At 56.6% G+C, this 57,671-nt stretch carries 52 protein-coding genes, 1 tRNA gene, 1 other RNA gene and 1 riboswitch (2 of these 55 running past the window's edge); of the genes, 21 read left to right on the top strand and 33 right to left on the bottom strand.

Annotated elements, in window-relative coordinates:
• From KG007_RS00925 to KG007_RS00945, 5 genes are all read right to left on the bottom strand, one after another.
• A protein-coding gene (locus tag KG007_RS00925) for a hypothetical protein (protein ID WP_249413205.1) crosses the window boundary here: on the bottom strand, positions 1-360 show its start. The gene continues 378 nt to the left of window position 1, outside the view; the window shows 360 of its 738 coding nt (coding positions 1-360); it begins with the start codon at positions 358-360; its stop codon lies off the left edge, out of view.
• A 10-nt stretch (positions 361-370) separates the two neighbouring features.
• Entirely contained in the window at positions 371-913 is a 543-nt protein-coding gene (locus KG007_RS00930) for a DUF4251 domain-containing protein (RefSeq protein WP_195458135.1), read from the bottom strand.
• A 50-nt stretch (positions 914-963) separates the two neighbouring features.
• Complete coding sequence (gene uvrA, locus KG007_RS00935; protein WP_213346948.1) at positions 964-3,780, bottom strand: excinuclease ABC subunit UvrA; 2,817 nt, start codon at positions 3,778-3,780, stop codon at positions 964-966.
• A gap of 288 nt (positions 3,781-4,068) precedes the next feature.
• Positions 4,069-4,833, bottom strand: coding sequence for a nitrilase family protein (locus KG007_RS00940; RefSeq protein WP_213346950.1), 765 nt, complete (start codon positions 4,831-4,833; stop codon positions 4,069-4,071).
• A gap of 5 nt (positions 4,834-4,838) precedes the next feature.
• On the bottom strand, positions 4,839-6,650 hold the full coding sequence (locus KG007_RS00945) for a CocE/NonD family hydrolase (RefSeq protein ID WP_213347331.1): 1,812 nt from the start codon (positions 6,648-6,650) through the stop codon (positions 4,839-4,841).
• Positions 6,651-6,823: 173 nt separating this feature from the next.
• On the opposite strand from KG007_RS00945, the gene KG007_RS00950 reads away from it, so the two are divergent.
• Both KG007_RS00950 and KG007_RS00955 read left to right on the top strand, forming a co-directional pair.
• Positions 6,824-7,672: a CvfB family protein gene (locus KG007_RS00950; protein WP_195458138.1), complete on the top strand. Its 849-nt coding sequence runs from the start codon at positions 6,824-6,826 to the stop codon at positions 7,670-7,672.
• Positions 7,659-8,423 carry a class I SAM-dependent methyltransferase gene (locus tag KG007_RS00955; RefSeq protein WP_213346952.1) on the top strand — a complete coding sequence of 255 codons (765 nt, stop codon included), beginning with the start codon at positions 7,659-7,661 and terminating at the stop codon, positions 8,421-8,423. The genes KG007_RS00950 and KG007_RS00955 overlap by 14 nt, the downstream gene beginning before the upstream one ends.
• A gap of 33 nt (positions 8,424-8,456) precedes the next feature.
• Here KG007_RS00955 and KG007_RS00960 read toward each other — a convergent pair whose 3' ends face one another.
• A complete protein-coding gene (locus KG007_RS00960) occupies positions 8,457-10,463 on the bottom strand; it encodes a hypothetical protein (protein WP_213346953.1) in 2,007 nt (668 codons plus the stop codon).
• 375 nt (positions 10,464-10,838) lie between these two features.
• Between KG007_RS00960 and KG007_RS00965 the strand changes: the two genes are divergently transcribed.
• Positions 10,839-11,060, top strand: coding sequence for a DUF2795 domain-containing protein (locus KG007_RS00965; RefSeq protein WP_009597992.1), 222 nt, complete (start codon positions 10,839-10,841; stop codon positions 11,058-11,060).
• Positions 11,061-11,165: 105 nt separating this feature from the next.
• On the opposite strand, the gene KG007_RS00970 is transcribed toward KG007_RS00965, so the two are convergent.
• The 3 genes from KG007_RS00970 to KG007_RS00980 are packed head-to-tail and all read right to left on the bottom strand — an operon-like array spanning position 11,166 to position 13,503.
• Entirely contained in the window at positions 11,166-11,717 is a 552-nt protein-coding gene (locus KG007_RS00970; RefSeq protein ID WP_213346955.1) for a cob(I)yrinic acid a,c-diamide adenosyltransferase, read from the bottom strand.
• On the bottom strand, positions 11,714-12,226 hold the full coding sequence (locus KG007_RS00975) for a hypothetical protein (RefSeq protein ID WP_213346957.1): 513 nt from the start codon (positions 12,224-12,226) through the stop codon (positions 11,714-11,716). Before KG007_RS00975 ends, KG007_RS00970 begins: the two co-directional genes overlap by 4 nt.
• A 5-nt stretch (positions 12,227-12,231) precedes the next feature.
• Positions 12,232-13,503, bottom strand: coding sequence for a BaiN/RdsA family NAD(P)/FAD-dependent oxidoreductase (locus KG007_RS00980; RefSeq protein WP_213346959.1), 1,272 nt, complete (start codon positions 13,501-13,503; stop codon positions 12,232-12,234).
• A gap of 173 nt (positions 13,504-13,676) precedes the next feature.
• Here KG007_RS00980 and KG007_RS00985 point away from each other — a divergent pair, with 173 nt between their 5' ends.
• The 3 genes from KG007_RS00985 to yajC all read left to right on the top strand — a co-directional run bounded on the left by KG007_RS00985 (position 13,677) and on the right by yajC (position 15,435).
• Entirely contained in the window at positions 13,677-14,612 is a 936-nt protein-coding gene (locus tag KG007_RS00985) for a transcription antitermination protein NusB (RefSeq protein ID WP_213346961.1), read from the top strand.
• A gap of 14 nt (positions 14,613-14,626) precedes the next feature.
• Positions 14,627-15,040, top strand: coding sequence for a DUF1573 domain-containing protein (locus tag KG007_RS00990; RefSeq protein ID WP_213346963.1), 414 nt, complete (start codon positions 14,627-14,629; stop codon positions 15,038-15,040).
• 74 nt (positions 15,041-15,114) lie between these two features.
• Positions 15,115-15,435 (top strand): preprotein translocase subunit YajC, encoded by a 321-nt coding sequence (yajC, locus tag KG007_RS00995; protein ID WP_195458145.1) that lies wholly within the window; start codon positions 15,115-15,117, stop codon positions 15,433-15,435.
• 54 nt (positions 15,436-15,489) lie between these two features.
• Here the strand turns inward: yajC and nrdG are convergent, their stop codons facing one another.
• Both nrdG and KG007_RS01005 read right to left on the bottom strand, forming a co-directional pair.
• Positions 15,490-15,975, bottom strand: coding sequence for an anaerobic ribonucleoside-triphosphate reductase activating protein (nrdG, locus tag KG007_RS01000; protein ID WP_213346965.1), 486 nt, complete (start codon positions 15,973-15,975; stop codon positions 15,490-15,492).
• Positions 15,976-16,285: 310 nt separating this feature from the next.
• A complete protein-coding gene (locus KG007_RS01005) occupies positions 16,286-18,673 on the bottom strand; it encodes an anaerobic ribonucleoside triphosphate reductase (RefSeq protein WP_213346967.1) in 2,388 nt (795 codons plus the stop codon).
• Positions 18,674-18,722: 49 nt separating this feature from the next.
• A riboswitch (cobalamin riboswitch) is annotated at positions 18,723-18,922 on the bottom strand.
• A 109-nt stretch (positions 18,923-19,031) separates the two neighbouring features.
• On the opposite strand from KG007_RS01005, the gene KG007_RS01010 reads away from it, so the two are divergent.
• From KG007_RS01010 to KG007_RS01020, 3 genes are all read left to right on the top strand, one after another.
• Positions 19,032-19,280 carry a TIGR03905 family TSCPD domain-containing protein gene (locus KG007_RS01010; RefSeq protein WP_195458148.1) on the top strand — a complete coding sequence of 83 codons (249 nt, stop codon included), beginning with the start codon at positions 19,032-19,034 and terminating at the stop codon, positions 19,278-19,280.
• Positions 19,281-19,342: 62 nt separating this feature from the next.
• Positions 19,343-19,594, top strand: a complete 252-nt coding sequence (locus KG007_RS01015) for a GlsB/YeaQ/YmgE family stress response membrane protein (protein ID WP_195458149.1) — start codon at positions 19,343-19,345, stop codon at positions 19,592-19,594.
• 11 nt (positions 19,595-19,605) lie between these two features.
• Positions 19,606-19,806: a hypothetical protein gene (locus KG007_RS01020; RefSeq protein WP_213346969.1), complete on the top strand. Its 201-nt coding sequence runs from the start codon at positions 19,606-19,608 to the stop codon at positions 19,804-19,806.
• Between the two features lie 54 nt (positions 19,807-19,860).
• Here the strand turns inward: KG007_RS01020 and KG007_RS01025 are convergent.
• Positions 19,861-19,931: transfer RNA gene (locus tag KG007_RS01025), tRNA-Gln, on the bottom strand.
• A gap of 144 nt (positions 19,932-20,075) precedes the next feature.
• On the opposite strand from KG007_RS01025, the gene nhaD reads away from it, so the two are divergent.
• Positions 20,076-21,422: a sodium:proton antiporter NhaD gene (gene nhaD, locus KG007_RS01030; protein WP_195458151.1), complete on the top strand. Its 1,347-nt coding sequence runs from the start codon at positions 20,076-20,078 to the stop codon at positions 21,420-21,422.
• 34 nt (positions 21,423-21,456) lie between these two features.
• Here the strand turns inward: nhaD and KG007_RS01035 are convergent, their stop codons facing one another.
• Positions 21,457-21,831: a thioesterase family protein gene (locus tag KG007_RS01035; protein WP_195458152.1), complete on the bottom strand. Its 375-nt coding sequence runs from the start codon at positions 21,829-21,831 to the stop codon at positions 21,457-21,459.
• A gap of 131 nt (positions 21,832-21,962) precedes the next feature.
• Between KG007_RS01035 and KG007_RS01040 the strand changes: the two genes are divergently transcribed.
• Positions 21,963-22,538, top strand: a complete 576-nt coding sequence (locus KG007_RS01040; RefSeq protein WP_195458153.1) for a DUF4294 domain-containing protein — start codon at positions 21,963-21,965, stop codon at positions 22,536-22,538.
• A gap of 6 nt (positions 22,539-22,544) precedes the next feature.
• On the opposite strand, the gene KG007_RS01045 is transcribed toward KG007_RS01040, so the two are convergent.
• The gene (locus KG007_RS01045) at positions 22,545-23,261 is read right to left on the bottom strand and encodes a hypothetical protein (protein WP_213346971.1); all 717 of its coding nucleotides are present in this window, start codon (positions 23,259-23,261) and stop codon (positions 22,545-22,547) included.
• Between the two features lie 220 nt (positions 23,262-23,481).
• On the opposite strand from KG007_RS01045, the gene ffh reads away from it, so the two are divergent.
• Positions 23,482-24,813, top strand: coding sequence for a signal recognition particle protein (ffh, locus tag KG007_RS01050; RefSeq protein ID WP_213346973.1), 1,332 nt, complete (start codon positions 23,482-23,484; stop codon positions 24,811-24,813).
• A 45-nt stretch (positions 24,814-24,858) separates the two neighbouring features.
• On the opposite strand, the gene KG007_RS01055 is transcribed toward ffh, so the two are convergent.
• Positions 24,859-25,476 (bottom strand): nitroreductase family protein, encoded by a 618-nt coding sequence (locus KG007_RS01055; protein ID WP_213346975.1) that lies wholly within the window; start codon positions 25,474-25,476, stop codon positions 24,859-24,861.
• 174 nt (positions 25,477-25,650) lie between these two features.
• Between KG007_RS01055 and era the strand changes: the two genes are divergently transcribed.
• Genes era through KG007_RS01070 form a run of 3 tightly spaced genes read left to right on the top strand, consistent with a single transcriptional unit; the run spans position 25,651 to position 29,970 of the window.
• On the top strand, positions 25,651-26,532 hold the full coding sequence (gene era, locus KG007_RS01060; protein WP_195458157.1) for a GTPase Era: 882 nt from the start codon (positions 25,651-25,653) through the stop codon (positions 26,530-26,532).
• A gap of 43 nt (positions 26,533-26,575) precedes the next feature.
• On the top strand, positions 26,576-28,564 hold the full coding sequence (locus KG007_RS01065) for a tetratricopeptide repeat protein (RefSeq protein WP_213346977.1): 1,989 nt from the start codon (positions 26,576-26,578) through the stop codon (positions 28,562-28,564).
• Between the two features lie 17 nt (positions 28,565-28,581).
• Positions 28,582-29,970, top strand: coding sequence for an MFS transporter (locus KG007_RS01070; protein WP_195458159.1), 1,389 nt, complete (start codon positions 28,582-28,584; stop codon positions 29,968-29,970).
• Positions 29,971-30,035: 65 nt separating this feature from the next.
• Here KG007_RS01070 and KG007_RS01075 read toward each other — a convergent pair whose 3' ends face one another.
• The 6 genes from KG007_RS01075 to KG007_RS01100 form a co-directional block, all read right to left on the bottom strand.
• On the bottom strand, positions 30,036-30,446 hold the full coding sequence (locus KG007_RS01075) for a GtrA family protein (protein ID WP_249413206.1): 411 nt from the start codon (positions 30,444-30,446) through the stop codon (positions 30,036-30,038).
• A complete protein-coding gene (locus KG007_RS01080) occupies positions 30,439-31,218 on the bottom strand; it encodes a polysaccharide deacetylase family protein (protein ID WP_213346979.1) in 780 nt (259 codons plus the stop codon). Before KG007_RS01080 ends, KG007_RS01075 begins: the two co-directional genes overlap by 8 nt.
• Positions 31,215-33,116, bottom strand: a complete 1,902-nt coding sequence (locus KG007_RS01085) for a glycosyltransferase 87 family protein (protein ID WP_229095297.1) — start codon at positions 33,114-33,116, stop codon at positions 31,215-31,217. Before KG007_RS01085 ends, KG007_RS01080 begins: the two co-directional genes overlap by 4 nt.
• A gap of 128 nt (positions 33,117-33,244) precedes the next feature.
• Positions 33,245-34,387 (bottom strand): glycosyltransferase, encoded by a 1,143-nt coding sequence (locus tag KG007_RS01090; protein WP_195458161.1) that lies wholly within the window; start codon positions 34,385-34,387, stop codon positions 33,245-33,247.
• Between the two features lie 103 nt (positions 34,388-34,490).
• Positions 34,491-35,033, bottom strand: coding sequence for a ferritin-like domain-containing protein (locus tag KG007_RS01095; protein ID WP_195458162.1), 543 nt, complete (start codon positions 35,031-35,033; stop codon positions 34,491-34,493).
• Between the two features lie 72 nt (positions 35,034-35,105).
• A complete protein-coding gene (locus tag KG007_RS01100) occupies positions 35,106-35,837 on the bottom strand; it encodes an acyl-[acyl-carrier-protein] thioesterase (RefSeq protein WP_213346981.1) in 732 nt (243 codons plus the stop codon).
• An 86-nt stretch (positions 35,838-35,923) separates the two neighbouring features.
• On the opposite strand from KG007_RS01100, the gene KG007_RS01105 reads away from it, so the two are divergent.
• On the top strand, positions 35,924-36,535 hold the full coding sequence (locus KG007_RS01105) for a hypothetical protein (RefSeq protein WP_213346983.1): 612 nt from the start codon (positions 35,924-35,926) through the stop codon (positions 36,533-36,535).
• 65 nt (positions 36,536-36,600) lie between these two features.
• On the opposite strand, the gene KG007_RS01110 is transcribed toward KG007_RS01105, so the two are convergent.
• Positions 36,601-37,572, bottom strand: a complete 972-nt coding sequence (locus KG007_RS01110) for a fimbrillin family protein (protein ID WP_213346985.1) — start codon at positions 37,570-37,572, stop codon at positions 36,601-36,603.
• Positions 37,573-37,907: 335 nt separating this feature from the next.
• Between KG007_RS01110 and KG007_RS01115 the strand changes: the two genes are divergently transcribed.
• From KG007_RS01115 to KG007_RS01125, 3 genes are read left to right on the top strand one after another with little or no spacing between them, the layout of a single operon-like run.
• Positions 37,908-38,621 carry a DUF2975 domain-containing protein gene (locus KG007_RS01115; protein WP_195458166.1) on the top strand — a complete coding sequence of 238 codons (714 nt, stop codon included), beginning with the start codon at positions 37,908-37,910 and terminating at the stop codon, positions 38,619-38,621.
• Positions 38,622-38,674: 53 nt separating this feature from the next.
• Positions 38,675-38,893, top strand: a complete 219-nt coding sequence (locus KG007_RS01120) for a helix-turn-helix domain-containing protein (RefSeq protein ID WP_195458167.1) — start codon at positions 38,675-38,677, stop codon at positions 38,891-38,893.
• A 34-nt stretch (positions 38,894-38,927) separates the two neighbouring features.
• Positions 38,928-41,726: a M16 family metallopeptidase gene (locus tag KG007_RS01125; RefSeq protein ID WP_213347333.1), complete on the top strand. Its 2,799-nt coding sequence runs from the start codon at positions 38,928-38,930 to the stop codon at positions 41,724-41,726.
• A 310-nt stretch (positions 41,727-42,036) separates the two neighbouring features.
• Here the strand turns inward: KG007_RS01125 and KG007_RS01130 are convergent, their stop codons facing one another.
• From KG007_RS01130 to mltG, 10 genes are all read right to left on the bottom strand, one after another.
• Positions 42,037-43,278, bottom strand: coding sequence for a DUF5689 domain-containing protein (locus tag KG007_RS01130; RefSeq protein ID WP_213346987.1), 1,242 nt, complete (start codon positions 43,276-43,278; stop codon positions 42,037-42,039).
• Positions 43,279-43,296: 18 nt separating this feature from the next.
• Complete coding sequence (locus KG007_RS01135; protein ID WP_213346989.1) at positions 43,297-46,122, bottom strand: TonB-dependent receptor domain-containing protein; 2,826 nt, start codon at positions 46,120-46,122, stop codon at positions 43,297-43,299.
• An 18-nt stretch (positions 46,123-46,140) separates the two neighbouring features.
• Positions 46,141-47,175, bottom strand: a complete 1,035-nt coding sequence (locus KG007_RS01140; RefSeq protein WP_195458170.1) for an endonuclease/exonuclease/phosphatase family protein — start codon at positions 47,173-47,175, stop codon at positions 46,141-46,143.
• Between the two features lie 38 nt (positions 47,176-47,213).
• Complete coding sequence (locus KG007_RS01145; RefSeq protein ID WP_213346991.1) at positions 47,214-48,512, bottom strand: DNA/RNA non-specific endonuclease; 1,299 nt, start codon at positions 48,510-48,512, stop codon at positions 47,214-47,216.
• A 113-nt stretch (positions 48,513-48,625) separates the two neighbouring features.
• Complete coding sequence (locus KG007_RS01150; protein WP_213346993.1) at positions 48,626-51,001, bottom strand: hypothetical protein; 2,376 nt, start codon at positions 50,999-51,001, stop codon at positions 48,626-48,628.
• 249 nt (positions 51,002-51,250) lie between these two features.
• A complete protein-coding gene (locus tag KG007_RS01155) occupies positions 51,251-51,718 on the bottom strand; it encodes a DUF4293 domain-containing protein (protein ID WP_195458173.1) in 468 nt (155 codons plus the stop codon).
• The gene (locus KG007_RS01160; RefSeq protein ID WP_195458174.1) at positions 51,719-52,675 is read right to left on the bottom strand and encodes a glycosyltransferase family 2 protein; all 957 of its coding nucleotides are present in this window, start codon (positions 52,673-52,675) and stop codon (positions 51,719-51,721) included.
• A 2-nt stretch (positions 52,676-52,677) separates the two neighbouring features.
• Positions 52,678-53,193, bottom strand: a complete 516-nt coding sequence (locus tag KG007_RS01165) for a DUF4199 domain-containing protein (RefSeq protein ID WP_213346995.1) — start codon at positions 53,191-53,193, stop codon at positions 52,678-52,680.
• Positions 53,194-53,216: 23 nt separating this feature from the next.
• Positions 53,217-53,819 carry an L-threonylcarbamoyladenylate synthase gene (locus KG007_RS01170; protein WP_195458176.1) on the bottom strand — a complete coding sequence of 201 codons (603 nt, stop codon included), beginning with the start codon at positions 53,817-53,819 and terminating at the stop codon, positions 53,217-53,219.
• 21 nt (positions 53,820-53,840) lie between these two features.
• On the bottom strand, positions 53,841-54,854 hold the full coding sequence (gene mltG, locus KG007_RS01175; RefSeq protein ID WP_195458177.1) for an endolytic transglycosylase MltG: 1,014 nt from the start codon (positions 54,852-54,854) through the stop codon (positions 53,841-53,843).
• Between the two features lie 213 nt (positions 54,855-55,067).
• Between mltG and KG007_RS01180 the strand changes: the two genes are divergently transcribed.
• Together KG007_RS01180 and ffs are read left to right on the top strand one after the other, a co-directional pair.
• Positions 55,068-57,017: an LruC domain-containing protein gene (locus KG007_RS01180; RefSeq protein WP_249413207.1), complete on the top strand. Its 1,950-nt coding sequence runs from the start codon at positions 55,068-55,070 to the stop codon at positions 57,015-57,017.
• Positions 57,018-57,192: 175 nt separating this feature from the next.
• An RNA gene (gene ffs, locus KG007_RS01185) (signal recognition particle sRNA small type) lies at positions 57,193-57,290 on the top strand.
• Between the two features lie 349 nt (positions 57,291-57,639).
• Here the strand turns inward: ffs and KG007_RS01190 are convergent.
• Positions 57,640-57,671: the final stretch of a hypothetical protein gene (locus tag KG007_RS01190; RefSeq protein ID WP_213346996.1), read on the bottom strand. The gene runs 226 nt beyond the window's last position; only the last 32 of its 258 coding nucleotides appear in the window; the start codon falls outside the window, past its right edge; it ends in the stop codon at positions 57,640-57,642.

Raw genomic sequence — 57,671 nt, forward strand, 5'->3', positions numbered from 1 at the left:
GTAATCGCGCGACTGCACCAGCGAGTCGATCTTCGCGGCGTAGACCCTGGCCTTATAAGCCCGCCGCTCGGCACGGTCCATGCCCGCCGGCTCCTCATAGACGGTCGTGCGCTCCACGACCTGCACCGGAGGCTGCTGTACGGGAACGATCGTCGTCTGGGGTACGCTGTCCACAGCAGAGGTTTCGAGCGAATACTGCGGGGTTTGCGCCACGGCCGTGCAGGCCACGAGAAGCCCCGCAGCCGCAACGGACAGCCTGCGGACAAAAATCCCCGCCGAAGCGGGGGTTTTCGTGTCGATACGGTCGGCGGACGCGGCATGCCGCGAACCGCCGCCGGAAGAAGCGGAAGTCCGGCTCATACGCTGCGAACTAATAGAGTTGCGAAATCGATCCCGAATACTGTACGGGATTGTACCACGGGTTGGTGATCGTCAGCGTCGCACCGCCTGTGCGGGAGAAGATCTCGAAGGTGAAGGTGTAGGTCGACGCCGAGAACAGCGAAGTCGAGAAGGTCACCATCCAGCCCTCGTGTGTCTGCTCGGTGATATAGCCCTGCACATCGGGAACCGTGTAGTTGATGATCGTCACATAGTAAGGCGGCACGTAACCCTTGATGTAGGGCAGCGTAATGTCCACCGTGCCGTCCCAGACGCCGACGTTGAACGCGGGGTTCATGATCTGGCGCATAGGACCTGCGGGCTGGCGCTGGAAAGATGTCGGGTTGAACTGGAAGTTACGCGACAAAACGAGCGAGTCCATGAACTTCTCGTAATTGGCGATACGCTCCGCACGACGTTTCTCGCGCACCTCGCGGCGTTCTTCTTTGGGCGACAGCACTTTTTTCTGTCCGATCACGGTAACGGCCGCTGCGCAGAGCAACAGGCCCACAACGATAATGACTGTTTTTTTCATAGCACATAAGGTTTGTTACGGCTATGACAGCAAAATCGATGCCGAACTCGTTAAAGTCCAATTTTTTTCAGGAATTGCCCCGTGTAGCTCTGTTCGCACTGTGCGACCTCGTGCGGCGTACCCTCGGCGACGATCTTTCCTCCGGCAGCCCCGCCCTCGGGACCTATATCTATAATATGGTCGGCGACCTTGACGACATCGAGGTTGTGCTCGATGACGATAACCGTATTGCCGCGGTCGACAAGTTTATTCAGCACGTCGAGCAGCAAACGAATATCCTCGAAATGAAGCCCCGTCGTGGGTTCGTCCAGAATATACAGCGTACGGCCCGTATCGCGCTTCGAAAGTTCCGAGGAGAGTTTGATGCGCTGGCTCTCGCCGCCCGACAGCGTCGTGCAGGGCTGGCCGAGCGTCAGGTAGCCCAGTCCCACCTCCTGAATCGCTTTGAGTTTCTGGTATATATTAGGTATGTTCTCGAAAAACTCCACGGCCATGTTGACCGTCATGTTCAGCACGTCGTCGATATTCTTGCCCTTGTACTTCACTTCGAGCGTCTCGCGGTTGTAGCGATGGCCGCCGCATGCCTTGCAGCGCACGTAGACATCGGGCAGGAAGTTCATTTCGATAGTCTGCACGCCCGCCCCGCGGCACTCCTCGCAGCGGCCGCCTTTGACGTTGAACGAAAAACGCCCGGCCTTGAAGCCGCGAATCTGGGCGTCGGGGGTCATTTCGAACAGCTTGCGGATGTCGGAAAAGACATTCGAGTAGGTTGCGGGATTGGAACGCGGCGTACGCCCGATAGGCGACTGGTCGACGACGACCAGTTTGTCGATGTGTTCGATCCCTTCGACCTTGTCGTACTCCAGCGGCTGGTCGAAGGAGCGGTAAAGTTCCTTTGCAAGAATCGGCCGCAGCGTTTCGTTGACGAGCGTCGATTTGCCCGAACCGCTGACGCCCGTGATGCAGATGAATTTGCCCAGCGGGAACTCCGCAGTGACATTCTTGAGGTTGTTGCCCCGCGCGCCGCGGATCACGATACGCTCGCCCGTACCTTTGCGCAGCGTTTCGGGAATCCCGATCCGGCGGCGTCCCGTGAGGTAGTCGGCCGTGATGCTGTCCGATCGGAGGATGTCCTCGAACGTCCCGGCAGCCACGATGTTACCACCCTTGCGCCCCGCACGGGGACCCACGTCGACGATGAAGTCGGCGGCACGCATCATATCCTCGTCGTGCTCGACAACGATCACCGAGTTGCCCGCGTCGCGCAACTCTTCGAGGCTGCGGATCAGGCGCTGGTTATCGCGCTGATGAAGCCCGATCGAAGGCTCGTCGAGGATATAGAGTACGTTTACGAGTTTCGAACCGATCTGCGTGGCAAGACGGATACGCTGGCTCTCGCCGCCCGACAGCGAACGCGACGAGCGCGACAGCGACAGGTAGCCCAGCCCCACGTCCATCAGAAAACGCAGGCGTTCGCTAATTTCCTTGACGATCTCCTGAGCGATCTTCCGCTCCTTCTCCGACAACTGCGGTTCGATGGTGGGAACCCACTCCGAAAATTCGGAAATGGACAGCGCCGACACTTCGGCGATGTTCTTGCCGGCGACCCGGAACTGGAGCGACTCTTTCCTGAGGCGCGAACCGCCGCAGACCGAACATTTGCGGTAGACGAGGAACTGGTCGCGCCACTTCTGTCCGTGCTTCGAATCGTCGTCCTCGGTGCGGCCGATGTATTCGGCCACGCCCTCCCACGAAAGAAACTGGCGTCCGCCCGAAGAACTGAACTCCTGCAGGTCGACCGTCAGCGGCTCCGAATCGCCGTACAGCACGGCGTTGAGCCCCTCTTCCGAAAAGGTCTCGACAGGGTCGTCGAGCGTGAAATCGTAACGGCGGCCCAGCATTTCGAGGATGGCGAAGAGCATGTTGTTGCGGTATTTCCCCAGCGGCTCGACGGCCCCTTCGCGCAGTGAAAGCCGGGCGTCGGGGATGATCTTCCCGATGTCGAAGACAGCCTCTTCGCCCAGTCCGTTGCAATGGGGACAGGCGCCTTTGGGCGAATTGAACGAGAAGGTGTGCGGCGCAGGATCCTCGAAAGCCACACCCGTCGAGGGACACATCAGGTGGCGCGAATAGAAACGCTGCTGCTCGGTCCCGTAGTCGTAGACGGCCATCGTGCCCTTGCCCTGGCGCATCGACTCCTTGAGCGAAGTCATCAGCCGGTCACGGGCCTCTTCGTTCGCCACGAGACGGTCCACCACCAGGTCGATCGTATGGATTTTATAACGGTCGAGCCGCATTCCGGACGATATTTCGCGGATTTCGCCGTCGATACGCGCATAAATATACCCCTTCTTGGCCAGCGATTCGAACAGTTCGCGGTAGTGGCCCTTGCGACCCTTGACAATGGGGGCCATCAAGGCGATTTTTCGCCCTGCAAAACCCGTAAGGATCAGTTCGGCGATCTGGTCGTCGGTATAATGGACCATCTCCTCGCCCGTGACGGGCGAATAGGCCCGCGACGCCCGCGCGTAAAGCAGGCGCAGGAAGTCGTTGATCTCGGTCACGGTTCCGACCGTCGAGCGGGGATTCTTGTTGGTCGTTTTCTGCTCGATAGCCACCACGGGACTGAGTCCCGTGATCTTATCCACATCGGGACGCTCCATCGCCCCCACGAACTGACGGGCGTAGGTCGACAACGTCTCCATGTAGCGCCGCTGTCCTTCGGCGTAGATCGTGTCGAAGGCCAGCGACGATTTGCCCGACCCCGAGAGGCCGGTGACGACTACCAGTTTGCGGCGCGGAATTTCGAGGTCCACGTTCTTGAGGTTGTGAACCCGGGCGCCCAGTATTTTGATCGTATCTTCCATTTTCGTGAGAAAAACGCACCGGAAGCCCCTTTTATTGGATGCGGGAACTTTTCCGGAGCGAAAAGTGCGTAAAGATACGACTTTCGCGTCTGAAAAACAAGTCGCAAGAACGTGATTATATACTTTTATGCACCAACAACCGAGAGCACCGATTTTGCCGCTTTGCGGCACTAAGCCCCACCCTGAGGGAGGGGTTTGGGGCGGGGTCAGACTTGTATACGACGCCAAAAGCGGCGAAAACGACGGTCGGATATGGGCTGTCGTACAACAAACACCTAATTCCCGAAATCAGATTTGAATCCAGAAATCATCCGCATCCCTCCAGGCGGGGAATTTCTCACGGAATGCCTCCAGCGCCCCGTCGTCGAGCGCGCCGGTCAGGATTTGCTCCCCGTCGCCTGCTTCGGCCAGCGTGCGGCCCTTGAAGTCGACGAGGGCCGAATCCCCGGCATAATGCGCCGAAGGATCGTCCCCCACCCGGTTCACGCCCGCAACATAGCATTGGTTTTCGATGGCCCGGGCGCGCAGCAGGGTCCGCCACACCTCCCGGCGCGGCGCGGGCCACGAAGCGCAGCACAAAATGGCATCGTAATCGCACCGGCAACGGCTCCAGACCGGGAAACGCAGGTCGTAGCAGACCAGCAGCAGGAATCGGAAACCCTTGTATTCGACCACCGTACGGCAGTTGCCGGGCGTATAATTCCGGGCTTCGCCGCCGGGTGCGAACAGGTGGCGTTTGTCGTACCACGCACATTCGCCCGAAGGCTTCACGAAATACATCCTGTTGTAGAAACACCCGTCTTCAACGACGGCGACACTGCCCGCAACTGCCTTATTATACTGCACGGCCCAGCGGCGCAGGGCCTCGGCGACGGGGCCGCCCGGGCCTTCGGCCACGCCGGCAGGATCGAGCGTGAAGCCCGTGGCAAACAGCTCGGGCAGCAACACGACATCCGCTTCGGCGGCGGCAACCTGCGGTTCCAGCCGCGCAAGGTTCCGCGCAGGCTGTTCCCACTCGACGCCGCACTGGCAAAGGGCGATGCGGAGTGTCATCGGAATCAGAGTTTATAGACGGTAACCGACGAAGCGCGGTCGCGCTGGTGGAAGAGCGTCACCCGGCAGGGTACGAAGTCCGACGCGGCACAGCTCCACAGGTCGACGAACTGCTGGGGATTGCGCTCCGTGAGCGGGAACCACGAACTCTGCACCTGCACCATGATGCGGTGTCCGGCGCGGAAAGTGTGGGCGATGTCGGTCGTACGCAGCGGCACGGTCTCGGGCTTGCCCGGCACGAAGGCTTTCGGCCGTGCGAAACCGTCGCGGTAACGGCCGCGCGCCACGTCGCCGCGGACGAGCATCTGCATGCCCGCCTTTTCGCCCTCTTCGGGGAAAACATCGATCAGTTTCACGATAAAATCGGCGTCGGTGGTCGAAAGCGCCACTTCCAGCGCCGCCTCGACCGGACCGGCGAGGGTCATATCCTCCCTAAGCGGCTCGGTCACGAACGTCAGCACGTCGTTGCGCCCTTCGAGGAACCGCTGGTCGGCAATCATATACTCCTTGGGCCGCCGCGTACCGGGAGTCGCGATGTACGGCACGGGATCGGAAGGATCGGAGGTATAACTCGTCGACGAAGCTTTGGCCGTCGGTTTTTGCGTGGCTATACGGCCCCCTTCGGTCAGATAGAGAGTCAGTTTATCGGCCTGCGGAGGCGTCCACCGCTCGAACGTGCGCCAGCGGTTGTCGCCCGAGGAGAAAACCGCCACGGGCGGCAGGCGGTCGACCGTATCGCGCGCCCAGAGGTAACAGTCGAAGAAGGGAGCTTCGAAATGCTCCATGTAGTAAGCCCCGGAGGCCTCCTCGCCGAAGTTGAAATCGCCCAGCGAACGGCCGTCGCCGCGCCATGCCCCGTGCGCCCACGGCCCTACGACCAGGTGAAGCGGGGTCCGGGCGCTCTGCCGCAGCACGGCTTTATAAAGGCTCCAGGCCCCATAGCAATCCTCGGCGTCGTACGTACCGCCCACGACGAGCATCGCAGGACGGATGTTGTAGCAGGCCCGGCGGGTATCGCGTGCCCGCCACCACTCGTCGTAGTCGGGATGCCGGGCGATCTCGTCCCAGAAAGCGTTGGGAGCCAACAGCTTCGTCAGGTCGGCCAGCGTCGGATACTGTTCGAGAAAGAACGTACGGTCGTCGGGGGCAGTCGTCAGCGGGCGTTTCGGCATCTGGTCCGTCGGCGTATGTCCCGGAGGGGTGTTCATCGAATTGAGGAAACGCACGGCATCGCTCAGCATCAGCACGCCGTTGTGGTGTACGTCGTCGCCCATATACCAGTCGGTGACAGGAGCCTGCGGCGATACGGCCTTCACGGCAGGATGGCCGCTCAGTCCGCCCATCAGGGCGTAAAAACCCGGATAGGAGGCCCCGGCGAAACCCACGCGGCCATTGTTGCCGGGGATATGCTTCACCAGCCAGTCCACCGTGTCGAAGCTGTCCGTCGTCTCATCGACATCGCCGAAACCCGCAGGGCGGATGTGCATGAACTCGCCTTCGCTCATGTAGCGTCCCCGGACATCCTGCTGGACGATGATATAACCGCGGTCGACATAGCTGCGCATGTAACCCGTCTCGAACCCGCCGGGGAACCGGCCTTCGCCGTAAGGTCCTGTACCGTAAGGGGTACGAAAAATAATCATCGGGGCCTTGCCGGGAGCCTTGGGCGTGAAGACGGTGGTGTGCAGGTGCACGCTGTCGCGCATGGCGATGCGGTATTCGGCCTTGTCGTAAAGCGTACTGACGGGCTGGGCGCACACCGCGGCCGCAGCCAGCAATCCAACCCAGAGCAGGGCCAGGAATCGGCGGAAGTTCATCATTTCGAGCGAATTTTACGTTTTGTAAAGATAACGTTTTTCGGCCAATCCGCAAAACTTTCGTTCTGCAACCGGCCAAATGGACCACATCCTCCGCCGAAGCGGCCTGCGAAGTTTGGATTCGGAGGAAAATAAACGTACTTTTGCACCGTATTAATTCATCCAGGACGACAATGCTCAGAGCAGGACGCACACAAACCCTCACCGTAAGCCGCGTATCGGAATACGGACTATACCTCGCCGACGAGGAGCAGAACGAAGTTCTGCTTCCCAACCGCTACACCTCGCTGACGGACAAGGCCGGCGATGCGAAGGAGGTTTTCCTTTACCACGATTCGGAGGACCGCCTCGTGGCGACTACCGAAACGCCGCTGCTGCGCGAAGGCGAAGCGGGCTACCTGCGCGTAGTGGACAAGACGGCCCACGGGGCTTTCCTCGACTGGGGACTCCACGGCAAGGACCTCTTCCTTCCCAACCGTAACCAGCAGGGCGGCATCCTGCCCGGACACAGCTACATCGTCTACCTCTACGAGGACAACATCACGGGCCGCTGCGTAGCCACGACCAAACTCAAAAGTTTTATCAACAACGACCTGATTACGGTGAAACCCCGGCAGGAGGTATCGCTGCTGGTGGCTTCGGAGAGTGAAATCGGCTTCCGGGTGATTATCGAAAACCGTCACTGGGGCATGATCTACCGCAACCAGATTTTCCGCCCCGTAGCCGTCGGCGACCGCCTGAAGGGCTATGTAAGCCGCATCACCGAAGACAACCGCATCGATGTAAGCCTCCAGCAGACGGGATTCGCGCAGGTGAAGGACTCCGCGGAGGTATTGCTTCAACTGATCCGCGACAACGGCGGCTTCCTGCCCCTGAACGACGACAGCGCTCCCGAAGAGGTGACGCGCCTGACGGGAACCAGCAAGAAAGTATTCAAACGTTCGCTGGGCATGCTCCTCAAACGCGGAGAGGTCGAAATCGGCGAAAAAGGCATAAAAATCCGGGAACATGGCGAAGATTAACACCGCCGAACGCGTTTCGGCCGAAGCCTCGGACAATTTCGTATTCCAGCGTTCGCTGCTGGCCTACCACGCCGCCGCCGAACGCATCGCGGGCGAAGTGCTCGAAATCGGGACCGGAGCCGGCTACGGCATCGAAGTCGTGGCGCCCCAGGCCCGGCGGTTCGTCACCATCGACAAGCACGCTCCTGCCCCGGAATTGCTCGACCACGCCAACGTCGAGTTCCGTCGGGCCGTGGTTCCGCCGCTGGATTTTCCGGGCGAGAGTTTCGACTGCGTGATTTCATTCCAGGTAATCGAACATATCAAACGCGACGCATTTTTCGTGCGCGAAGTATACCGGGTGCTGCGTCCGGGCGGCCGCTTCATCGTGACGACCCCCAACGCCCCGATGTCGCTCACCCGCAACCCGTGGCACGTACGCGAGTACACGCCCGAGCAGTTGCGCAGGCTGCTCGCCACCCGGTTTTCGGAAGTCGAAACCCTCGGAGTCTTCGGCAATAAGAAAGTAATGGACTATTACGAAGAGAACCGCCGCAGCGTCGAACGTTTCACCCGTTTCGACATCCTCGACCTGCAGCACCGCCTGCCGCGCTGGATGCTGCAACTCCCCTACGACATCCTCAACCGGATGAACCGCCGCAAGCTCCTCGAAAAGAACACCGGCCTGACGACCTCGATCCGCATGGACGACTACGCCGTCGAGCCAGTCGGCGACAAGTGCTTCGACCTGTTTTACGTCGCAACGAAATAAAAAAGGGAGGTTTTCAAAAACCTTCCTTTTCGTTTATTTCAACTTCACCCCGAGGCTCTGCCCTGCGCGAATCGTCTTGCGGACGAGGATTTTACCTCCTTGCGTCACCGAGACATCCAGCCCCTTCGCCGCACGGCGGACTTCGATGTCGAACGCCGAACCGAACGCCCGAACGTTGCGCAGGTTCATGTGGTCCCATGCGGCGGGCAGGCGCGGCGTCATCGTGAACGACCGGAGGCCCGTCGGACGGATTCCGAACACCCCTTCGGTCAGGATGCGGCAGTAGAGTCCGCTCTCGGCCGACAGGTGGCGCTGGGCGCCTTCGGGCCACGCTTCGATAGCGTAGGGAACGTGGTCGCCCAACAGGCGCGCCCGGGAATAATAAGAAAGGTAATCGGTCGCCTTTTCGGTCGCGCCCGAGGCATAGACGCCGCGCAGTGCATAAAGCGTCGAACGGTCCCAGAACGTTTTGTCGCCCGACTGGGTCAGCAGGCCGTTATCGGTCCACAGTTTCGGGGAAAAGAGCGCTTCAATGGTCGCTTCCTTGCGCTCGTCGATACCAACGGTCAGCGGAATGCAGATCCACGCACGCAGCAGATCGTTGCCCGTATAATAACGGTAGGTGTCGAATCCTTCGACCATTCCGCCGAAATGGCGGTCGATATTCTTCCGCAGGGCAGCGGCTTCGCGTTTATACGCAGCCAGTTGTCCGGCAGGCTTATGCAGTTCACGCCCCAGCATCGAGGCCGAAAGCAACGCATCGTAATAGAGCGACGAGGTGCACAGATTGGCATCTCCGGCCGGGAAACGGCCTTCCAGTTCGTCCGCATCGGAGGCCACGACGCCGTCGCCGGTCAGTTGGCGGCGGCAGTATTCCAGACACCACTCCACAAGCGGCCATACCCGGGCCGCTTCGGCGGCGTCGCCGCGCGCCAGCGCATAACGGGCTGCACCGTAAGCGATCATGGCTGCATCGCCGCGGTCACCGGCGCCATTCCAGAAACTGTCCCCCTCGGCGACGATCGAACTGGGAATCGGACGGTAATCGGGGTTCATATAACGGGCAAAATGCTCGAACGAACAGAGCGCCGAGCGATCGCCCTTCTCGTAACCCAGGAAGGGAAAGAACGGATTGATATATTCGGCCTGGTCGTTGGCCCAGATCGCCGCATAGTAACGTTCTCCGCCGGGACCGTGCATCAGGCCGCCTTTGGTGTCGTAAATGCTTTCGGCAGCACGGATTTTCGCAAAGGCGAACATGGCGTCGATCACCGGATCGGGAGTTTTCAACACCAGGTTGCGCTGCCATTCCGCGACCAATGCACGGCGTTTGGCATGTTCGGCGTCAGCGCTTAGCGCCAAAGCCTGTTCAGCGGGCTTGCGGCCGCTGAAAAAGGCTTCGAAAGCCACCTCCGCCTGCGGGGCGAGCATCAGCGCCGTGTCGCCGCAAATCTCGGCAACCAGTTCATAGCTCCCCTCCACGCCCTTCGCAGGCTCCGTCCGGATTACCGAACGGGCTCGGGGAATTTCGACGTAAAGCGGGTTTTTACCCGTATTTTTCAGAATATATTTTTCGCAGAAAGCAGCGGCATCGACCGAGGGGAACAGGATACGCGTCAGCGAAAGCGTGCCCTTGGCGGCGGTCCAGTCGCTCTCGACGGTCATTGTGCCGTCGAGCACGATCCGGCGCACTCTCTCCTGCTGCAAAAGGGCCTCGTTGACCGTGATCATCCGGGGAATATCCCACCCGAAACGCCGCATCAGCGAACCGTGCGTATTGTTGGGAACAGTGCGCAGCATCGGCCACACGATACTGCGGTCGAGCCGGAAACTACCGTCGGCTTCGACTCCGTAGCGCAGGACGGCGGAAATCTTCAGGCCGCTCATTTCGATATGGTCCCGGTGCGAATCGCCCTCGCGGACGTTCCACACAATAGCCGTGCTGTCGGGAACAATCTCCCAGCGGGTTTGGGCCCCGGCAAGGGAGGGCGCCGCCAGGCAAAACAGAAGCGGCAGGAAAAAACGGTAAGTTCGGGTCATCGGGTTTCAGTTTTCGGGTTTCAGTTAAAGAACAATCAAGGTTTCGAATTGTAACAAAAGTACGATAAAAAAATAAGTCTGCAAAACAGCGCCGAACTATATCCGGCCGAACCGGGTCCATCAACCCCGGCAATGATACAATTCCACGAATACCTTTATTAAAAGGACTAAAACCTTTTGCGGCAATTTACCGCCGGGTTATTACATTCCATAATACAGTGATTACTAACGATGTAGCAATATATATACGATGTTTTGATGATTTTTCTTTGTTTTTCTCGTTTTTTTTATACTTTTGCAAACTAGTCATAACGGGCTAGCAACCCTTTGAGGCTACTAATCCGTTGATTATTGGGAACTTAAAAAATTGTGACTATGTATTGGACGCTTGAACTGGCATCGAAGCTCGAGGATGCTCCCTGGCCCGCGACAAAAGATGAATTAATTGACTATGCGGTACGTTCGGGTGCGCCGCTTGAAGTGCTCGAAAATCTGCAGGAGATAGAAGACGAAGGCGAAATCTACGAATCCATCGAAGATATCTGGCCCGACTACCCCTCCAAAGACGACTTCTTCTTCAACGAGGAAGAGTACTAAAAAGAATTTTGAGGATAATCGCCTCAGAATAATAAAGTTAAAAACGACGGCGGAACGATCTGAGAATCATTCCGCCGTCGTTTTAGCATTTCCCGGAGTCAGAAGTCAGGGAATCCACAATACTTCCTCCACGGCATAACGGGCCGTAAGCGAGCGTCCCAACAGGTAGAAATAATCCGAGAGGCGGTTGAGCCAGACCAGCACCGTGGGATCGACGCCATATTTGGCGTCGGCGCGGAGCGCAGCGCGTTCGGCGCGGCGGCAGACTGTGCGGCAGACGTGGCACATCGACACGACGGCGTTTCCGCCGGGAATCGTGAATTTGTCGATCGGTTTGAGACTCTCCTGCAGGGCGTCGATACGCTCTTCGAGCCACGAAATAGTCTCCGGAGCCAGCGGGGCGACCTTGTCGCTCCCCGACTCGCCCACTGCCAGCAGGGCCTCGACCGACATCAGCCGCGAAAGAATGCGGTTCAGGTCGTCGACATCGACCGTCAGCGCAGCATCGGCACGCATGTTGTCGGCCAGCAGCGCCGTGAAAGCCGCCAGTTCATCCACCGAGCCGTAGGCTTCGACCCGTTCGTCGGTTTTGAAGACCCGCTCACCGCCGATGAGCGAAGTCATCCCCTTGTCTCCCGTTTTCGTGTATACTTTCATATCCTGAAATGTTGTTTCGGCAAATGGTTGTTGAAAATCAGCAGATAACCGAGGTTGTCGACCGTCGTCGAAGAGTGTCCCGCGACGATCTGTCCGCACAACGCCTGGCGTTCGCAGCCGTCGTAAGGCGACATCAGCGCCACGGTATGTCCCGCTTCAGCCGCCGCACGCACCAGGGCGAGCGTTGCGGCCCGCGGCAGGTCGCGCGTTGCGATGCAGAGTTCCGCATCCGCACGATTCACGCCAAAGGTCGTGTAACCGCAATGAATCATCAGGTTTTGCAACTGCACGGCACGGCGGCGGGAAACGCCCGCAGCAAGCAGGGCTTCGTACAAAGCCCGGTCGCCGGGCAGCAGGCCGTCGCGCATGAATACGCGACGCACGATCTCGTAAACGAACGGCGAATGGACTCCGTGGCCGCGGAAATAGCGGGCGCGGGAGAGGCGGTTGCGCAGTTCGGAAACCCGTCCGGGCAGCCTGATGGAAATGGGATGTCCGCCGATCTTCATAACCGCTATTGTTTGAGCATTCCAGCCAGACGGCCCGTCGAGAAAGCAATCTGGAGGTTATAACCGCCCGTGTTGGCGTCGATGTCGAGCACCTCGCCGGCAAAATACAATCCTTTGATCTTCAGCGACTCCATCGTATAAGGATTCACCTCGTCGCAGCGCACGCCGCCGGCCGTCACCACGGCGTATTCGAACGGCGCATAATCCGTAATCGGGAAAGTCAGTCCCTTGAGCGTACGGACCAGCCGCATAATCTGCTCTTCGGTGAGTTTGCTGACGTAGCAATTCGCCCGGATGTCCAATTCCTGCGCCAACGGCATCACCAGCGGCTTGGGAACCAATTTGCGCAACAGTTCCCCGAAGAAATCCGTGGGTTGCAGTTCGGCAATTTCACGGGCGATACGCTCGTGCAGCACCTCCTCGGTCAGCGCAGATTTGAGGTCGAGAACCAACTTCACGCGCTTCTCGTCGATCAGCGCGTCCACCGCATCGCGGCTCATGCGCAGCGCCACGGCCCCTTCGATGCCGCGCTCGGAAAATCCGATCTCGCCGAACTCCTCGCGCACAGGTTCGTTATCGACGTAAAGGATCGCCTTCACGTTGCGCAACAGCACTTTGTCGAGAGAACGACCCAGGGCGTGCGAGGTCACGAGCGGCGTCAGCGAAGGACGCAGCGGTTCGATCGTATGCCCCAAATCGGCGGCGAACGTATAGCCGTCGCCCGTCGATCCGGTCGCAGGATACGAAACACCGCCCGTCGAGACGATCACCTGCCCGCACTCCTCCTTGCGTTCGAAGCCCCGCCGGTTGATATATTTCACGCCGAAGACTTTGCTCCCGAGGGTCATGATCTCCGTAACACGCGTATTGTAGATGATTTTAACACCGTTATCGACGCAAAACTCCAACAGGGCATTGGCGATGTCCCAGGCTTTGCCGCTCTCGGGGAAAACCCGGTCGCCGCGCTCGATTTCGAGTTTCACGCCTGCGCGTTCGAAAAACTTGATCGCCGCCCGGTTGTTGAACTCCGAGAAGGCGACCTTGAAGAACTCGGCGTTCGCCCGCACCTGATCGGCAAACTCCTCGGCCGGCCGCGCGTTGGTGACGTTGCAGCGGCCCTTGCCGGTGATGCGGACCTTACGGCCCGATTTCTCCATTTTTTCGATCAGCAGCACGCGCTTGCCGTTGCGCGCCGCCGTGCCCGCGGCCATCATGCCCGCAGCGCCAGCCCCGATGACGATAACGTCGAAAGGCTGTTTTTCTTCCAATTCTTCCATACGGGTGCAAAATTAGGAATTAAAAATGAAGAATGAAGAATTAAAAATCAAAAACATCCAAAAACTCCCGCGAAATGGCCGACTACCCCGGATTGCTAATTTTTAATTTTTAATTTTTCATTTTTAATTTGCTTTTCACTACCTTTGCAGCCGTTAAAATCGTTCTAAAAGAAATGTTGAGCAGAAGATTACTCCGTATAAAGGTCGTCAAGGCGCTGTTCGCCCATCTCAAATCGGGTGCAGACAACATGATGGCGTCGGAAAAAACACTGATGGCATCCGTCGACAAGGCCTATGACCTCTATTTCCAGATACTGATTCTTCCCGTGGAGATCGCGCGTTACGCCGAGCAACGCCAGGAGCTGGCCAAACAGAAAAAACTGCCGACATTCGAAGACCTCAACCCCAACACCAAGTTCGTGGACAACGCCGTGATCCGCGTCATCGCCAACAGCGATGCCGTGAACGACCGTGTGGCGGCCCGCAAACTGGGCTGGGAAAGATATCCCGAACTCATCCGCACGCTCTACACGCAGCTCACCGAGAGCGAATACTACAAAGACTACATGGCGCGCGAAGAGCGCTCGTTCGACGAGGACAAGAAGCTGCTCGAAGATTTCTTCAAGGAGTTGCAGAGCTGCGAAGCGCTGGACGACATACTGGAAGAGATGTCGATCCTCTGGACCGACGACCTTCCCTATATCGTGATCATGATCCTGCGCACGCTTTCGAACCTGCGTCCTTCGCACACCGAACTGAAGGTTCCCGCGAAGTTCAAGAGCAGCGAAGACCCCGAGTTCGTCAAGACGCTGTTCGAAAAATCGCTGGTCAACTACTCCTCCTACCAGGACTACATCGAGAAATTCACTTCGAACTGGGACGTGGAGCGTATCGTCTTTATGGACAACCTGATCATCGGGACGGCGATGGCCGAACTGACTTCGTTCCCGTCGGTTCCGGTCAAGGTGACGCTCGACGAGTGGATCGAGATTTCGAAATACTACTCCACCCCGGGCAGCAGCACCTTCATCAACGGCGTACTGGACAAGATCGTCGAATCGCTGACGGCGGAAGGACGCATCAAGAAGGCCGGGCGCGGCCTGATCTAACCCCACGCCTGTCCATGACCCGCGCGCTCGTGATTCTCACCTTGGCGGCACTCACCGCGGCATGCGGCACACGCCCCCGCGCAGTCGAACGCAAAGGCCGGATTATCTCGCTAACGGATTCGATTCTCACTACGGGAGGTACGGACACCGTGCGTTTCGGACGCCTCGGCTCGGGTGAAATCGCCGTGCTGCGCCTGTGGCTGGCCAACGACGCGAGCCGCCCCGTAGCCGTCACCTCCTATCAACGCAACTGCGGATGCACGACGCTCGAATTTGATTCACAACCGATTGCACCGGGCGATGCCCGCCAGGTGGAACTCACCTTCGATTCGCGCGGCGAACGGGGCTGGCAGCTCAAGGTCCTGGACATCATGCTGGCGGGAGCTCAGCACCCCCTGCGGCTGCTCGTCGAAGCCGATGTAGAATAAATACTTGTTTATTCGGCAATAATTTGTATCTTTGCTTCGTTCACTGAAATAAACACTTAAAACAGAATAACAGTATGATTAATTTTCTTCAGGCAGCACCCATAGAGCCCCAGCCGGGATTCATGCAGCAGTACAGCTTCGTAATTATGATCGGCCTCATGGTGCTGGTTCTCTGGCTCTTCATGTGGCGTCCCGAGGCCAAGCGCCGCAAGCAGATGCAGTCGTTCCGCGAAGGGCTGAAAAAGGGCGACAAGATCATCACCGCCGGCGGTATCTACGGTGTGGTGAAGGAGATCAAGGAGACTACCCTGCTGATCGAGGTCGACGGCAACGTCACGCTGCGCATCGACAAGAACATGGTCGTAGCCGACAATTCGGACCTCCAGCGCCAGTAGAGGTAACCCACGTATAAAAAAGAGCTGCAAGGATTTGCAGCTCTTTTTTTGTGTCTATCCGAACAGTTTCAGCGCCCCGATGTCGATAATCCGCTGGTTGGAACTTCCCCGGAAGTCGAGCGACAGGTCGCGCAGCGCCTCGACATAACGTCCGTCGACCAGCGTGTCGATCCACCGCAGGCACTCCCGCCGGGCCGGGTCCGCAAGGCACTCTTCGAGCGTATAACCCGTGTAGCACCAGACGTTCTGCCCCGTGCGCTCCTTCACGAGCCGCAGGAAAGCAGCCATCGGTTCGGGCCGCAGCAGCGGATCGCCGCCGCTGAGCGTCACACCGTCGAGGATCGGATTCGCGGCGATCGCCGCACAGATATTTTCGGCCCACTCCACGGTCAGCGGCTCGCCTCGGCGGGGATCGTGGCTGTCGGGATTATGACAGCCGGGGCAATGGTGCGCACAACCCGCGAAATAGATCGCATAGCGCAGCCCGTAACCGTCGGAGATGGTTTCGGGGTAGGTGGCGATAATTCTTAATAAATCCATTGCGTTTTCATAACATGAATACAACTCCGTTGGTCTCGATTCACGGCGTCCCGCCGTGTTTACAAATCCGACCCACCCCTAAATCCCCGCCTTAGGCGGGGACTTATCGCACGCAACCGGAGATGGCGGCAAAAAAGAATCCTTCCGCCGGGTGAATTTTGATTTTAGGCGGGCGGATACGATCCTGCGAATTTTGATTCTCGCAGGCAGGTTTTGGGCTTCGTGAAGTGGGGCGAAGCAGGAGCATACAAACGTATGTAACTGTTTCGCCCCGCAAGGGAAGTGCAAAAGATGCCTGCGAGAATCGGAATTAATGGTGCTTGACCCGGTCACGTTCTTCGGCCTGCTTGGCCGAGTTCCACGATTCGAGGCTGCCGGTCAGGTAACCCGTGATGCGGCGCATGCGCAGGATGTCGTCCGAACCGCAGACGGGGCATTTCGAGTAAATCACGCCGCGATGGCCGCACTTGCGGCAGGTGTCGATCGGATGGTTGATCGAGCCGTAGCCGATCCCCTCGTCCTGCATGACCTTCACGATCTTGAGGATCGCCACGGGATTCTTCTTCGCCTCGCCGTCCAGTTCGACGTAGGTGATATGCCCGCCGCGCGTGATGGCGTGGAACGGCGCTTCGAGGCGGATTTTCTCGACGATGGAGACCGGTTCGCGTACGTCGATATGGAACGAGTTGACGTAGTAGTCGCGGTCGGTGACGCCCGGAATCTCGCCGTAACGTTTGCGGTCCATGCGCGTGAAGCGTCCGCTCAGGCCCTCGGCCGGAGTCGCCAGTACCGAATAGTTGAGTTCGTATTTGGCCTTGTACTCATCGACCACACGGTTCATCACCGCCACAGCGTCGTAAAGCGTCTGCCACGCCTCCTTCGAAGCGGCATGCCCCTCGCCGTAGATCGCCACCATCGCATTGTGGCCGCCGATAAAACCGATGCCCAGCGTGCCGTGCTTGAGCACGTCGCCCACCTCGTCGTTGGGCTGCAACTTGCCGCCGCCCTTCCAGACATCGTTCGACATCATGAACGGGAACTGCCGCGCCAGTGCCGTACGCTGGAACTGGTAGCGCTCATAGAGCTGCTCGGCCATCATCGTCGCGGTCTTGCGCACCGATTCGAGGAAAATTTCGCGCGCCTCCTTGCGGATTGCGTGTTTGTTGCCGTCGGGAATCATATCTTCGGCCTCGCGCATCGCCTCGATGGCCAGCCGCGGCAGGTTCATCGACGTAAATGAGAGGTTGCCGCGCCCCCACGACGATTTTTCACCGTGCAGGTCCTCGAAGACACGCGTACGGCATCCCATCGTCGCCACCTCGTAGCGGAAGCGGTCGGGATCGTCGATACGCCACTTTTCGTGGCGGTTGAACGGCGCGTCGAGGAACATGAAGTTGGGAAACAGCGCCACGGAAGTCGTACGGCACGCTTCGATCAGCAGGTCGAAGTTCGGAGTCTTGAACGCGATCTCCCCGGCCAGCGCCTTGTCGAAATCCTTAACGGCTGCGGCATAATCCTCCTCGGACCACGAAACACCCTCCTTGATCTTGAAAATCTGGATCGGGAAGACCGGAACTTCGCCGTGCCCCAGGCCTTCGATCGTGGCGGAGAGCAGTTCGCGGATGACCATGCGGCCTTCGGGCGAGAAGTCCGTACCGTAGTTCACCGAGCTGAACACCACCTGGTTACCGCCGCGCGAGTGCATCGTATTGAGGTTGTGGATAAATCCCTCCATCGCCTGGTGCGTCTCCTTACGCGTCGTGTCGTAGGCCTGTTTCCAGATGCGGCGGATGTCCTCGTCGGCGACCTCCACGCCCGATTCGCGCAAGGCGGCGAACAAGCGGCCCACTGCGGCTTCGCACGGTTCGATCGTCGGCACGTGTTCGGCGACAAGCGCCTTCAGCGCGGCACGTTCGGGCACGCACGCCCCGGTTACCTGGCACAGGAACAGCGTCATGTCGGTCAGGTGTTTGCGGAAGGTCTTCAGCACGCCCGGAGCCATGAAATGATCGAAAGCCGGGATCGACTGCCCGCCGTGCTGTTCGTTTTGGTTGGTCTGGAAGACGATCGTGGCCAGCGTGGCGTAGCTCTGGATCGACTGCGGCGTGCGCACCGAGCCGTTCTTGGTCGCAAAGCCCCGTTCGTAGATGTCGCCCAGATCGTACTGGATGCAGGTCGTGGTCTTGGTGGGATAGTAGTCCAGGTCGTGGATATGAATATCCCCGTCGCGGTGGGCGCGACCGTGGCGCACACCCACGAGGTATTTCAGGGCATAATCCTTAGTGATTTCCGACGCGAAGGTCATCATCTGCCCGGCAGGCGTATGCGACGACATGTTGGCATTCGAGAGGTTGATATCGTTTTTCTCGACGGTCACGATGCCGTCCATCACCCCTTTGATCGACGAACGGCGGTCGCGCTCGACGTTCCGCCACTCCCGGTAGATAATATAACGTTTGGCAATCGAAGGGTTGCGCTTCATCAGCCGCTCCTCGACCATGTCCTGAATCTCTTCGACCGAAATCTCGGCCTTCGTAATCGCAGCCGCCACATCGGAGGCGATTTGTGCGACAGCCTGCTCTTCATCCGTTATGCCGCCCGCACGAAAGGCCTTCGTAATGGCGCGGACGATTTTCTCCAAGGAGAAAGGCTCGGTTTTACCATCACGTTTAATGATGGAAATTTGCGTGTAATCCATTGTAATTGAGTATATACGTTTCACAATCGGCCCCGTTGCCCCGCGGGTCCGCATCGCATGCGCAAAGGCAGGTCTTCTGACTCGCACCGACCCTCAGGCAGCCTTCCCGTCCCCGACGGAACAGTGGCTCGACGATTTGCCTGCGGCATAAAGTGCATACAGCAGCGGGAACTGTCCGGGATTCGCACCCGATTCCCTCTTCTCCTCCGTCCCGCCGGGGCGGAGGACACCTTTGCGGATGACAAAAGTCCCCATTATTCCCCGACTTTCAAAATTCCGGAGACAGAAGTTTTCAACATTTTGTGAAAGGTTCCGAGTTTTGTATCTTTGCACTACCAAACTGAAAAACCGTAACTCCATGACACAGAAAATATCGCACGCCTGCCTGGGAACCTGCTCGCGGCAAATCGACATCGAGATCGAAGACGGCATCGTCCGCAACGTCGTATTTACGGGCGGCTGCCACGGCAACCAGCAGGGAATCGCAGCGCTCGTACGCGGGATGAAGGCCGCGGAAGCCGTCGCACGGCTCGAAGGCATCGACTGCCGCGGGCGCGGGACCTCGTGTCCCGATCAGTTGGCAAAAGCGCTGAAAAAGACTTTATAAAAGACGGCCGCCGAATCGGGTACGGATTTTGTGCTCGATCCAGCGTCCTAAATTGCAAAACTATGTATTTCTTATGGTATCTGCTGATCGGTCTGGCGGCCGGATGGATCGCCAACCTGATCGTCAAAGGCGGGGGCTCGGGGCTTTTCGTCAACCTGATCGTCGGACTCATCGGCGGCGTGCTGGGCGGCTGGCTCTTCTCGTTTTTCGGATGGGTTCCCGTCGGTACGCTGGCCAGCCTGGCGACAGCCGTCATCGGCTCGATCATCCTGTTATGGATCGCAGCACTCATCTCCCACCGCAAGATTCGTTAAACCAACAACCTATGAAAAACCAGAAAATCGACCAGGCGGCCGATCAGGCCAAAGAGACGATGGAGTTTTTCGGCGAAAAACTCGACGATGCGACACAGTGCGCGACGGAAGCCGAAGACAAACTGAAAGAAGGTGTGCTCCGCGCCGCGGACAAGGCCAAAGAAGCCGTTACGGCCGCTGCCGACCGGGTGCGCGAAAAGGTGCGCAACTAGTCCGGCGACACGTCCTATTCAACAAAAAAGGTGGTTATATAACCACCTTTTTTGTTGAGCTGCCGGGATTCGAACCCAGAACGACAGAACCAAAATCTGCTGTGTTACCATTACACCACAGCTCAAACATTCGCTCGAAAGCGAGTGCAAAGATAAACAAAAAATCGCAAAAACCAATCCGAGACACAAAAAATGCCCCATCCGACAGCCGCGATGCCCGGTAATTTATTAACTTTGCGGCTAACGGACTTTCTAAGAAATATATAAATATGATAGCTACAATGATTCTGCTCTTCGTGGTGGGTTATCTCTTCATCGCGTTGGAGCACAAAACCAGGATCGACAAATCGGCCATCGCCCTGTTGATGGCCGGAGCGATCTGGACGGTTTTCAGCCTGCTGGGCAACGATCCCAAAATCCAGTCCGAACTGGTGGAGCAGCTCGGCGACACCTGCGAAATCCTCGTTTTCCTGATCGGGGCCATGACCATCGTGGACCTGATAGACAGTTACGGCGGGTTCAACGTCATCACCGACCATATTACCACGCGCAACAAGCGCAAGCTGATGTGGCTGCTGGCGATCATCACCTTTTTCATGTCAGCCGCCCTGGACAACATGACCACCACGATCATCATGGTCATGCTGCTGCGACGGCTGATCGCCAACAAGAAGGAGCGGTGGATTTTCGCCAGCGTGATCGTCATCGCGGCCAACAGCGGCGGCGCATGGTCGCCCATCGGCGACGTGACGACCATCATGCTGTGGATGCGCGGCAACGTCTCGGCGGCAAATCTGGTCGCCAACCTCTTCCTGCCGTGTCTCGTGTCGGTCGTCATCCCCACGGCCATCGCCTGCCGCTACATCCACAACACGGAAGCCGCACCGGTCAGCTCCAAGGCCCTTGCGACGGGATGCCCCGAGTGCATCGGTCCGCGCCTGCGCAAATTCATGCTCGTCACGGGCGTGCTGAGCCTCTTGTTCGTCCCCGTATTCAAGAGCTTGACGGGCCTGCCGCCCTACATGGGCATGATGGTGTCGCTGGGATTCATGTGGGTGCTGTCCGAAATCATCTACGACCGCAAGCGCAGCATCCGCAACATGGAGGCGTCGATCCAGCCGCGTGTTTCCAAGACCCTGAAGCACATCGACATGCCGACGATCCTCTTCTTCCTCGGCATCCTGATGGCCGTAGCCGCCCTGCAAACGGGCGGCGTGTTGACCGACATGGCCGACTGGCTGGACAAGACCGTACACGAAGTCTTCACCATCGCGGGCGCCATCGGCCTGCTCTCGTCCGTGGTGGACAACGTGCCGCTGGTTGCGGCCTGCATGGGTATGTACCCGGTAGCGGACGCCGCTGCCGTGGCGGCGAGCGTCGATCCGGCATTCGCACAATATTTCGTGGAGGACGGCCTGTTCTGGCATCTGCTGACCTTCTGCGCCGGCGTGGGCGGCAGCCTGCTGATCATCGGCTCGGCGGCGGGCGTCGTGGCGATGGGACTCGAAAAGATCAATTTCGGCTGGTATTTCCGGAAAATAAGCCTCCTGGCCCTGGCAGGCTATGTGGCCGGCATCGCGGTCATCTGGCTCGAACACATGCTGATCGGCCTCTGATAAAAAAAGCTCCTCGTTGCGAGGAGCTTTTTTCTTATTCCAATTTGGCCATGAATTTTTCGCGGTCGACGATGTAGCGGATGTGAATGCCTTCGCCGATCATTCCCCCGGCATCACGGGCTCCCACGTTGAAGGTCAGCTTGCGCCCCTCGATCTCGGTCAGCACGGCCGTCGCCGTGATTTCGGCCCCCGGCCCCGAGGGTTTGATATGCGTGACGTTCATCTCGGCGCCGACGGTGGTCGACCCTTCGGGCAGCGCGGAAGCCACAGCCGTCATGGCGGCATTTTCCATCAGCGCCACCATCGCGGGAGTAGCGAAAACAGCAAGGTCGCCCGAACCCATCGCGGCGGCCGTATTACCGGCAGCGACGGTTGCGGCGCTGCGGGCGGAAAGTCCTTTTTCAAGCATAATATTATTCGTTTGCAATTCGTTTATTCGGTTGAATCGTTATCTTTGCCGCATAGGCTGTGCAAACCGGATGCAAAACCCCGCAGGGCCGCCCCGGACATAGTTGCAAAGGTAACAAAATTTCACAGACATTGAAAAAGTGGCTCTTCCTGCTCATCGTACTCGTCGCGGCGCTTCCCGAAGCGCAGGCGCAGGGCGGCCGTGGCTTCTGGCATCAGGAGTGGACGGTCGAGAAGGGCGATTCCATTCCGCTGGTCCACATACTGCCGGTATACGTTTTCAGCCGTCCGGTCGACCTGCGACGCTACCGCCGGCTGGTGGACGCCGTGAAGAAGGTCTACCCCATTGCCAAAATCGCCAAAGCCAAGATGGCGACGATGGAGGAGGAGCTGTGCCGCCTGCCGACCAAAAAGGCCCAGAAGGAGTATATCAAGCAAATCTACCAGGAGATCAAGGACGAATATACGCCTGTCCTGAAGCACATGACCCGCACGCAGGGCCGCGTGCTGCTGAAACTCATCGACCGCGAAACGGAATACACCGCCTACGAAGTGCTCCGGGAGTTCCGCGGCGGCTTCGTGGCGGGATTCTGGCAGGGAATTTCGAAAATTTTCGGCCAAAACCTCAAATCGGAATACGACAAGGACGGCGAAGACAGGATGATCGAGCAGATCATCATCTATTACGAGGCCGGACTGATCCGGTAAAAATCCCTAAAAATTGAACGACAGGCCCACGCCCAGTCCCATGTAGGAACGCGAAGGACGAAACTCCCCGGCGCGGAAATTGTCGGTCAGGTAGCAATGGTAGGTGAAGTCGCCGAAGAGGTTGAAACGCCAGATCGGAATAATCAGCCGCGCCCCTACGTCGAACGTACACGAGAAACGCTGCCGGACGGTATAGGGCCGCCACGAAGGATCGGTCGTCGAATAGCCTTCGGTCGTAAACGGCCCGCACATCAGTCCCGGGGTGAAACCCGCATGCACCTCGAATGCCGAAGGAAGAATCGAGAGCAACGCATTGAGGAAATAACTGCCGTCCGTCGACCTGTCGTCGGGGTAATATTCGTGGTTATAGTAATATCCCCGGTCTTCGAGCGCATATCCCGTCGCACGAAAGTGCCTGGTCCGCCAGGTGAATTGCAGCGGCACGGAGAAATAGTCGTTGGCGTCCTCGTCGATAAAGACGTTCAGCCCCGTCCTGAAACCGATGTTGTAAAAATTATAACGGGCATAGTCGATCGAAAAGGCCTGCAACTCGGGTCCCCGCCCGTCGCCCACATAGATTTGCGCCCCATAGCGCACGCCCAGTTCATTGTCGAACGTCTTCGGGGACGGCGGCATCTCGTGCTCGCCGGGATAGACGAGGGTTTGCGCTGCGGCTGTCCCGGTCGCGGCAGCCAGCAGCAGGAAGACAAGGAGTCTCTTCATTGCATGTAATTCGGTTAGGTCCGGCGTCAAAGGTATAAAAAAGCGCACAACGTCGACACATGGGGCAATTTTTAATTCACGAAGCTTTATTTTTTCATTCTGTTTGCCTATCTTTGCCGGGAATTAATCCCGGCTCAGACGGACGGCGCCCGGCAAGGTCAGAAAAACCGGCCGCAGCATCCCGGCCTGTACGGTCTCTGCGGGCAAAATTTCACAGTATATGTTTGAAAATTTAACAGATAAACTCGAACGGTCGTTTAAAATCCTCAAAGGCGAGGGCCGCATCACCGAAATCAACGTCGCGGAGACACTCAAGGAGATTCGCCGCGCACTGATCGACGCCGATGTCAACTACAAGGTAGCCAAGACTTTCACCGACGAGGTGAAGCAGAAGGCCCTGGGCCAGGACGTGCTGAAAGCCGTCAAACCGGGCCAGATGATGACCAAGATCGTACGCGACGCGCTGGCCGAACTGATGGGCGGCACGGCCACGGACATCCGGCTGGAGGGTACTCCGGCGGTAATCCTGATCGCGGGTCTCCAGGGTTCGGGTAAGACGACTTTCTCGGGCAAACTGGCCTCGCTGCTCAAGAGCAAGAAAGGCCGCCAGGTGCTGCTCGTAGCGGGCGACGTTTACCGTCCTGCGGCCATCGACCAGTTGAAGGTGCTCGGCGGGCAGATCGGCGTAGAAGTCTACACCGAAGAGGGGAACAAAAACCCCGTGCAGATCGCTGAAAACGGTATCAAATACGCCCGGCAGAAGAATTACAACGTAGTGATCGTCGACACCGCGGGCCGTCTGGCCGTGGACGAGACGATGATGCAGGAGATCACGGCGATCAAGGCCGCCGTGAAGCCTTCGGAGACGCTCTTCGTCGTGGACGCCATGACGGGCCAGGACGCCGTGAACACTGCCAAGGAGTTCAACGACCGCCTCGACTTCGACGGCGTGGTCCTCACCAAGCTCGACGGCGACACCCGCGGCGGTGCGGCCATTTCGATCCGTTCGGTAGTCAACAAACCGCTCAAGTTCATTTCAAGCGGCGAGAAGATGGACGCTTTGCAGGTGTTCCACCCCGAGCGTATGGCCGACCGAATCCTGGGCATGGGCGACGTGGTGTCGCTCGTGGAACGCGCCCAGGAGCAGTTCGACGAGGAAGAGGCCCGGAAGTTGAAGAAAAAATTGGTGAAGAACCAGTTCAATTTCAACGACTTCATTTCGCAGATTCAGCAGATCAAGAAGATGGGTAACCTCAAGGACCTCGCTTCGATGCTCCCGGGCATGGGCAAGATGCTCAAGAACGTGGATATTCCGGACGATGTCTTCAAGCAGACCGAGGCGATCATCTCGTCGATGACCCCTTCGGAGCGCGAACACCCCGAGATCATCAACGCCCGCCGCCGCGAACGCATCGCCAAGGGTTCGGGTACGACGATGGCCGACGTGAACCGACTGATGAAGCAGTTCGACGACACGCGCAAGATGATGAAAGCCGTGGCAGGCGGCGGCATGAAGATGCCCAAGATGCCGGGCGGCATGATGCGCCGGTAAACCCGATCACACAAAAATCCCCGGAACGGCGTTCCGGGGATTTTTTTACTCGGCCCAGCCGTTGCGGCGGACCTTTGCGGGGTCCCACTTCTGCTTGGGAGCGGGATTTTCGGCCGGATAACCGATCGGTATCACATTGAGCGGCACGACGTGGCGGGGAAGCCCCAGCACGTTGCGGACGGCACGCACGCGATCCTCGTAGGAATACACGCCCGTCCACACAGCCCCCAGCCCGACGGCATGAGCCGCCAGCAGCAGGTTCTCCGAAGCGGCCGCCGCATCCTGCACCCACCACCCGGCATTGGTCGCACCCTGCGACTCGGTCAGCACGCCGCACACCACGACCGCCATCGGAGCCGCAGCGGCGCTCTGCGCATAAGGCAGCGAGTCGGCCAGTTGCCGCAGCAAGTCCTTGTCATCCACCACGATAAAGGCCCACGGCTGGCGGTTGCGGGCCGAAGGGGCCGACATCGCGGCGCACAGCAACAGTTCGACCGTGTCGGCGCCCACCGGGCGGTCCTGGTAGGCGCGGATGCTGGTGCGCGCGGAAATGGCATCCAGCACCGCCTGTCCGGCATTGGAAGAGCTTCCGCCGCAGGAGACAATCAGCAGGATCGTCAGGACGATCCCGGAGACCATGTTGAAAATTTTCGGCATATTCATAAATTCGGTATTGCGGTTACGGCAAATATAACGGAAAAATTTCCGAAATGAAACCCCGGCGGTCCAAACGGCAAATTTACGGGGCAAATAATCGTTCCCGCGTTTGCAGGGGTCTGTTTTTATCGTTACCTTTGCACGTAATAGCTAAAAAACGCCCCTGACACAACATCAACTATGCATAAATCGGGCTTCGTAAATATCATCGGCAACCCCAACGTGGGTAAATCGACGCTGATGAACGCATTGGTCGGCGAAAAACTCTCGATCATCACCTCGAAGGCGCAGACCACGCGCCACCGCATCATGGGCATCGTCTCGGGCGAAGATTTCCAGATCGTCTATTCCGATACGCCCGGCATCCTGAAACCTTCGTACAAACTCCAGGAGTCGATGATGAAATTCGTGACGGGCGCCGTGACCGACGCCGACGTGATCCTCTACGTGACGGACACCGTCGAACGGAGCGAACGCTCGGCCGAAATCATCGAACGCATCAACCAAAGCGGCATCCCGACGATCGTGGTCATCAACAAGATCGACCTCACGACGCCCGAGGCCCTGGACGCACTGGTCGACAAATGGCAGGCCGAAATTCCCGGGGCACAGGTCGTTCCCACGTCGGCCAAGGAGAATTTCAACATCGAAGGGTTGTTCAAGACCATCCTCAGCCTGCTGCCCGAAGGCCCGGCGTTCTACCCCAAGGACACGCTCACGGACAAGACGCTGCGCTTCTTCGCTTCGGAGATCATCCGCGAGAAGATTCTCAAATTCTACGACAAGGAGATCCCCTACTGCTGTGAGATCGAGATCGAAAGCTACAAGGAAGAACCGACGATCGACCGTATCGCCGCGACGATTTACGTGGCCCGCGACTCACAGAAAGGCATCCTGATCGGCCATAAGGGCGAGAAACTGAAGAAGGTCGGCCAGACGGCGCGCGAAGACATGGAACAGTTCCTCGGCAAGAAGGTTTTCCTCCAGTTGTTCGTCAAGGTCAGCGACGACTGGCGCAACAACGAGCGCCAGTTACGCCGATTCGGATACGAACAGGAATAATAAATCGCACGAAAAGCCCGTTAAAAGAGCAAAAACAGTCAGCATGCGGAAACTCATCGCCGGAATCATATTGGGGGCCGCCCTGCTGTGCGGCACGAAAACCTATGCACAGTACAACCGGGAATATTTCTTCTGGGTCGGCCGGTCGTGCATGATGAACAACGACTACCAGGAGGCCATCCGCACGCTGAATACCCTGCTGCGTTTCGACGAAGACGCTTTCGAAGGCTACTTCCTGCGTGGTATCGCCAAATACAACCTCGACGACCTGCTGGGCGCCGAGGACGATTTTTCGACGGCCATCCGCCTGAATCCCGTCTACACGCAAGCCTACACCTACCGCGCTATTACGCGTTCGCGCCTGGGCAATTACGACGATGCTTTGCAGGATTTCCGCGAGGCGATCGAACTGCGCCCCGACCTGCCGGGTCCTTATTACAGCCGCGGCGTGACGCGTCTTTTGAACCAGCAGTTCAAAGAGGCCATCGACGACTTCGACAAATTCATCCGCCAGGAAAACAAGGTCGCCGACGCATTCATCTGCCGAGGCCTGAGTTACCTGCACCTGAAAGACACCACGCGGGCCTACGAGAATTTCAACACAGCGATACGCACCAACCGCGAAAATCCCAACGGCTACAACCGCCGCGGCGGACTGCACCTCCAACAGGAGCAGTACAAGGAAGCGGAAGCGGATTTCAACAAGGCCATCGAGTGCGACTCGGCTTACCTACTCTCCTATTTCAACCGCGCATTGGTCTACTCGTCGACCAACCGTCCGATGCAGGCCCTGGCCGATTTCGACAAGGTAATCCAGCTCGATTCGACCAACTCGCTGACCTATTTCAACCGCGCGATGCTGCGCACACAGATCGGCGACTACAACCGTGCGCTGGAGGACTACGACAAAGTGGCGCTCTATTCGCCCAACAACGTGCTGGTTTACTACAACCGTGCGGGCGTCTTTGCCCAACTGGGTGAGATCGAACGCGCCGTGGAGGACTACTCGTCGGCCATCAAACTCTACCCCGATTTCGCCAACGCCTACATTTACCGCAGCCGCCTGCGCGAGTTGCTGCGCGACCCGCAGGGAGCCAAGGAGGACCGCAATATCGCCCAGCGGAAAATCGCCGAATACAAGTCGCGCCTGAGCGACAGTACCTATTCGATCTACGCCGACACGACACAGCGTTTCGACCGCCTGCTGTCGTTCGACAGCAAGTTCGCCGGAGGCGGCTTCGACCGCATCACGGGCCACAACGGCGGCCACGAGGAGATGCGCCTGCTGCCGCTATTCAAGTTCACGCTGATGCGCGCCGACTCTGTTCCCGCCGTCAAGCCCTACCACCTCCAGCGTGTCGACGACTTCAAAAAACGCATCGACAACGAATACCTTACCCTGTCGTGCCGCGAAAGCAACATCGCGCCCGATACGCTCGTGATGCTCGACAAGCACTATGTGCAGGAACTCAAGACCAGCGAGCCTTCGTGGACCGTGCTCTTCGAACGCGCCGTCACACAGTCGCTCATCAAGCAGTACACCAACTCGGTGAGCACTTATTCGTCGGCCATCGAACTCAACCCGTCGAACCCGTTCCTCTACCTGAACCGTTCGACGACGCGCGCCGAGATGATCGACTTCATCTCGTCGATCGACAACTCCTACCAGCGGATCACGATCGACTCGGACCCTGCCAACCGATTGAACAACAATTCGAAACGCACGTACAGCTACGACGAGGCGGTGGCCGACCTGATCAAGGCCATCAAGCTCTTCCCCGACTTCGCCTATGCCTATTATAACCGAGGTAACCTGCTGGCCCTGTCGGGCAGCCTGCCCGAGGCATTCGAGGATTACTCGAAGGCCATCGAACTCAACCCCTCATTTGCCGAGGCCTACTACAACCGCGGCATCATCCAGATATTCATGAAGGACACCCGCAAGGGCTGTCTCGACATTTCGAAAGCCGGCGAACTCGGAATCACCGAAGCCTACGAGGTGCTGAAACGTTACGCATCACTGGATAACTAACTCAAACAAAAACAAATATGGTAGAAACTATCCAACGCAAACTGAACGATTCGCCTGCGGCCCGATGGACGGCATTGGTGCTCATCGCATCCACGATGTTCTTCGGCTACATGTTCGTCGACCTCATGTCGCCGCTCCAGAGCATGATCGAAGCACAGCGCGGATGGACTCCCGACGTGTTCGGCATGTACGGCAGTTCGGAGTTTATTCTCAACGTCTTCGGATTCCTGATTCTCGCGGGCATCATCCTCGATAAGATGGGCGTGCGGTTTACGGGTGAACTGTCGGCGTCGCTGATGTTTATCGGCGCCGCAATCAAATACTACGCCGTGAGCGACCTGTTCGCAGGTTCGGGCGTCGAAGCGTGGCTCAATTCGTGGTGGATTTCGTTCCCCGCTTCGGCCAAGCTGGCGTCGCTGGGCTTCATGATCTTCGGGTGCGGTATGGAAATGGCCGGCATCACCGTTTCGAAGGCTATCGCCAAGTGGTTCGAGGGTAAGGAGATGGCCCTGGCCATGGGACTCGAAATGGCCATCGCACGCGTCGGCGTCTTCGCCGTCTTTTCGCTTTCGCCCTGGCTGGCCAACATGGCTCCCGCCACGGTCGTGCGTCCCGTGGCGTTCTGCACCCTGCTGCTGCTGATCGGCCTGCTGACCTTCGTGATCTTCTCCTTCATGGACCGCAAACTGGACAAGCAACTCGGCCTCGACAGCCGGGGCGGCGGAGGCAGCGAAGAGGAATTCAAGGTCAGCGACCTGAAGTTTATCCTCAGCAGCAAAGTGTTCTGGATCATTGCCTTCCTCTGTGTGCTCTACTACTCGGCCATCTTCCCCTTCCAGCGTTTCGCCACGAACATGCTGGAGAGCAACCTCGGCGTATCGGCCCAGACTGCGGCCGACATTTTCCGCTGGTTCCCGATGGGTGCGGCGGCCATTACTCCGTTCCTGGGCCGTTATCTCGACCACAAGGGCAAAGGCGCCACGATGCTCATTCTCGGCGCAATGCTGATGATCGTATGCCACCTGACCTTTGCATTCGTGCTCCCGGAATTCCCGAGCAAACCCATCGCCTACGGTTCGATCGTCCTGCTCGGCATTTCGTTCTCGCTGGTTCCGGCAGCACTTTGGCCGTCGGTTCCCAAGATCGTGGAGACGCGCTACCTGGGTTCGGCCTATTCGCTGATCTTCTGGATTCAGAACATCGGACTGTGCCTGTTCCCGATGCTCTTCGGATTCGCGCTCAAATATTTCAACGAGGGGCGCGCCGAAGGTATGCCCTATGACTACACGCGGCCGATGCTGATCTTCGTCGCCTGCGGCGTGCTGGCGATGCTGCTGGGAATATGGCTCAAGGCCGAAGACCGGAAAAAGAAATACGGGCTGGAACTGCCCAATATCAAGAAGTAGCCCAAGCTACACCCAATAAATGAAGAAAGGGCCTGTCGTGCGATGCACGGCAGGCCCCTGTTTTTTCAGATTTTCAGGCGACCGCGCAGGGCGAAACGCACCAGGAAGAAATTGATGGGAAAAGCGACCGCAAATACACACAGCGGCGCATAGAGTTTCGGCACGCCTACCCACAGCCAGATTTCGAGCAGCACCAGTTCGTTGACCAGGTTAATCAGGTGAGCCGCCAGGAACTTCGCGGCACGCGCTACCGAAGGCTGCACGCGGAAAGTGAAATAACTCGACAGGATGAAATTACACACGATGCTGACACAGAAGGCGCAGACGTAGGCAAAGGCGGGCCTGAGGTCGTCGAAATGCCTTACCAGCACGACATAGGTCGCATAATTGACTCCCGTGGCAATGCCGCCTACGACGGCGAAACGCACGAAAGCGCTCTCGTAGAGCGTCCGGATCAGCATTCCTACCCTATTCATCGTATCCGAGGTATTCGCGGGTCGTCGTAAAACGGCATCCGCGGGATTTCAGCCACTCCAGCAGCCAGGTGAACTTATCTTGCAACGCTGGTCCCGAACAATGCGAAAGATAGCCCGGAACGCCGAATGCAGGGTCTTTCAACCGTCCGGAGAACTCCCACGGGTGGAAGTAGAGGTTCAAGTGCCCGTCGCGGTGCAGGGCACTGCGGCAAAGCTGTTTATAGAGCGGCAGCGGCATGACGTGCAGCGAAATCCAGAACAAAGGGACCCGGAAGGGCGCGGAGACCGAAACCGGATAAATTGCCAGTCCGTCACGGTGCGACACCGAACGCGGAGCGCGGAGGTTGTTGTAACGCGTCGGAATCCAGGTCGGGTTGATCGACGAATCGTATTTGTAACCCGCAGCGGCAAGCGTTGCGGCGGAGACCGCGGCCAGGCGCGGAGCACGGTAACCGGTCACGGTCTGCCCGGTCAGCTTTTCGAGCGCCTGTCTGCTCCCGGCAGGGTCGGCTCCGGCGGTCAATCCATGATAATAGTCGTGCGAGGCCACCTCGTGTCCTCCCGTGACGATGCGGCGGATGAGTTCGGGGCGGTGGAGCGCAAAATTGGCCGTCGTGTAGAACGTCGCCCGCAGGCCGAGCCGTGCAAGCAGTTGCAACAGGAATTCCAGCCCTTCGGTGCTCACCGCGAGCTGTGTATCGAAGTCGATTTTCCGTCCCCTTTCGAGCGGGAAATCGAACTCCTCGACATCGAAACCGAGTGTTACTGTCATAAGCGGATGGCTATGCGGAAAAAGTTTCTCAATTCACGGAAAAGCACACGCCCGGACATCTTCGACATGACGATCCCGTCGCGGAGCGAAGTTTCGACCTCCCCGATGCGCAGGCGTTTGTCGCGCGCCGCAAGGACGACGAATTCGGTGTCGAACAAAAAGTCGGAAATCCGCGTGCGCAGCATGACTGCCCGGGCTCGGGGCGACAGCCCTTTCAGGCCGCCCTGCGTATCGGTATGGCGGATGTTCAGGAAGATGCGGTTGAGCATCTTCGAACCGTAGGACATCAGTTTGCGTACGGGTGAAAGCTGCGAATGGTAGCTCCGGTTGCGGACGGCGATCACCACGTCCTCCCCGGCGAACACCCGGTCGACCACCTCGCGCATCGACTCGGCGGTATAGGGCATGTCGATGTCGGTATAGATGGTGTAAGGCGCCCGGGAGCATGCGATACCGGCGCGGATGGCCGCGCCCTTTCCCCCGTGGGGAATATCGACGATCTCGACTCCCGGAACGGCCTGCCGGAGAGCGGCACGCTGCTCGTCCCCGAAGTTGCGCGGCGAACCGTCGTTGACGACGATCAGGTGCAGTTGCTTGTCCGGATAGAATCCGCGCAACTCCTCAAGTCCGTGTGCCAGCGAACCGACGAATCCCGGTTGCGGGTTGTAGCAGGGGCAGACGATATCGAGCGTATCGCCGGGCTGTGCCGGACGGGGTTCTTCGAACGCGTCGTCCTGTGTCGGACGGGGTCCATATCCCAGAGCAAGGTCCGTCGCAGCGAAGTCCTCGCGCCACAGCCGCCAGATGCAATGGAGCCAGACGGCAGCGAACGGCAATGCACGCAGCGCATAGGCCATGAAAACGCCGCGGTAGAACTTCGTCGGCAGCAGGTTATAGGAGAAACTGGCGAAGAGGACTAAGGCCAGCAACAGCCATTCAAGCCAGCCGCGCCGGGGGGGGGAAAGTGTCACCCACCAGATGCCCGCGCCGAGCGAGGCGATCACATAGCCGCTGACTTCGCTGCCGCTGCTGAACAGCACGACGAACAGCAACAGCGAAGCCAGGATCGTCAGACGGTAGCCGAGGTATTTATATTGCCCGATGCGCAGGTACGAAACCAGGAACATCAGCATGGCGGGGACGATGATCAGCAGGTCGGAGTAGGCGGTCGATCCGCTGATTTTGCGTACGGCGCCCACCAGCGAGATATTCGTATAGGCGCAGAACATGTTCTCGGCATTCTTCTGCGCAATGTCGACGTACCACGCCTGGTACTGCGCCCAGAGGTATTCGGGGCTTACGAACAACAGCGGCAGCAGCAGGGCCACGGCGCTCCACAGCGCCATGTAGCCTATAAACCGCCATTTGCGCCGCACGAAGAAGAAGAAAGCCAGCCCGACGATGCCGTAGATTTTGACGAACGTACCGATGACGATGAACAGTGCGGCCCACCCTTCGCGGCGCTTCTCGATCATGACGAACGCCCCGACGACCAGCGCGGCAACCGCGATGTTGAACTGCTGCTTGAAACAGGCTCCGTAGAAGTCGTTGAGCGTCAGCCACAGGATGAGGGTCGTCAGGACGACGGGCAGCGGAAGCCGCCGCACCGCCCAGTAGAGCGACAGCGAAAGACACATACACCACAACGACAGGCCCAGCCACACCGGCAGCACGGCAAAAGGCGCGATGATAAACCCGAAGACCGGACCGTAATGGTTCAGGTCGCCGTATTCGAGCGGATAAGCTTCGTAAAGGGGCAGCGAGGAGAACAGGTGGTCGAAAACCCCGCGGAAAACCAGGAAATTATTGTAGCTGGCCGGAGCGGCCAACGATAGCGAGATGCAGATCTGGAGGGTGCAGAGCACCCACACGGCCAACACGACATACGGATTCAGCAATCTGCTTTTCAGATTGATCGATTGTGACGCCACTATTCGAGAGTAAGGTTAGGTCCGGCAAAGATAGGTCCATTTCGCCCAAATAGCAAACGAAATACCAAAAATGTAAGCCTTTGCCGGCCTGCACCCTATTTCGGGGCCACCATGCCGTAGAGTTCCGTGATGCGGCTGCACATCTCGGCCCACGAAAAACGCCGGCGCACATCGACGCAGTTTTCCCGGAAACGCGTCAGCGTATCGCCTTCGTACATCCGCCCGATAGCCGCGGCAACCCCGTCGGCCGTCGGGGGGCAAACATAACCCACACGCCCGTCGGGTACGATCTCGGGCAGTCCGCCGACCGCCGTCACGACCATCGGCACGCAGAACTGGTAAGCGATCTGCGTCACACCGCTCTGCGTGGCGGTCTTATAAGGCTGGACGACGAAATCCGCCGCCGAAAAGTAATATTTCACATCGTCGTCGGGAATGAAGCGGTCGTGAAGCAGAACTTCGTCCTGCAACCCGTTGTCGGCAATCTGTTTCAGGTACGGCTCTTTCGCCGTGTAAAACTCACCCGCGACGATCAGCCGGCGGCCTTCGGTGCGGCCCGCCCGTTTGAGCTGCGCCCAGGCGTCGAGCAGCAGATCCAATCCCTTGTAATCGCGGATCAGCCCGAAGAAAAGCACATAGCGGTTTGCAGGGTCCACGCCCAGGCGCACGCACGCCTCCGAACGCCCGACGCGTTCGCCGAAATTCTCAAACAGCGGATGCGGCGAGAACAGGGCCGGAGCTTCGCTGTATGGTTTGAGTTCGCTGTGGACCTGTTCGGACATGTAGACGAAACCGTCGACCGAACGCAGGTAATAGCGGTTGAACGATTTGTCGGTCAGGTGATGTTCGTGCGGTTCGACGTTGTCGATCTGGCACAGCACCTTCGTATGGCCGTTGCGGCGGGCGATGCGGGCGATGGTCCCGAAGCAGGGGGCCATGAAGGGCGTCCAATACTTCATCAGCACGAAATCGGGGCGTTCGCGCCGGATACGGCGGCCGACACGAATCCAGTTCAGCGGATTCATCGTATTGACGCACCGGCAGATACGAAGGTCCCCAGGAGGAGGAGTCGCGACGGTCTGGCTCTCGCCGGGAAACAGCAGCGAGGGGTATTGGAGCGTAAAAGTCTTGATATCGACCTCGTTGCCCCGCTGCTGAAACGTGCGGGCCATGATCTCCATGATCGACGCCAAGCCGCCGCGGTACGGGTGCGCAGGTCCCAAAATCGTAATTTTCATAGTATGCAAATCATCTTTCTGCAATGCAGGACTTCTCTTCACAAAGATACGAAAAAACGGGGCCCCGCAACCGGGGCCCCGAAGATTTTGTCCGAAGGGCGTGCTATTCGCCGCTGCCCGAATGTTTGAAACTCTTCGACGTATGCTTGCTGCCGGCGGCAGATTGCAGTGCAAGGTACTCCTCACCGTAGTCGATCACATTCTGCAACTCGGTGCGGAAAGTATCGAGATGCTCTTCCTCCTCGACGATGATGTCCTGGAACATCTTGTGCGTCACGGCGTCCTTGTTCTCCGAAGCGATGCGCGAAGCCTCGTTGTAGCTGTCGATCGTGCTCTGCTCGAGCTGCATTGCCATGCGCAGCATCTCCTTCACGTCGGTAATCTGCTTGGTGCGGAACGAAGCGTTCATGTCCACGTCGCCCTGCAGGAACAGGATGCGGTCGGAAAATTCCTCGATGTGGCGCATTTCGGCGATCGAAATCTCACGCATGATCTTCGAGAGATACTGGTAACGGTCATCCTCGAAATGGGTGTGGAAATACATGTATTGCAGCGAGGTGGCGATCTCCTTGCCTACGGCATCGTTCAGCAGGTCGATGCTTACCTGATACTTGTTTTTCGTTTGTGTTTTAGTTGCGCTTTCCATAATGAAAAAGGTTTTGCAGCCTTAGTTGCAAAACCCGTTCCATAAACACCTTCCGGAGCATTCCCCGAGGGCCTATTTCCATTCGATAGAGGCACGCACGGCGGCCGTCGTTTCGTCGCCCGAAATTTCGAACAACGCCGAGCGGTCACGCAACTCGCATCCCACCCGCAACGTCTGCCCGAAACGGCACTCCCGGAGGAAATGAATGTCCAGCCGTACGGAAGCCTCCTGCGTCAGTATTTCGACGGGCAGCATGTCGAGCATCATCTCGATATAACGCATCGTGTTGACATGGCGGTTAAAGTCGATGTCGCTGTAAACCACGCGATGTTCGACCGTTTCGGTCGGATTTACTTCACGGATTTTGCGCGGTTTGTCCGTCGGAGGCGCGGCATCGACAATAGCGTCGGCATGGGCGTCGCCCACCCACGAAAGGTCCATCGCCGAGCGGGTTTGCAGGTCGATCATGGCCCACTGCGTCACGGCACGGCCGAATTCACGGCCCGTGGCAAGGTCGGTCAGCGTGAAATTTCGCGTCGAAAGCACGCGGCCGTAATCGCTGATCCACGTAGCAACGGTATAGTCGGTATATTGGGTGGGCTGGTAATCGAATTCGACGGCCATACGCGAAAGCACCCACGAATGATTGTCGGCGTTCAGCGCATCGACGCCGAAACCCTTTCCGTGGGCGTCGATGCCTGCGGTATTGAGGATCGAACCGCCCAGCGAAGGAATCGTCGCCCGCAGCGTGAAGTCCACATCCTGGGGTTCGACCCGGTAATTATAGCATGATTTCTCGGCCATTTCGTTGAATTTTACGGTTATGCAGGCAAATATACGATTTTTTTCATATATTTGTGAAAGACGCTAATCCTTAAAAATTGTTAGTTATGGAAGTAAAAAAACTTGATTTCGGAGAAACCCTCAAAGATTCCGTCGCCATCGGCGTGAAGAATGCCCCGTCGGTCATTGCCGCCGTCGTGCTGTTTTTAATCACGATCTGGATCCCCTACATCAACATCGGAACCTTCATCGCCATCACACTGCTGCCGACGCAGCTTGCCAAAGGCGAGGTAATCAATCCGTTGGGAATCTTCGACAGCAAGTACCGCCGTTACATGGGTGAATTCCTGATCACCATGGGCCTGATGGTCATTCCCATCTACATCGCCATGATCTTCATGATCGTTCCGGGCATCGTGCTCTCGATCGCATGGTCGCTGGCCTACTATTTCCTGATCGAAAAAGGCAAGAACCCGATGCAGGCCATCAAGGCTTCGAACGACGCTACCTACGGCAGCAAATGGACGATGTTCTTCGTCATCCTCGTATTCGGAGTACTCGCCTCGATCGTCATGCTGGTTTTCAGCGCTATCTGCGGCCTGATCAACGTCGGCTTCATCACGTTCGTCGTCATGTTCGTGCTGATAGTCCTGTTTATGTCGATCGGCATGTCGATCAACGCTTCGTTCTGGAAGCAGATGAAAGACAACGTAGAGTAAATTTCACCCCGTAAAACAGAGAAGGCCGCATCCGATAGATGCGGCCTTCTTGTCTGTCTGTTCAATCACTTATTGTTGACCGGAATCTTCCCACCATCCTTCCATTCGCTGATCGTAGGGTCGGTAATCGAAGGAACGATACCTAACGTCGAATCCAAATTCAGCGTAATATCATAGGTATATGCATATCCGCTCAGCCAGGCCGTTGCAGGAACAGTCAAGGTAACCGTTTTATTTCCATTGAGATTGCTGTCGCCCATGTTCTCGACGGCTGCTACATCCAGCGTAATCACCATTGATTTATCCTGCGGATTCTGCGGAATCAGCATCAACACATCGTTGCTGGCATTAGTCATCTCCACCTCGGTTGCAGTCAAGACCTTATCGTAAGTAATAGAATAGCTGACAGGCGTTGTCAGCGAAGTCCAGGTACCGTCACTGAACTTCAGATTAGCTTTCGAATTGATTTCCTGAAGCTCAATCGTCTTCAGGGTTACGGTATAATAAGCCGAATAATCTTCTGTCGTCTTAGCCGTAAAGCGCACCTGTGCAAGGGCATGTTGGAATCCCAAACTTACGACAGCCGTTTCATCTGCCTTCGTAAAATCCTTGGAAGCAGAGGCATACAACAGGTCTTTCTGGTCGGCAAGAGTGGTGGATACGGTATAAGGCACAGCCTCGGGGGCTGTCATCGTAAGGGCTGTTTCCGTAGGCGAATAAGCAGAGAAAGAATACTTATAGCCTTTTTTGAAGTAGTAGGTATCCCCAAGGCTGCTCCAGGCACTCCCCGTCTTAGACAAGACGATACCATCCATCCACGAAGTTTGCATGGCGGCTCCCAATCCGCTCGTAGCCGTAACGCTGAATTTATCTCCGTCCTCAAAATTTTTCTTGATTGTCGGCGCCGTTCGCGTAACACTGGAAATTTCGGTCGAAAATTTAACCGCAAGGTCTTCGGGGCCGACCGGAGTATCTTCAGTCGCACAGCCGGTAAAGGCCAGTGCAGCAACAGCTGCAGTTAAGAGTAGGCTTTTCATAATTTTTGCTTTTTAAGGGTTAGTGACTTTTTTTAATATACATTTATCAGTTTGCGTTATATCCTCGTTCAAAGCTAAGACAAAGTTAACACGTCCATACTACCGTTGTCCTTCCATTTCCGACACATTCAGGGCCTCTGAGAGTACGAAAACGCCCGTGTATGGTCATCGGACGCTTTTGTTTCATTTTCACCCGGATCGCCGGACGAATCCCTGTCGAGTTCTGGATCTTGAAACTTCAAAACGCTAAAAAAATTATCGAAAAACGATAAATATTATTTGTTTTTCGAAAATTAATCCTATCTTTGCATCAGTTAAAACCAAAAGAGTAACACATGCAGAACAAAAAATCACTCCTGCAGCGCCTGCTGGTCATCTACATTACGTTTTTTATCGTACTCGTAGCCAGCATCGCCCATGGGGTCCTGCCCAACTTTTCACGGGGTGCGGCCGAAGGCATGGAACTCGGCCACGACATTGCCGAAAAATGGAAATCCGGCGTCCCGCGCATGATTTACATGCTGGGAGACATCCGCATCACAGGACAACCCGAAAACGTCGTCCAGGTCGCCGCAACCACAGGCAGCGAAATCAGCGCGAGCGTCCGGCAACTCGAACTGATCGTCGAACAGGACGCCCCCGAGGCGTCGCCACTCGGACTGGCCTTCCGTTCGGTAGGCGGCAGCGCATGGATTTATGCGCTGGTCATGCTTTGCCCGCTCCTCTACCTGGCCATCATCGTACTGATGTTCATGATCATACATTCGCTGCGCCGCTCGATCCGCGAAGAGCGCACGCTCGACAAGCGCAACGTCTGGTATCTGCGTGCGATCGGCATGCTGACGATCGTCACCGAACTGATCAGCGACGCTGTAAACTGGGTGATGAACAACCGCGCCGCCGAACTGCTTGCTGACAGCGGATACACCGTCGACACGGGTTTCCACATCTCCTATGCAATGATTATCATGGGTATCCTGATTCTTTTCGCCGCCGAGGTCTTTGCTATCGGCCAGAACCTGAGCGAGGAACAGAAATACACTATTTAAAATAACGCCGACATGAGAGAACTGAAACCAAAACAAGGAGAAGGGAGGGAATTATGGCGATAATCATAAATATAGACGTAATGATGGCCAAACGCAAAATGTCGCTCGGCGAACTGGCCGAACGGGTCGACATCACGCCCGCCAACCTCTCGATCCTCAAGAACGGAAAAGCCAAGGCGATCCGCTTCTCGACACTCGAAGCGATCTGCCGCGAACTGGACTGCCAGCCGGGGGACATCATCGAATACCGCCCCGAAGAGACGAAAGAATAACACCCTCATACCAAAGCCTATGAAAAAATTAATGATGCTGGCCGTAGCGGCGTTCGCCGCAGGCAGCGCCGTGGCACAGATGAACCAACCCATCCCCGTCGACCCGGAGGTACGCACGGGCAAGTTGGAAAACGGAATGACTTACTACATCCGCCACAACGAAAAGCCGAAAGGCCAGGCGGATTTCTACATCCTCCACGACGTGGGAGCCATCCAGGAGAACGATTCGCAGCAAGGACTCGCCCACTTCCTGGAACACATGGCCTTCAACGGAACCAAAAACCTCCCGGGCAAACAGCTCACGGAGTATCTGGAAACCGTAGGCGTGAAATTCGGCGCCAATCTCAATGCCGGAACCAGTTGGGACTATACGGTTTACAACATTTCGGACGTACCGACCTCACGCCAGGGGATTATCGACTCGGCGCTGCTGATCCTGCACGACTGGTCGCATTTCATCGCCCTGGAGCCCAAGGAGATCGACTCGGAGCGCGGCGTGATCATGGAAGAACTCCGCACGCGCGACGGCGCTTCGTGGCGTTCGTCGATGAAGATGCTGCAAGCTCTGGGCAAGGGCTCGAAATACGAGCACCGCAACCTGATCGGCTACCTCGACGGACTGAAGAGCTTCCAGCACAAGGAACTGGAGGATTTCTACAACCAGTGGTATCGTCCGGATTACCAGGCCGTAGTGATCGTCGGCGACATCGACGTAGACGCCGTGGAAGCCCAGATCAAGACGCTGATGGCCGACATTCCGGCTCCAGCGGCCAATGCTTCGCAGAAAGAGACCATCGTGGTTCCCGACAACGAGGAACCCATCGTGAGCATCTTCACCGACCCCGAAATGCAGGGCACGAAGGTGCAGGTCTTCATCAAGCGTCCGGCCCTTCCCAAGCAGATGGCCAATACAATGCTCGCCGAAGCGACCAACATAATCGAAGCCTACATGACCACCATGGAGAACGCCCGTCTGCAGGAGATCGCCATGCAGCCCGATGCGCCGTTCCTCGGAGCCGGCATGGGTACGGGCGATGTAATCGGCATCATCCCGACGCTCGACGCTACCGTATTCGTGGCCATGACGCAGGACGGCAAGCTGGCCCGCGGCTTCGAAACGCTCTACACCGAAATAGAAAAGGTGCGCCGCTACGGATTTACGCAGGGTGAGTTCGAACGCGCCCAGGAGAACCTGATGCGTCAGGTCGAACGTTCGTACGCCAACCGCAACGACCGCCGCAATGGCGAATTCGTACAGACCTACCTCGACGGCTTCCGGAAAAATCACCCGATGCCCGACGCCGAGACCGAATGGAAACTCGACAGCATGCTGATCAAGATGCTCAACGTCGATGCCGTCAACGCATTCGCACAGCAGACCATAACTCCGACGAACCAGGTGATCGTGGTCAATGCCCCCGAGAAAGAGGGCCTCGCGACACCGACCGCCGAGGAGATTCTGGCCATCCGCGACAAAGTCGCCGCAGCGGAAATCACGGCCTATGAGGACAACGTGGTGAAGGAGCCGCTGATCGCCGAAGGAACCGAGCTCAAAGGTTCGCCCGTGAAGAAGACGACCGAAGACAAGCTGCTCGGCACGACCGAATGGACGCTGGCCAACGGTGCGAAAATCGTCGTGAAACCCACGACTTACAAGGCCGACGAGGTGCGCATGAGCGCCGTAGCCAAAGGCGGACTGTCGCTGCTCTCGGACGAGGAGTTCTATATGGGCGAGATGATGCCCGCCGTGAACTCGATGTCGGGCGTCGGCAAGTTCTCCGCCACGGAGCTCAAGAAACAGCTTTCGGGCAAATCGGCTTCCGTACAGCCTTCGGTGGAGAATTACACGAGTGCCATGGGCGGCGTCTGCTCGCCCAAGGATATCGAGACGATGCTCCAATTGCTCTACCTCAATTTCACGCAGCCCCGCTTCGACCGGAACGATTATGACAACCTGATCAAGATGCTCCGCACACAGCTCGACAACGCAAAAACGAACCCCGATTATCTGATGCAGGAGAAAGTCATCGATGTCACCTACGGCAACAACCCCCGCCGTCAGATGATTTCGGTAGAAATCGTCGACAAGTTCGACTTCGAGCAACTGCCTGCCATCTACGAGAAGCTCTACCCCGGCGCCAACGGATTCGTCTTCACGTTCGTGGGTAACGTCGATCTTGCGACGCTCAAACCGCTCGTCGAAAAGTACATCGGCTCGATTCCCACGTCGAAGAAAGCGATAAACTACGTCGACGACAAGGTGGCTCCCGTCACGGGTGAAGTTACCGAGGAATTCACCGTTCCGATGCAGCAGCCCAAGGTTTCGGTCGTCTACCAATTCACCGGCAAGATGCCCTACACGCTCAAGGAGAAGATGGCCCTGACCTTCCTGACGCAGGCGCTCAACTCACGTTACCTGGTCTCGATCCGTGAGGAGAAGGGCGGAACCTACGGCGTGCGAGTCAAGGGAACGACGACGTATATTCCCCACCAGACATACGGCGTAACCATCGCATTCGACACCAACGAGGAGATGGCCGACGAACTGCGCGAGATCGTGATGAAAGAGATCGAAGAGATTGCCGAAAACGGTCCCAAGACCGAGGATATCGAGAAAACCCGCGAATTCATGCTCAAGAGCTGGAAAAACAGCCTCGAACAGAACGGCAGTTGGATGCAATACCTCCAGATCAAGGAGGAGTCGGGACTCAACTACGTCGCCGACCACGAGCAGGCAATCCGCGACCTGACCAATGCCGATGTGCAGGCCATTGCCAAGAAGATTCTTGCCGACGGCAACCTTATGAAGGTGATCATGCGTCCTTCGAAATAAGCACCGACAAGCAGATATTTCTGAAAAGGCAGCCTCGCTAAGGCTGCCTTTTCTTTATCCGGATAATCCCGTAAACCGTTCGCTCTGCAACCGGTTTACTCCGCCGAAGGGCTTTCGCCCGTTTATCGGCATACGCCGACGCACAGCGCGCGGCCGAGCCTCTTCCTATTGCAACGGAGATGCCCCGAAACCCACAACCAAAGTCGCTTCGAGCAATCCGGCACTCCTGCTGCCGCAAGCAATCTGCCTCCACAGCACAAAAAAACTGCGACCCCGAAGAGTCGCAGTTTTTTATTGCCCGAAAGCGGAATTACTCGCCGTCGTAGTCGTCGCCGGCGTTCTTCACGGGCGGATTCAGCGACTCAGAAGGCGTATTCGCCGTGATCCATTCATCGGAAAGCAGCGACTCTTTGGGGAAGTCGAGGTCTTCGATGCGGCTCACCGAGATCTGGTATTGCGCCCAGTCGTTCGAACCTCCGGTAAAAGTACTCTGCTTCGAGTAGATACCGAAGATGCCGAGCACCGTGCCCTCTGTCCCGTCCTTCGGGATGGGCTTCATGGCGAACTGGCTGTAACCGCTCGTACGAATGCTGTAAATGCCCGGATCCGAAGTATACTCCGCCTCGTCATTATAGCTCATCAGCACCGAACCGTACAGTCGGATGTTCTGCTCGCTGCTGTTGTAAGCCCAGCGATACCATGCGCCAAAGATCGGCGTTCCCCAGTCGGTTACGATCCAACTCGGATAGGGATTCGCATTTCCGCCGTTTTTGAGGCTCGGGGGAGTTACGCCGTCCTGATTCTTCACGCCCGCATAGCGGATCTTCACACCCTTGAAACGCACCAGACGGCCCAGGCTCTTCTCAATATTGGCAGGCGTACCCAGCACCTCTTTGTAGTTCGAAGAAGTTACCTCCAGAATATCGTTCGCTTCGAGCGTCGTATATTCGCCCGGGAAGACATTCAGGGCGGCAACCTTGGGATTGTCGAGGTTCGAATTGGCGTAGTACTTATGGTTGCCGGCCGTATTGATACCGTCCGAAGGAGCGCCTCCGATCGAAAGCATCATGCGGTAGTTACCCAGGTAGAGACCGTCGAGACGCACGTAAACCCACTGGCTCTTCATCGTCTCCAGATCGAGCAGATAGTCCACATACAGGCCCGGATAGAGTTTGAGTTCGATACCGGCCGTACCGTCGTAAATGAAGAGCGACTTGTAGATATTACCCTGGCGGTCGCTGCTGATCACCTTGCCCTTGATGTAATAGTTCGCAGCTTCGGGCCAGTCCGAAAGGCCGGGGAAACCGGCCTCGTCGGCCGTACGGGTTCCGAACTTGAGACTCCTGGTCGAAGCGAAGTCATCGTTGGTTCCGGTATTGGAAATAGGACCGAATTTTTCCTTCACCTTGGCAATGGAAATCGGCGTAAGCCCCATCAGCGTCATATCCTCGTTCGTATAGAGTTTCCGCGGAGCCGGGGTTTCGAAATCGTTGTAGCAGCTCACGGCCACGAGGCCGATGAGAACCGCTATTGCTATTTTAAGACTTTTCATAGATTATGCTTTGCTCGATTAGAAACGGAAATAGACATTCAGGTAATAGGTCGTGCCGAACAGGTAGAAATACTTCGAAGGGAAACGACCGTAGATCTGTTCGCCTCCCGCACCCCTAACCTTGCTCATACGCATCTGTTCGTAACCGCCCGTGCGGATGTCCTGGTCGTTGAGGATGTTCTTGACCTCGAGGCTGAAGCCCAGCATATAAACACGGTGGATATACCAGTTTTTGCCCACGTTGGCGCTCAGCGTATAAACGCCGTCGAACTTCTCCTGCGCACGAATCTTTTTGATCGACGCAATGGCGACCGCCTTCTGATCGTTCGTCGCCGTATTGGAAGTCAGCACGTTGGCATAATACTTCACAGCGGTAGCCGTACGGTACAACGGGTTCATCGAAAGATAGAGGTTGTCGTAGTAGTTGAAGTTCACACCGGCAAACCAGTTGCGCGGTCCGCGGTAGTCGAGGCCGATGTTGAAAGCCAACTGCGGCGAACTCTCCACATGATAACCGTCCCAGTTCACCTTGTCCTTCAGCACGATCCGGTCGACGTTGTCTACCGTCTGCACGAAGTTGGCATTCGAGGTATAGGTGTAATCGCCCCAGCTCAACGCACCGACGACCGAAAGGCCCTGCCATACGGGAACCGACAGGCCCAACTCGACGCCGTAGTGGCGCTTATCGATACCGCTCATCGCAAAGTTGGTGAACGATCTTTGGATATCGTCGTAGAACGAAATAACCTTCGACTGGTCCTCGATCGTCGTATAGTATCCCGAAAGGCGGGCCTTGACGTAAGGCAGATTGAGGTTATAGGTGAGGTCGGCAGCGAAAACCTTCTCGGCTTTCAGCCCCGGAGTGGTCGTATTGCGCGTACGGGGCGAAACGAATGCCGTCGAAAACTTGGGAGCCTGCTGCATGTAACCCACATTAGCTTCGATCGAGTGTGCGCCCGAGAACTTGTAGCCCAGCGACAGTTTCCCCTCGTAGGTCAGGTAGTCGAGTTTCTTCGAATCGCCCTTCGAATCGTTGGGGAACAGACCCTTGCGCCACATACCCTCGCGGTACATGTTCGAATAGCCGACCGATCCGGCAACGCCCAGCGAGAAACCGCCGATGCCCCATGTATAATTGGCCCAGGCGTTGGTTTCGAGCAGGTGAGCACGGTAGTAATAACCATACTTGTCGCCGCGGCGGGCAATACGGGCATGTCCCGTAGCCCAGTAGTAATCCAGATCGTTCTGGGCAGCCGTTGCACTGGCCATGTCGCGTTCGGCGAACTTGTCGATGTCGTACCAATAATCGCCGCCCATCAGGTCCTTGACCTGCGAATAGTAGTTCGTGCGGTTCACGCGCAGGTTCACACCGCCGACGATACGCATGTTGTTGCGCATGTTATGTTCGACATTGGCCGCGAAGTTGTAATCGAGCTGGTCGGTATGGCGCTCCTCGATCATGTAGTTCGAACGGTACTGGTTGCCCATCAACTTGGTCAACTCCGTGTCGATATAGTAGTTTCGGTTGTAGAGTTGGTCGTAATCGATCATGCCGTCCCATACGTTGGCTGCCGTAAGAGCATCCTGCATGTAGAAGTAAATCGTCTCATCGGTCGTGATACCCGGAACAACCTGCGTGAAATCCGACGTAGGCATAAAGCGGTAGTAATCGCCGCGGGGGTCGGAACCGCCGTTCCACGTCAGGGCCGAATAGCCGTTCTTGCCGAAACGCAGCGACGTGGCAGCGTTCAGGCGCGTATTGCCCGACATGTCCCACGTATAGTTCAGCATCACGATCGGCTCGTGGGTATTGCGCACGCGCGAGTTGCGGAGCTTACCGGCCTGGTAACCCACGTTGGGGTTGTAGTAGTTATTGCCGAAAAGGCGATAAGCCTCGTCGGTCGAAGCCTGCTGGGCGCCGCGCTCCGAGGGCGAAGCGAGCAGCGTCAGCGCAAGGCGGTGGTTCTGGCCGAAGAGCTTCTCGGCCGAAGCGAAATAGGAGTAGGAGTTGTAATAAACACCGTCCACATAGCCGTTACCGCCCTGGCGGGTTCCCACCGAGAAGGCATACGACCAACCGTTGTCGAGCTGTCCCGAGCCGTAGGAAACCATCGCGCGGAAGCGGTACATCTGGTTGCCGTTCGAAACGCTCACGCGGAAGCCCTTGCGCATCTGCGAAGCGCGGGCGTTGATGTTGGTCATGCCGCCGATGCCGCCGATGCCGAAATCCGAAGCCTGGAGGCCCGTGTAATTTTCCTGGTTACGCGTCGCGTCGTTCAGACCGCTCCACAGCGACCAGGGACCGTAGCCCGTCATGGCGTCGTTGAAACGGATGCCGTTCAGGTAGATGTCCGAGTACTGCGAATCATAGCCGCGGACGTTGAAACGCATCTCGCTGAAGCGGTACGAAGCGATGTTGTTGAAGAGGTCCTTCGACGACGAGAGCGACGAAGGCAGTGCCTGCGTATCCGACGACGACGAGTCGCTGTCGAATTCGGCGAAAACGGCGTCGTCCAGCACACTGCCCGGGCCCGACGGAACGATAATTACCGACTTGAGGTCCTGTACGTGCTGATTACCCACACGGACCATCAGGCTGAGGTCCTCGAATTCGGGTGTAGAGAAGAGCACCGTATAGCTGCCCGCGGGAAGATTCTCGAAGATGAAGTTGCCGTCCTTGTCCGTCGTTGCCGCCAGACCCAGCGATTCGATCTTCACCTGTACATTGCTCAGTGCCACGCGACCGTTGCGCGAAACCACCTTACCGCGGATGCCTCCGTCCTGCGCATAGGACGTGAAGGTCACGGCGGCGAGCATCAGAATAAGTAGAACTTTGAGTTTCATACAAATATTTTAGAGTGTTTATTTGGCGATGTAGATATAGACGGGGAAGTGGTCGCTGAAACCGCCCTGGAAATCGTTGCCCACGAACGTACGCAGCGGATAACCCTTATACTGGCCATCCTTCTGGATCATGTAGGGACGGCGGAAGATACCTCCGTAGAATTTCGAATTGCCCACAGGCTGGATTTTCAGTTCGCCCGTGGAGCCCGTAGCGAGGTTTTCCGAGACGATGATGTTATCGAACAGGTTCCATTCGTCGCGGTAAGCCAGCGTTCCGTAACCCGACTTCAGCAGGTTGATGAACGGGTTGAACATATCGCCCTTCTTAACCTCCTTGATCTTGCCTTTGGCGTTCAGTCCCTCGACGATGCTGGCATCCGTAGCATCGTCGTTCAGGTCACCCATAATGACCACCTTCGTAGCCGGATTGGCGGCAATCACCGAGTCGACGATGTGCTTCACCTGGTTGGCCGCAGCCAGACGCTTGGGCGCCGAAGCCTCCTTGCCGCCCAGGCGCGAAGGCCAGTGGCTCACGAGGAAAAAGAACGGCTCGCCCTCGATCGTACCCCACATCGTGACGAAATCACGCGTCTTGAAGTTGGGCAACTCGGGCATCTTAAACGGAATGGCGGCGCTGCCTTCCAGCTTGAAAACATCGGGCCGGTAGTAGAAACCGACATCGACACCGCGGGCATCGGGCGAATCGTAATGTACGATACGGTAGTTGCCGGGAACGAGTTTGGGCTGGGCGATCACATCTTCCATCACCGAACGGTTCTCGATCTCCGAAACGCCGATCACGACGGGATAATCCTTATCCTCGGCGGCAATGTCGAACAGCACGCGCTCCAGGTTCCCGATTTTCTTGGTGTACTTGGCCGTGTTCCACTTCTTGGGACCTTCGGGCGTAAACTCCTCGTCGAGCACACCGGGGTCGTGAATGGTGTCGAACAGGTTTTCGAAGTTGTAGAAGACTACCTTGTAGGGCTTCTGCGCGAAGCATGCCACCACAATCAGTGAGGCAAACAGTCCTGTCAAAAAGATTCTCTTCATAAACGTTTTGTGTTATTAAGGTTCTATCCGGTTTAATATTAATTCCAGTCGGAATAATTATAGTTGCTCTTCACCGCATCGGCGACCGCAGGGTCGAGATTGCGGAAGAACTCGAAGCCCGTCAGCTCCTCGATTTTCTTCACCGAGCAGGCGGCGTCCTGGAGTTCCGTGTCGGCACTCGACGATGTGTTGTCGAAGACAAAACCTATGGCTTTCAACTCATCGGCCCCAAACTCCGAAATCTGCTTGTTCTGATTGCCGCGCTGGCGCAACAAAACCTTCCAGCATTTATCCGGCACGGCTACACGGATCGTACCGCCCACATTCGTGTTCATCATGGTCCTGTACGAATCCGAAAAATACGTTCCCGTTACGACATAAAGCGTATCGTAATTACGGAGGCCTCCCCAACCGCGGACTTTGCCTTCGAGAGTGGCCCAACTCCCTCCGTTGAAATCACCGTTTTGCGGCATCATGTTCGTGGCGAAGAACGTCTGCGCATTGGTAGTCCAAGTGCTGTAACGCGATGCCGAAGGCAGCATGTGTCCACGCTGGTAACCCGAAAAATAATTGATCACATTCGCCTGATCGCGTTCAGAAATGGCAGGTTCGAAAATTTTCGTGCCCGTCTGCCGGTAATAAGGCTTCGACGAAACATATTCCGTCGTCCAGTCGTCGTAGGCCCACGCATCGGTGCGCCCCTGCGTGCCCGGACCGGTCTCATAGGTGCGGCTCGACGTATAATCGCGGTAAATCGGATAAGCCACCCAATGTGAAACATGTTTCGTACGGTCGTAGCAGATCGAATAATTCCGCACGTATTTCCCGTTGACAAGCGTCGTATAGTAGGTCTTATAGGTGTAATCTGCGTTTTCGGCATATTCCGGCTGTTCGCCCCAGGCCCGGTCGTAGTCGAACGTAGAGTTTGCCGCCTTCTGCGTCAGCGTCAGCGAGGTGGAATAGCCGTTGGTATAGGTTACAGCGATCGTAGCGACACGATCGTTGTCGGAATTGTTTTTCAGCAGGTAGAGGTACGCCGGGTCCCCGACATTTCCACTGGCGGAGGAGACTATCTTACCGTCGTCCCTGATTAAAGCAAACGAACACCAATCCGCATCCCCGGACTGTGAAACGATCAAAGCCTCGAAAGTGATGCCCGAAGGCCCCTGGGTCGAAATCTTGTTCGTTGTGGTTAAACTGCTCACGGTCTCTGCAACGAGCTCTGCGTGGGACTGCTTATCGTCCCCGTCGTCCTTGTCGCCGCATCCCGCAAACAGGACAAGCATCGCCGACATCGTCACGAGCAGCACGCTTATCTGTTTAATTTTCAACATCATTCAAAAAATATATAACATTTGGTCCGCAGACCTTTTTAGAAACCAAACTCTTGACGGGGTGTTATCCCCGCCAAGAGTGGTTTGGTTTAAAAAGTCAGTTTCCTTGACTGCTATTAATAAATCTGCAAGCCAATAACGCCGGCACGACTCTTATTAGTTGAATCTGCTCCTGCCTCAAAAGTTGCGGACGTAGAAATCGTAAGTGTGGACGTTGCCGTCAAACCTTTCAACTCAAACGTATAATAATCATTGTCTGACAACGTCATCGTATAAGTATTGGTGCTTCCCGCAAATCCACTATTAGCAGCAACATCTACAGAAGCCGGGGTCACACTGCCTCCATTATTTACACGCACATAAACCTTAGAGGGAACACCAGTCCAACCAACAGCATAAAACGAAAGTTTCTTATCACCCGTTACACCGAGAACCGGAGTTGTATATACACCGCTAGTCTTGCTTTTAGCCAGTTTCAAGAAAGTATACTCCGTTGTTTCTCCGTTCGGAACAACTTGAACGTTGAAATACCAATAATCCGTCTTCGAATCGAATGCGTCCTTCGTGTATAAATTCGGCATCCAGCTATAATTTCCCTTCGTATCTTCACCGCTCGACTTGGCCGCCTGCTTCAAATCTACCGAAGTCGTGGCAACAGCCGCTGCTCCTTCTGAAGCAGCTACATAGAGGGTCAGCGTAGCCGATTTGGCAGCACCGTCGTTAGCTTTTGCCGTAACGGGAACCGAATTCGCACCAACCGTACCGAGCGTAAACTGTGCGGCATCCGTACCTTCCGTTTTTGCAAACACCTTGTTCGAGCCGAGGTTACCTGCGGTGAATGCCACCTCGATCGTCTCGCCGTCGGCCTTGAAGGTTGCCGGAGCGGTCGCCGAGATATACGGTTCGGTCGAATTGACTGTAATCTCATGAGGGAAGATCTTGATTCGAGTGATATCGCCTGACTTCGAAGTACCTACGGCATAGCCCTTCACGACTACCGGGACATCAATATTCGCAGCGTCGGGCGTGTAGTACTGCACCGAGCCCTGCAAGGTAGCCTTATCGGCACCCTCGATCTCCAGGTTGAAATAGTTGCCGTCCTTGACGATAGTACCCTTGAGTGCGATCGGAATGCACTTGATGTTGGTTAGATAAGCCTGCACGTCAGCCACCGAGTAATCTGTAAAATTGTAGGTCCACGCATTGCCGGAGGAGACCTCGCTCACCGTAGCCGTCTTGCTGTCGAACTGCGGAATGCTGGTCGCGTTGTAAACGGTCACGTCGCCCGAGATGTTGATCTTGTCGCCCACCTTGACTTCGTTGCTGCCATAGACCATCATCGAACCCGTCGCATCGGCGATCACATAGGCGATGTCGCTACGCGTAACGACCGTCACGCCCTCAAGTTCAAAAGTTCCTGCACCCGTAATCTGGCCGATAGTTGTCTTCTCGGGATCGGGCTTCTCTTCCGGATCGAGTTCCGGACCGTTACCGCCTGCGAAAAGTTTGAAATCGTCGAGACGCAGGCCCTGGTGTCCTTCACCCGAAGAACCGGTAAAGATATAGGAATCGAAACGAACGGTGATCTTATCCGTCGAAACAGATGCCGGAATTTTGAAAGGAGCCGTGCAGAGATACCATGAACCCGCAGCTACCTTTTGGGTCGAGAAAACAACAGGCGCAAAGGTCTGGCCACCATCAGTACTTACCGAGAATTTGAGCGTGCCGCTGGTTACGTCGGTGAAAACCGGTCCATTGTCATAATTGCTCTGATCCAAAGCCGTGAAGGTAAACGTAAAGTTCTTGTCCGTACCGATGTTGATGTTATTTATATTGAAAACCTGCGTGGTGCTTCCGACATAAACAATGGGAGTACCCGAAACTTCGTCCTTTTCATCGTCAGTAGGAAGATAGCTACCCTTGATATCGCGAACCGATGCATCGCCGCTATACGTAACCCCTGCCTGGTCAAGCGAGCCACCGCGCTGCCAGCCGGTATAATCTCCAACTTTCGGCTTAGAGGACGCCAAAGTACCGTCCGTACCGCAATTCTCGCTGTAAAGAGCATTGCCGGTCGGCACATCGTTGTCGCTCTGCACAACCTTGATCGTAGCCGTCCGCGTCAGGGGAATACCCTCGAACGTGGAACGGGCAGTCAGCGTAAGTTCTGCAGTACGTTCCGCCGTAGCCTGACCGAGCGTAAAGGTCAGCGTCGTAGTGCCGGTTTTACCCGACATGGCGCTGGGCGTGCACCACTGCGAGTCGCCCGCGTTTTTGAACGTCAAATCCCAGTCGCCTTTCGAAACGACCTCTACAGACTGTTCGAGCTTGCCTCCCGCAAGTTTACCGGCGATGGTCACGACCTCGCCGCCGTTCACGGTAATTTCGGGCATTCCCGAATAACCGTTGTCGTCATCGTCCGAGCATGCAGTGAAGGCTGTAATTGCCAACACCGAGCAGAACAATGTTTTCCAGAAATTTACTACTTTCATAGAGTTGAGTGTTAGTTAAAAAATGTATTTTTTGTAGCCAAAATTATTCGAAATCATTACATAATAGTAATATTATGCCTCAAAGTTAAAATTATTTTCCGGACCATCAAAGGTTTGTAACACTCTTTTAATAATCAGATCGGTCCAATTTACAACCTTTTTTAACTCCTGCCGACAGTTCGCCGGTGAGGACAGAAGACCCGGAACATGCTCATCGGGCATACTCCGGGTCCAGTAGTATTCGGTTAATCAGCGTATTCTGTCGGCAGCGCGCACCAGCAATTCGTCGCGGAAAATCGCACGGGCCGCCAGATAGGCAAACAGCAAGCAGACCAACGGCAGCACAATGGCGGGTCGAAAGCCCTGGGTGTGGAACGTCAGGTCGGAAAAGACCCTCCAGCTCAGGAAGTAGTAGACGCCTTCCATGATCGCGGAGCCCAGCAACAGCACCATTTCCACCACGCAAAGGCGGAGTTGCAGCAAACGGCGGCGGAACAGGAAAATCGTAACCAGCGGCAGCGCGCAGGCCAGCGCCAGCAATACCCCCATATAAAGGGTGGACTGAACGACTGCGCCGTCGGTGGTTTTCAGCCCGAAGGCGTAGAGTCCGAATTCCCCGGCATCGCCCGCAAACCATGCCAGCCCCGCAAAAAGCGTCACGGCCATAAGTGCCGAAATGACAAGCAAATAAAGCGTTTGGATTCGTTGTATCATCATTTACAAAGTTTTGTCGATCAAATATTTGTTCCGCTCGGAGGATCCTCTGTTGATCAATTCGCCCAAAAATCCGGCCAAAAACAACTGAACGCCGAGAATTACGGCTAAAATCGCCAGATAAAACAGCGGCTGGTCCGCAACGGGCCTCAGCGGCAGGCCGTGGGACTGTTTCCAAAGTTTTTCGGCGATGATCCACACGGTCGTTCCGCCGCCGAGCAGGAACATCAGCGTCCCGAGGCTCCCGAAGAAGTACATCGGCGAACGCCCGAAATGAGTCATGAACAGCACCGTGATCAGGTCCAGATACCCTTTTACCGTACGTTCGAGGCCGAATTTCGAACAACCGTATTTGCGGGCATGATGGTCCACGACCTTTTCTCCGATACGGCCGAAGCCGGCCTTCTTGGCCAGGATCGGTATAAACCGGTGCATTTCGCCGTAGACCTCGATGGCCTTCACCACCTTGCGGCGATAGGCTTTGAGCCCGCAGTTGAAATCGTGCAGTTTGATGCCCGATACGGTCCGTGCCGTCCAGTTGAAGAACTTGCTGGGCCAGCGCTTGCCGATCGGGTCGTGGCGCTGTTTCTTCCACCCCGACACGAGGTCATAGCCCTCTTCGAGGACCATGCGCCGCAGTTCGGGAATTTCGTCGGGCGAATCCTGCAAATCGGCGTCCATCGTGATGACCACCTCGCCTTCCGCCGCTGCGAATCCACAGTAAAGAGCTGCGGATTTGCCGTAATTGCGGGCAAAACTGATGCCCCGGATTGCCGGATACTGCGCCTTGAGGCGTTCGACCTCCTCCCACGAGCCGTCCGACGAACCGTCGTCGATCAGAATAACCTCGTACGAGAACCCGTTTTCACGCATCACACGGTCGATCCATGCCACCAACTCGGGCAGGGACTCCGCTTCGTTGTAAAGCGGTACGACGACCGATATATCCAGTTTATTCATTCCTATTCGTTAGTGCCTTCCGAAAAGACATCGGGATCGCGCTTGGTAAAAGCCGCAATAAACAGACCGAAAAAGCCGCCCTTGATGACCGAGCCGAACATACCACTGAAAATCTGCACCAGCGGCGACCGCATCAGTTTCATCATCAGTTCGATCTGGTCGGCCGTATAGAAGCCCGTATTCTCCAGCATGGCGATCGACGGAGTTATCATCGCCTCGTACTTGGCCTCGAAAAACCAGTTGACGGCGACGCCCATGAAAGCGCCCTCAATAAACCCGGCGCAAAGCATCACGCAGACCATAAAGCCCAGGCACTGTCCATAGCTGTATCCCTTGGCTCCGTACTCGGCCACACGGCGTTTGGTGAAATAGCCCAGCAGCAGTACGAACACGACCAGCGACAAAAGCGACAACAGCCTGTTCTGCACATAAAAGCCCAGTACGTCGAAAAGGATGGCGACCAAGGCCATGATTACGCCATATCGCGCGGCCTCGTTCCAGAAATTGTTCTTCTTCATTTTGTATCGATCATTTTATCAATCTATTGCAGTTCTCCCTTGCCCTCGCGCAGGATTTCCGGCTCATTGTCCGTCAGGTCCACGATCGTCGTGGGAATATTGTCGCCGATACCGCCGTCGATGACCAGCGCCACTTCGCGGCCGTATCGTTCGTGGATCAGTTCGGGATCGGTCGTGTACTCCACCACCTCGTCGTCGTCCTTGACCGACGTTGTAATCATCGGACACCCCAACGCCCCGACCACAGCCCGTGCAATCGGGCTGGCGGGAATGCGGATACCGATCGTACGACGCCGCTCGAGGGCTTTATCCGGAATGCGCGCCGAAGCGGCCAGCACGAAGGTAAACGGCCCGGGCAGGTTGCGTTTCAGGATTTTGAAGACGGCATTGTCCACCCGGCAGTACTCCGCGACCTGGGCGATACTTTCGAAAACCACGGTAAATTCCCCGTTCCCCTTGCCTTTGATGCGGCGCAGCCGTTCGATGGCCTTCGGCGAACGCAGCGAACAGCCGAAAGCATAGACGCTGTCGGTGGGATAAATAATGATTTCATCCCGCTCCAGGGCGTCTACGACGCGCTGCAACTCCTTCTCCGAAGGATTCTGTTCGTATATCTTCGCAAGCATGGGATGACAAAGATACGAAAATTATTTAATCTTGCGCCGATTAAGTTCGTCGCTGTATGCCCGTGCGTTCTTATTGTGTTCACTCAGGGTTTTGGCGAAATTGTGGTAACCGTCGAACTCGGGCCGCGCACAGAAGAAGATATAGTCGTGTTTCTCGTAGTCGAGCACGGCGTCGATGGCGTTTTTCCCCGGCATGCAGATGGGCGAAGGCGGCAACCCCTTATTCACATAGGTATTATAGGGTGAATCGTATTTCAGGTGTCTGTAAAGGATGCGGCGCAGTCCGAAGTCCTGCATGGCATACTTTACCGTCGGGTCGGCCTGCAGCTTGATATCTTTGTTCAGGCGGTTGATGTAAACCCCCGCCACACGGGGCATCTCGTCGGTCTTGCGTGTCTCCTCGTAGACGATCGACGCCAGGGTCATCACCTCCAGCCGGCTCAGTCCGCTGCGCTTGCGTTTGTCGTCGCGCCCGGAGGTCCAGAAACGGTCGTATTCGCGCTTCATGCGCTTCACGAACTCTTCGGGCGTCACCGTCCAATACAATTCGTAGGTATCGGGAATAAACATTGAAAAGAGCGTCACGCTGTCGAACCCGACCTCTTCGGCCAGTTCTTTCGAGGTCAGCGCCTGCATGATAGCCGTGGAATCGGCGTCGATCTGCCGGGCGAGTTTCTGCGCCAACTGCGCCGGAATGCGCACGTTGTTGATCGCCACCCGCACAGGGGTCTGCAACCCCAACTTGAGCATACGCGCAATTTCGACGACGCTCATGCCGCGTTTGAGGACATAACGGCCGGGCTTGAAGGTTTCACCCAGGTTGATCCGGCGGGCATAGGCATCGAACGCCCGGTGGTGTTTGATCTGCGGCAGCAGCGAATCCACGACCTGCGCGTAGTCCGCACGGCTGCTCACATACAGGTCGCGTTCCGCAACTACCGCATTCCCATAGAATTGCTGCCGCGCGACGAAGGCCGCGACGACCGCCAGGACGAGCACTGCCAGCAGGCTCCGGAGCAATATTTTCTTACGCATTCGGCAATATTTTTTTGCGAAGGTAATAAAAAAATATACGATTTCATCGTCCCGGCGTCGTCCGGCCGGGAAACAACCGGGCGCGCAGCGCCGAATCACACCGTCCCGAAAAAAAATATTTTCACTGCTGCGAATTGTTTTTTCTTGATTCTTAGTTTTTTATCCATATATTTGCAGGGTAATAGCCACTGCATCATTCTGAATTCTGAAAATATGAAACACCAGTCTACCCTACTGTTTCTGGGGGCATGCGCTCTTCTGGCAGCAGGTTGCGTCAAAGAGCCGAATTCCAATCGCACCCCTTCGGGTCCCGACGACTACTTCGATTTCAAAATCGATCAGCAGGTCGCCTTGTCGGTCGATTACGGCTTCCCCAATAAAGACTACGCCGTCCTGTTCGAACTCTACGATCAGGACCCGATGACCGAAAACGCGGCAGGCGAAAGCGTCAAACGGGACATCGAACCCATCTACCGCGGAACCACCGACGGTTCGGGCAAATTCTCCGCCGACATCCAGGCGCTCTCCAGCCTCTCGAAAGTGTGGCTCTACTCGGATTATCCGGGAACGCTCTCCCCTGTCGAACTGGAAATCGAGGACAACCGAATCACGTACAGCCAAAAGGCTTATGTCGCGCAGCTCCGCACAAAAGGCACGCGGGCCGTCACGGGTAACAAACACACCTACCCCGACGGATGGCTTACGCTGGGCGACTGGGACCAGTACGGAACCCCCGACTACCTGGAGCCCGAGCGAACCATGCCGTCGGCCGGTACGCTGTACGACATCAACGAGGTGTTCGTCAAACGCAACGACATGCGCAAACTGAAAGAACGCTACCCCGAATTTTTCGCCGACGGGCTCAGTTCGGACCTCCGGATCGTCAAGCCGACGAAGGTCTATCTGGTATTCATCAACAGTACGGCAGCCTGGCGGAATACCGTGGGTTACTACACCTACCCCACCGGGCAGGAACCGCAGAGCGCAGCCGAACTCCAGCGGGTTCTGGTCTTTCCCGATGCGTCGCCGTTCGTAAAGAAAATCGGCGCCACAACGGCGCGCGGCGCACTGGCCGGCGGCGACCGGGTCCAACTCAAATACTGGGACGGTGAAAAGTTCAACGACGAGTTCCCCGCGGGAGTTTCGATCGGCTGGTGGCTCGAAGGAATGGGATTCAACGCCAACACCGGCAACATCGCCATCCAGAACAAAGGACAGTTCAGCAGGTTCTCCACCGACCACCTGAATACCGACGGCGAAAGGCGCACCATCGCGCTGCTCGATCCCCAGAGCCGGAAAATCGTGGCAATCGGCTTTGAGGACAACCTCGACCTGCGCTACAACGACGCGACCTTCTACCTCGAAGTCGAGGAAGACGGGGCCATCGACGGCAACATCCCCGAACTGCCCGACGACGGCAACGGCCCGTCCGACGAGGAAAACTATGTCAAAACCGACGGATTCCTGATGTTCGAAGACCTGTGGCCCTATGCCGGCGACTACGACATGAACGACGTGATGATCAAGTACAGCAGCAAGGTCTACAAGCACATCCTGAACAATTCGGTATACAGGATCGAAACCGAGTATACGCCCTGCCATAACGGCGGCAAGATTCAGTCGGGATTCGGCGTTCAACTGACGAACCTCGCTCCGGATGCCGTCCATAAAGTCACCGCCACAGGCGCCATTCCGTCGCAATATATGCAGGGGCAGCCGCTCGAACCGGGACAAAAACATCCGACGGTCCTCCTGTTCGACGACATTCAGCCTGTCCTCGACAACAAAATATCCGTGACATTCGAACTCAACGACGTGATCGAGTCCACCGTAACGCCGCCTTTCAATCCGTTCATTTTCGTCGAATCGGACAAGATTCGCGGCAAGGAGGTGCACCTGGTGAAGCACATGCCTACCGACAAGGCCGATCCGAGCCTTTTCGGCACGGGACACGACGGGTCGAAGCCAAGCCAAAACCTCTACTATGTGCTGGCGAAGAACGACACGCAATATCCGTTTGCGCTGAACATGCCTTTCCTGGAGAATATTCCGATCCCCGACGAAGGCGTGAAGATCGACGACTCCTACCCCAAATTCCGCAGTTGGGTGGAATCGGATGGCAAGACCAATAAAGACTGGTATCTCTATCCGGCCAAAAAATAGGATGGATTTGAATCTGAAAAAAGTCCCGGGCAGGCTTGCCCGGGACTTTTTATTTGCCATGACCTACCGAAACCACCCTGCGAAATACCCTGGCAAAGAAAGAAATACGATTCCGGCAAAGAAAATATTCCCGATGTGTTTGCGGGGATGATAAAATTTTCCTACTTTTGTCCCCGGGTGAGTCTTATACGACCAGCTCCTACAGAATCCCCCAGGCGAGGAATCGAGCAAGGGTATGTGGTCGTAGCGGTGCGATGTAAGTAGCTCACCCTTTTTCTATAACAGCGTTTGACTCGATGAGTTAAACGCTGTTTTTTGCAATGGACATGAAGGTCATAACCGTCGTATGAAAAGGCTTCATTTTCAACATACGAAAATTCCCCAACTCAGTACCGTATGCGCATAGAATTCAGCCTCACCCTGCACCACATCGGTCAGCTTGGGCTCTTGATCGACCGGATAAGCACGTTCGAAAACTCTTATGACGCTGCTGTTCAGTTGTAACCTATCATTGGCAATGTATTGGAAATATTTCTTTTCCTGCGGGCTGATCTGCACGTAAAAGACATTGCATCTTGGTAACAATACGTTTCGGTTTTTCCATAAAACATTTAGTGGAAAACTATTCCGATAAAGATCCGGATTTAAGAATCA

This window comes from Alistipes montrealensis, from assembly GCF_018362775.1.
GTDB classification, from domain to species: domain Bacteria; phylum Bacteroidota; class Bacteroidia; order Bacteroidales; family Rikenellaceae; genus Alistipes; species Alistipes montrealensis.

Excerpts from the sequence above, each read along its gene's own strand:
- KG007_RS01145 (WP_213346991.1), bottom strand. The coding sequence starts at position 48,512 with ATGATGTTGAAAATTAAACAGATAAGCGTGCTGCTCGTGACGATGTCG.
- yajC (WP_195458145.1), top strand. The coding sequence starts at position 15,115 with ATGATTAATTTTCTTCAGGCAGCACCCATAGAGCCCCAGCCGGGATTC.
- KG007_RS01100 (WP_213346981.1), bottom strand. The coding sequence starts at position 35,837 with ATGGCCGAGAAATCATGCTATAATTACCGGGTCGAACCCCAGGATGTG.
- KG007_RS01005 (WP_213346967.1), bottom strand. The coding sequence starts at position 18,673 with ATGGATTACACGCAAATTTCCATCATTAAACGTGATGGTAAAACCGAG.
- KG007_RS01090 (WP_195458161.1), bottom strand. The coding sequence starts at position 34,387 with ATGAAAATTACGATTTTGGGACCTGCGCACCCGTACCGCGGCGGCTTG.
- KG007_RS00975 (WP_213346957.1), bottom strand. The coding sequence starts at position 12,226 with ATGAAGATCGGCGGACATCCCATTTCCATCAGGCTGCCCGGACGGGTT.
- KG007_RS01080 (WP_213346979.1), bottom strand. The coding sequence starts at position 31,218 with ATGACAGTAACACTCGGTTTCGATGTCGAGGAGTTCGATTTCCCGCTC.
- KG007_RS00950 (WP_195458138.1), top strand. The coding sequence starts at position 6,824 with ATGCTCAGAGCAGGACGCACACAAACCCTCACCGTAAGCCGCGTATCG.
- KG007_RS00945 (WP_213347331.1), bottom strand. The coding sequence starts at position 6,650 with ATGAACTTCCGCCGATTCCTGGCCCTGCTCTGGGTTGGATTGCTGGCT.
- KG007_RS00980 (WP_213346959.1), bottom strand. The coding sequence starts at position 13,503 with ATGGAAGAATTGGAAGAAAAACAGCCTTTCGACGTTATCGTCATCGGG.
- KG007_RS00990 (WP_213346963.1), top strand. The coding sequence starts at position 14,627 with ATGACCCGCGCGCTCGTGATTCTCACCTTGGCGGCACTCACCGCGGCA.
- KG007_RS01070 (WP_195458159.1), top strand. The coding sequence starts at position 28,582 with ATGGTAGAAACTATCCAACGCAAACTGAACGATTCGCCTGCGGCCCGA.
- KG007_RS01135 (WP_213346989.1), bottom strand. The coding sequence starts at position 46,122 with ATGAAACTCAAAGTTCTACTTATTCTGATGCTCGCCGCCGTGACCTTC.
- KG007_RS00940 (WP_213346950.1), bottom strand. The coding sequence starts at position 4,833 with ATGACACTCCGCATCGCCCTTTGCCAGTGCGGCGTCGAGTGGGAACAG.
- nhaD (WP_195458151.1), top strand. The coding sequence starts at position 20,076 with ATGATAGCTACAATGATTCTGCTCTTCGTGGTGGGTTATCTCTTCATC.
- KG007_RS01035 (WP_195458152.1), bottom strand. The coding sequence starts at position 21,831 with ATGCTTGAAAAAGGACTTTCCGCCCGCAGCGCCGCAACCGTCGCTGCC.
- KG007_RS01170 (WP_195458176.1), bottom strand. The coding sequence starts at position 53,819 with ATGCTTGCGAAGATATACGAACAGAATCCTTCGGAGAAGGAGTTGCAG.
- KG007_RS01055 (WP_213346975.1), bottom strand. The coding sequence starts at position 25,476 with ATGAATATGCCGAAAATTTTCAACATGGTCTCCGGGATCGTCCTGACG.
- KG007_RS01150 (WP_213346993.1), bottom strand. The coding sequence starts at position 51,001 with ATGAAAGTAGTAAATTTCTGGAAAACATTGTTCTGCTCGGTGTTGGCA.
- mltG (WP_195458177.1), bottom strand. The coding sequence starts at position 54,854 with ATGCGTAAGAAAATATTGCTCCGGAGCCTGCTGGCAGTGCTCGTCCTG.
- KG007_RS01140 (WP_195458170.1), bottom strand. The coding sequence starts at position 47,175 with ATGAAGAGAATCTTTTTGACAGGACTGTTTGCCTCACTGATTGTGGTG.
- ffh (WP_213346973.1), top strand. The coding sequence starts at position 23,482 with ATGTTTGAAAATTTAACAGATAAACTCGAACGGTCGTTTAAAATCCTC.
- KG007_RS01065 (WP_213346977.1), top strand. The coding sequence starts at position 26,576 with ATGCGGAAACTCATCGCCGGAATCATATTGGGGGCCGCCCTGCTGTGC.
- KG007_RS00985 (WP_213346961.1), top strand. The coding sequence starts at position 13,677 with ATGTTGAGCAGAAGATTACTCCGTATAAAGGTCGTCAAGGCGCTGTTC.
- KG007_RS01120 (WP_195458167.1), top strand. The coding sequence starts at position 38,675 with ATGGCGATAATCATAAATATAGACGTAATGATGGCCAAACGCAAAATG.
- KG007_RS01095 (WP_195458162.1), bottom strand. The coding sequence starts at position 35,033 with ATGGAAAGCGCAACTAAAACACAAACGAAAAACAAGTATCAGGTAAGC.
- KG007_RS01160 (WP_195458174.1), bottom strand. The coding sequence starts at position 52,675 with ATGAATAAACTGGATATATCGGTCGTCGTACCGCTTTACAACGAAGCG.
- KG007_RS01075 (WP_249413206.1), bottom strand. The coding sequence starts at position 30,446 with ATGAATAGGGTAGGAATGCTGATCCGGACGCTCTACGAGAGCGCTTTC.
- KG007_RS01105 (WP_213346983.1), top strand. The coding sequence starts at position 35,924 with ATGGAAGTAAAAAAACTTGATTTCGGAGAAACCCTCAAAGATTCCGTC.
- KG007_RS00955 (WP_213346952.1), top strand. The coding sequence starts at position 7,659 with ATGGCGAAGATTAACACCGCCGAACGCGTTTCGGCCGAAGCCTCGGAC.
- KG007_RS01125 (WP_213347333.1), top strand. The coding sequence starts at position 38,928 with ATGCTGGCCGTAGCGGCGTTCGCCGCAGGCAGCGCCGTGGCACAGATG.
- KG007_RS00960 (WP_213346953.1), bottom strand. The coding sequence starts at position 10,463 with ATGACCCGAACTTACCGTTTTTTCCTGCCGCTTCTGTTTTGCCTGGCG.
- KG007_RS00965 (WP_009597992.1), top strand. The coding sequence starts at position 10,839 with ATGTATTGGACGCTTGAACTGGCATCGAAGCTCGAGGATGCTCCCTGG.
- KG007_RS01130 (WP_213346987.1), bottom strand. The coding sequence starts at position 43,278 with ATGAAAAGTCTTAAAATAGCAATAGCGGTTCTCATCGGCCTCGTGGCC.
- era (WP_195458157.1), top strand. The coding sequence starts at position 25,651 with ATGCATAAATCGGGCTTCGTAAATATCATCGGCAACCCCAACGTGGGT.
- KG007_RS01045 (WP_213346971.1), bottom strand. The coding sequence starts at position 23,261 with ATGAAGAGACTCCTTGTCTTCCTGCTGCTGGCTGCCGCGACCGGGACA.
- KG007_RS01115 (WP_195458166.1), top strand. The coding sequence starts at position 37,908 with ATGCAGAACAAAAAATCACTCCTGCAGCGCCTGCTGGTCATCTACATT.
- KG007_RS01165 (WP_213346995.1), bottom strand. The coding sequence starts at position 53,193 with ATGAAGAAGAACAATTTCTGGAACGAGGCCGCGCGATATGGCGTAATC.
- KG007_RS01155 (WP_195458173.1), bottom strand. The coding sequence starts at position 51,718 with ATGATGATACAACGAATCCAAACGCTTTATTTGCTTGTCATTTCGGCA.
- uvrA (WP_213346948.1), bottom strand. The coding sequence starts at position 3,780 with ATGGAAGATACGATCAAAATACTGGGCGCCCGGGTTCACAACCTCAAG.
- KG007_RS01020 (WP_213346969.1), top strand. The coding sequence starts at position 19,606 with ATGAAAAACCAGAAAATCGACCAGGCGGCCGATCAGGCCAAAGAGACG.
- KG007_RS01110 (WP_213346985.1), bottom strand. The coding sequence starts at position 37,572 with ATGAAAAGCCTACTCTTAACTGCAGCTGTTGCTGCACTGGCCTTTACC.
- KG007_RS00930 (WP_195458135.1), bottom strand. The coding sequence starts at position 913 with ATGAAAAAAACAGTCATTATCGTTGTGGGCCTGTTGCTCTGCGCAGCG.
- KG007_RS01180 (WP_249413207.1), top strand. The coding sequence starts at position 55,068 with ATGAAACACCAGTCTACCCTACTGTTTCTGGGGGCATGCGCTCTTCTG.
- KG007_RS01015 (WP_195458149.1), top strand. The coding sequence starts at position 19,343 with ATGTATTTCTTATGGTATCTGCTGATCGGTCTGGCGGCCGGATGGATC.
- KG007_RS01010 (WP_195458148.1), top strand. The coding sequence starts at position 19,032 with ATGACACAGAAAATATCGCACGCCTGCCTGGGAACCTGCTCGCGGCAA.
- KG007_RS00970 (WP_213346955.1), bottom strand. The coding sequence starts at position 11,717 with ATGAAAGTATACACGAAAACGGGAGACAAGGGGATGACTTCGCTCATC.
- nrdG (WP_213346965.1), bottom strand. The coding sequence starts at position 15,975 with ATGGATTTATTAAGAATTATCGCCACCTACCCCGAAACCATCTCCGAC.